The sequence below is a fragment of the Amycolatopsis thermophila genome (assembly GCF_030814215.1).
GTDB lineage: Bacteria > Actinomycetota > Actinomycetes > Mycobacteriales > Pseudonocardiaceae > Amycolatopsis_E > Amycolatopsis_E thermophila.
On record NZ_JAUSUT010000001.1, the window covers coordinates 5,636,578 to 5,691,980 of the forward strand.

Here is a 55,403-nt window from a genome sequence, read left to right on the forward strand (position 1 = left end):
AGCGCGTCGATCCCAGCCACAGCTGGAACTCCAACAACATCGCCACCAACGTCCTGCTCTATCACCTGCAGCGGCACAGCGATCACCACGCCAACCCGACCCGCCGCTACCAGACGCTGCGCGACTTCGCGGAATCGCCGGTCTTGCCCACCGGGTACGCCGGGATGATCGTGCTCGCCCTGATCCCGCCGCTGTGGCGCCGCGTGATGGACCCGCGCGTGCTCGCCCACTTCGACGGCGACATGAGCCGCGCCAACATCCATCCCGGCAAGCGGGCGAAGGTGCTCGCGCGGTATGGGCGCACCGAGTCCCCGGAACCCGTCGCCGCGGACACCCGTGGTGATGCGACGGACGGCGGGATGTGTCCCGGCTGCGGCTACGTCTACGACGAGAAGACCGGCGACCCCAGGGAGGGCTTCCCGGCCGGCACCCCGTGGTCGGCGATCCCGGATTCCTGGTGCTGCCCCGACTGCGGGGTCCGGGAGAAGGTCGACTTCGTCGCCCCGGGGAGGGTGAGCGCGTGATGCGGATCGAGGCGGACCGGGCCAAGTGCGACGGCCTGGGGATGTGCGAGGCGATGGCGCCGGACTTCTTCGAGGTCGGCGCGGACGGGACGGTGGCGGTGCTCGACGAGCACCCCGGTGAGGAACACCGCCAGGACGTCACCGCGGCGGTCGACGCCTGCCCCGTCCTGGCGCTGAAGCTGAGGGACTGACCGTGACACTGGTGGTCGCCGGCGCGTCACTGGCCGGCCTGCGCGCGGTGGAATCGGCGCGGCGCCACGGGTACCGGGGCCGGATCGTGCTGATCGGCGCTGAGGAACACCCGCCCTACGACCGGCCACCGCTGTCCAAGTCCTTCCTCGCCCCGCACACCCCGGCGCGGGTGGTGCCGTTCCGGTCCGCGGCGGAGCTGCGGGAGGACCTGGGGGTCGACCTGCTCCTGGGCGCCCCGGCGACCGGCCTGGACACCGGGGCCCGCACCGTTCGGGTGGGGGAGCGGACGATCCGCTACGACGCGCTCGTGATCGCCACCGGGGCCACGCCCCGTCGGCTCCGCGGCGCCGACGGGCTCGCCGGGGTGCACACCCTGCGCACCGCCGAGGACGCGCTGGCCGTCCGCGCCGCGCTGGACCGTGGCGCGCGCACGGTCGTCGTCGGCGCTGGGTTCATCGGCTCGGAGGTCGCCTCGGCAGCCCGCGCCCGCGGGCTGCCGGTGACCATCGTGGAAGCGCTCGACCTGCCCCTCACCCGCTCGATCGGCCCGCAGGCCGGCACCGTCTGCGCGGATCTGCACCGCGCGGCCGGCACCGGCCTGCGGTTGTCCACCGCCGTCGAGGGGCTGGAGTCGGCGGGCGGAGCCGTGACCGGCGTCCGGCTCGCCACGGGCGAGGTCCTGCCCGCCGATCTGGTGGTCGCCGGGATCGGGGTCACCCCGGCCACGGGCTGGCTGGAAGGCAGCGGCGTCACCCTGCACGAACGCGACCGCGGCGTGGTCTGCGACGCCACGCTCGCCACCGGTGCGCCCGGCGTGTACGCGGCGGGCGACGTCGCTCACGTGGCGAACCCGCTGTTCGGCGGGGAGCTGATGCGCCTGGAGCACTGGACCGGCGCAGCCGAACAGGGCGCGGCCGCCGCCCGCCACGCGCTCGACCCGGCGGCGGCGCGCCCGCTGGCCCCGGTGCCCTACTTCTGGTCGGACTGGTACGGCCACCGCATCCAGTTCGTCGGCGCACCGCACGCGGACGAGGTGCTGGTCGCGGTGCCCGCCGAGGCCGGGTTCACCGCGCTCTACCGGCGCGGTGACCGGATCACCGGCGCGCTCACCGTCGACCGCCCGCGGGAGATCATGAAGTACCGGCGGCTGATCGCCGCCGCGGCGCCCTGGCCGGACGCCGTCGCCTTCGCCGCCACCACCAGGGCCGCCGCCTAGAATGGCGATCATGGGCGACACTCTCCCGGCCAGGTCGGGCGCCGGGGGCCAGCACCGGCAGCCGATCATCGTCGCGGCGATCGAGATGACCGCACGCGAGGGCTGGTCGGCGGTCACCATGGCCCGGCTGGCCGAGACCACCGGGGTCAGCCGCCAGACCGTGTACAACGAGGTCGGCTCGAAGGCCGCGCTGGCCGAAGCCATGGTCGTCCACGAGCTCGACCGGTTCCTCGCACTCGTCCGCGACGCGTTCGACCGCCACCCCGACGACCTCGTGGAGGCCATCTACGACGCCGTCCGCAACGTCCTCGAACTCGCCACCGACAACGTCCTGCTGCGCGCCGTCGTCACGGCCACCCACGGCGCGGACACCGAACTGCTGCCCCTGCTGACCACCCGGGCGGACACCCTGATCACCGAGGCCAAGGCGATCCTCCTGCGGCGGGTGGAGTCCTACCGGCCCGAGCTGACCGCCGACCAGATCGACGTGGTGGTCGACGTGCTCGTCCGCGCCGTCCTCAGCCACGTCATGCAGCCCTCGGACACACCGGCCCGCACCGCCGACGGACTGGCCTGGCTGGCGGCCCGCGTGCTCGACGACCGCGCGCGGACGCCCCTGCGCTACATCGGGCGCTGACCGGGGTCGGACCCGCTGCGCGCCACCGATCCCGCTCCCACCTCGGCCACCGGCAGCCCGGGGAACTCCGCGGGCCGGTGGGCCGAGCGCGACATCCGCGGCGTCGCATTGCGGTTCTACACCGAGGAGGGCATCCGGGACGTCGTGGGGAACAACACACCCGTCTTCTTCATCCGCGACCCCCTGAAGTTCCCCGACCTCAACCACGCCGTGAAGCGCGACCCACGCACCGGGCTGCGCAACGCCACCAGCAACTGGGACTTCTGGACCAGCCTGCCGGAGGCGCTGCACCAGGTGACGATCGTGATGAGCGACCGGGGCATCCCGGCCTCGTTCCGTCACATGCACGGTTTCGGCTCGCACACCTTCAGTTTCCTCAACGCCGAGGGTGAGCGGTTCTGGGTGAAGTTCCACTTCCGGACTCAGCAGGCATCCGCAACCTCACCGACGCCGAGGCCGCCGAGGTCATCGCGAAGGACCGGGAGTCCAACCAGCGTGACCTGTACGAATCGATCGATCGGGGCGACTATCCGAAGTGGACCCTGTACGTCCAGGTGATGCCGGAAGCGGACGCCCAGACCTACCGCATCCACCCGTTCGACATCACCAAGGTGTGGCCCAAGAGCGACTACCCGCTGATCGAGGTCGGCGAGATCGAGCTCAACCGCAACCCGGAGAACTTCTTCGCCGACGTCGAGCAGGCCGCGTTCAGCCCGGCAAACATCGTGCCGGGCATCGGGTTCTCGCCCGACCGCCTGCTGCAGGGCCGGCCGTTCTCCTATGGTGACGCCGCGCGCCACCGGCTCGGGGTCAACCACCACCAGATTCCGGTCAACCGGCCGCGCAACCCGGTCAACTCCTACCACCGGGACGGGCTCGGCCGCGTCGACGGCAACCACGGCGGCACCCTCGCCTACAAGCCCAACAGCTACGGCAAGTGGCAGGAGCAGCCCGCCTTCCGCCAACCGCCGCTGCCGGTCGGTGCGGTGGCCGACAACCGGGACTACCGGGCCGAGGGCTCCGACTACTACAGCCAGCCCGGCGAGCTGTTCCGCCGCATGACCCCGCAGCAGCAGGCGCTGTTCGACAACACCGCCCGCGCGATGGCCGGCGTGCCCCGGGAGATCCAGCAGCGGCACATCGACAACTGCACCAAGGCCGACCCGTCCTACGGTGAGGGTGTCGCCAAGGCGATCGACGCACTGGGAGGACCCGCCGGGCCGTGACCCGGTCCGGCGGGTCCCAGTCGCTGAGGGGCGGCTGACGGCCCGCATCGCCGCGTCCGGCGCGGCCCGGCAGCACCGTGCCGCGCCGGACGGCGTCAACGCTTGCGGGTGATCGACTTGTACTCGACATAGCCGGTCAGGCCGACTTGCCGTGCTCACGGCCGATTTCGCTCGCCTTGTGGCCGCCGAACGGTCCGTCCAAGCTGATCGGGGGCTCCCGCCGTGGACCTCCTGGCGCCGCGCCAGAAGGATCATTCGTGGAAGGTGGCGAACGCATCGAGGGGTTCCCGTGGCGTCCGGAGCCCGCTGAGCAGGTGGACCGGATCGGCGTAGCCCAGCGCCAGGCCGCAGACGATCAACTGGTCGTCCGGGACTTCCAGGTGCCGGCGCAACACCGGGTAGAAGTCGATCAATGACGCCTGTGCGCACGTGTCGAGGCCGAACCCGCGCGCCGCAAGCATCAGGGCCTGTAGGTACAGCCCCGCATCGACGAGCGCACCTTCCCGCGGCTCTCGGCTGACCGTGAGCACGATCCCCACCGGCGCGCCGAAGAAGTCGTAGTTCCTGCGGTGGTGCGCCAGGCGAGCCGCTGTGTGGACAGGTGAGACGGTTGTAGAGGCTCTCGCCGAACTGCCGCCGGTGCGAGCGGTACGGCTCCGGGGGGCCTCGGCGGGTGGCTGGTAGTCGTACTCGCGCTCGGCGACCGGGCCGACGTGGTCGTGGGCGTGCAACAGGGCGTCACAGACCCGGCGCTTTGCTGCGCCGGTCAGCACGTGGACCTGCCACGGCTGGCAGTTCTAGTTGCTGGCCGACCGTGCCGCGAGCGTCAGGAGGCGTTCGATCCCCGGACGTTCCACGGGCTCGGGCCGGAAGGCCCGGACACTGCGCCGGGTGAGCAGCGCCTCCTCGACGGTCGTCGCCACGGTCCGGTCGCCTCGCGGCGGCGCGGAAGCTGAGCTGTGCATCGTTCGTCCTCCCGATGGCGGAAATCGCTGGTGAGGCGCTACGTGCGCGGTCTGTCGGGGCGGTCAGTGCGGCCGAGCGTCGGCCCATTGAGCGAACCATGCCCGGGAACGCAGTCCGGAGAAGGCCCGGTCGCCCTCGATCCAGGTGGGCGTGCCGGTCACCCCGCGAGCCCGGGCCAGGTCCTCCGAGCGGGCCAGCGCTTCGTCCGCCGCCGTCGTCGCCAGGGCTTCGCGGAGCCGATCCGGATCGACGCCGGCACGCTGCGCCAGGGCCACGAGCAACTCCGGTGGCTCGATGTCCCGGCCTTCGGCGAAGTAGGCGGTGAACACCGACGCGCGGAACGCCTCGCCGGCGCCGGGATCGGCCTGCTCTATCCACTCGGCCACGGCCAGGGCGGTCCGCGAGTACGGGATGCGGTCCGTCCACCGCAGCGGCAGGCCGGCAGCGGCCGCCTCGTGGGCGAGGAAGTCGTAGGCCGGGCCGGAACGGGGACCGGCCGGTGCCCCGCCGGGACCGATCTCGGGGTGGATTCGCATTCCCCGTTCCACCACCCGCACGCCGCGTTTCCGCAGCAGCGTGTTGCGGTCCTGGGCGATGTAGCAGAAGGGGCAGATGAAGTCGTACCAGTGCTCTACGACCGCGGCGTGCGGCGTCACTGAGGAAGTGGACATGTCGTTCCTCACGGGGCGGGGTCGGGGACCGCGCGCAGCCGGGCGGCGGTGGTGGCGAGGGTGGCGGGACTGTCGAACTCCGGGTCCTCGTGTCCGGCTCCCGCCAGCAGTTCGAAGCGGCTGCGCGCGCCGGCCCGGCCGAGCGCCTGGTGCAGCGCGAGGCCTTCCGAGGGCGGGACGATCCGGTCCCGGTCCCCGTGGGTGATCAGGAACGGCGGCGCCTGCGCGGACACGCGCGTCAACAGGCTCAGCCCGCGGGCGCGCTCGGCCAGCTCGTCGGGATCGGTGGCGCCGACCGTCCCCTCCAGGTCACTGTCGCCTTCGGACAGAGCGAGCAGGGAAGTGGGGTCGGCTCCGGCCGAGGCACCCCCGACGCCGATCCTCGTGGTGGGCAGGCCCAGCTCGGGACCGCGGGCACGCAACCACCGCACGGCGCCCTTGAGGTCGTGCAGCGGTTGCGGGAACGCCGCCTCCGGTGCCGCGCGGTAGTCGCCCGACACCACGGTCAGGCTGTGCGCGGCGAGCGGCGCGAGCCGCGTGGCGCTGTCGTCGGATCGGGTGCCGCGGCTCCAGCCGCCGCCGTGCGCGTACCGGACGAGGGGCGTCCTCCCCGGGCTCATCACGACCTCACGCTTCGGCGTCGGGTGGGGTGATGTCGTAGGAGATCCGCCCGGCGGGCAGGTAGAACAGGGCGATCAGCGCGCCGCCCTTGACCTCCGGGTAGTGGTGGCTGCCCGGGCCGGGGGCGGTCCAGCCCGCGCCGCTCCACCCGCGCGGCCCCATCAGCTTCGCGCCGGGGTCGAGCGGGACCACCAGGTTGAGCTCGCCGTAGGGGTGCTGGTGGTACTGGCCGCGATAGGGCTCGACACTGTCCATGTAGACGGCGGTGACGCTGAAGTAGTTGAGCGCGCCACTGGGGTCGGCGATGCGGCTGCGCCGGTATTTCGGGCCATCCACCTCGATGTTGGCCGCCCATCCCGCGCACACCCCGTCGGTGATCATGCGGGCGAGGTCGTCGTAGAGCTCGCTGCCCGGCCCGTACCGCTCGTTGAGCCAGCTCTCCAGCTCCCCGCCCGCGGTGCGGTTCTTCACCTCCTCGAGGAAGGGGATGCTGCGGTCGATCAGATCCTGCGCGGTGGTCATCGCCGACTCCTCTGCGTCCAGGGCCCCTCGAGCGAGGGGCATAAACCGAGACTACGACGACATTGAGTTACAGGCAATGCTTGTAACTATACGCGGGTGAGGGGCTCCAACCGGCGATCGGTGCTGCCGATGATCACCCGGAGTAGGGCAAGCGGTCGTTCAGGTGGATTTCCTTTTCTCGGGGGTTGCGCGGGCGGGGCTCCGGGGGCCGGTCGATCTCGAACCCGAAGTACCGCCGGTAGGCCGCCACCACCGCGGCGTCCCCGGTGAGGTCGCGCTCGCTCCGACCGGCGTCGCTGATCTCGATGAGGCGGCGCCCGGCGAGGGTGATGCGCCCGCCGGGCGTGAGCCGGGAGCACAGCGGCCCCCGGGTGAAGGGCGACCGCGGCGACGTCGAATGCCACCAGGCCTTCGCGTCGAACTCGCCGAGCTCGCGCGGGCGGGTCTCCAGCCGGTAGACGACGACGCCGTCCCGGGTCACGTCGAGATCGCCCCGTGGCGCTTCCCGCAGCAGGAAACGCCCGTCCGGGTCGTCCTGGGGCTCGCGGACGTCCAGGCGCAGCGGGCTGATGCTGAACCGGCCGAAGCCGACGTCGACGAGCCAGGGGACGTCCAGGTCGACTCGCAGCGCCAGGTGGTCCAGCGGCGGGCCGAGACGCCCGTCGCGCCCGCGCACCCGGGCCCCGAGCAGCTGCACGGTGTACCCGAGCTCCCGCAACAGCATCGCGAACGCTCCGTTGAGCTCATAGCAAAGGCCTCCGCGGCGGCGTTGCACGATCTTGTCGAAGAGCGCGGGCGACCCCAGGTCGATCTGTTCGTCCAGGTGGGCACCGAGGTTCTCGAACGGCACGGATTCCAGATGGTGCCGCTGCAACCTGCGCAGGTTCCCGATGTCGGTCGGGCCTGGCCGCTCCGCCCCGATCCGGCGGAGGTAGGCGTCGACCTTCATGCGAACCCCACCCGTCAGATTATGTTACATGACTGTACTGTAACTGTATCTGGTTGCGCAACAAGAACTGCCTGTAACGAATCAGGTAGGCTCCGCAGCCATGGCCCGAGCACGCGACACCACCCCCGCCGAGAGCCCGCGCCCCGGCGGCCGTCCGCGTGACGCCGCCCTCGACGAGGCGATCATCCTGGCCACGCGGGCGCGTCTGGTGCGGGACGGCTACTCGCAGATGGCCATCGGCGACATCGCCGCCGACGCCGGGGTCAGCCGGCCCACGCTGTACCGGCGGTGGGACAACAAGTTCGACCTGGTCGTCGACGCGCTGGACTACGGCTTCCGCAAGCAGCGGGACATGTACACGCTCGACCTGAGCGAGCTGGAGCCCCGGGAGGCGCTGGCCGAGGCCGTGCGCCGCCTCGATCCCGCGTACTACAACCCCGACGCGATGGTGCTCATGGGCAACTTCGCCGGGGAGGCGATCCGCACCCCCGGACTGCTCGAGATCCTGCGCAGGCACGCCGTCGAGCCGCGCGTGTCCCTCGTTGAACGGGTGCTGACCGAGCTGCAGGACCGCGGCGCCATCCGCGACGACATCGACAAGCACACGATCGCCACGATGTGCTTCGGCAGCTACTTCGCCGCCTTCTACCGCGGCGACCGGCCCAAGGACATCCCGGGCGCGGTCGTGTCGGTCCTGTGGTCGGCCATCGCTACGAGCCGCGCGGGCATTCGGCGCTCGACGGGACGGGCCAAGCGCACGCGTTGATCCTCGCGCGACTTTAGTTCCAGACATTGACTGTAACGTAAATCGGAGCATAATCGTCCGCTATGGACGTCTACGAGGCCCTGTACACGACCCGCATGATGCGCCGGGTGCGCCCGGACCCGATCCCGCTCGAGACGCAGGCCCGGATCCTCGACGCCGCCATCCGGGCCCCCAACGGCGGGAACACCCAGCGCTGGCACTTCCTCGCCGTGGACGACCCCGAGACGAAGGCAGAGCTCGCGGCCCTCTACCGCCGGTGCCGGGCGCAGGAGTACGCCGACATCGCGGCCGGGCGGCTCGCCATGCCCGTGCACGACCCCGCTGCGCACGCCGAGACGATGCGGAAGATCAAGGCGTCCGGGGACTACTTCACCGACCACTTCACCGAGATCCCGTTGCTGCTGTTCGTGTTCGCGATCGACGACCACGGTGGCGCGAACATCTATCCCGCGATCTGGAGCGCCCTGCTCGCCGCCCGGGCGGAAGGCGTCGGCGGTGTCATCACGACGGTGCTGCGGTACGAGGCCGAACAGGTGATGAAGCTGCTGGAGGTGCCGACCGACGCCGGGTGGCGGATGACCGCGATGCTGGCGCTGGGCTACCCGCTCGGGCGGTGGGGGGTGGCCGCGAATCGTCGGCCGGTGCACCAGGTGAGCAGCCGCAACCGGTGGGGACGCGACTTCGGGCTGACCGTCTCCGCTCCATTGTGGAGCAGCGAGCCCGCGGACTGAGATCTCCGCGTGGAGAACGGGTGCCGTGGGAACCGGCGTGAGGACGATGATCAGTGCGTCGGACCGTTCAGGCCGTACCGGACCACGATGTCGTCCAGCCAGTCGGGTGCCCCGTAGGTCAAGCCGTACTTCGCGGCCAGTTCCGCGAACTCCGGCGCCTCGCGCAGGCCGGGACCGGTGTGGCCGGCCTGCGCCGTCATCAGCTCGCTGAGCTCCCGGAAGTAGTTCTCGAACCCGCCCGGTGTGATGACCTCGATGATGCGCCCCGGTTCACGGCCGGCGTTCCACATCGCGTGCATCTGGCCCCGTGGCTTGGTGATGTACCCGCCCGGCCCGAGGACCACCTCGGTGTCGTCGGAGCGGAACCCGATCTCGCCCGCCAACACGATCGAATGCTCGTCCTCGCGGGTGTGCCGGTGCGGCGTCGTGATCGTGCCCACCGCGAACGGGTGCTCGACGATCGCCACCTCTGCCCCGTCCCGGCGGCTGCGGAGCTTGACGACCGCACCGAACCCGGGAAGGGGGACCTCTTCCCCCTCCCCGGGCCCGACCACCGCCACACCGGTGCCGTGGTCCACCTCTGCCTACCTCGCCCGGCCCACGAACGCGACCGACACCGCGCCGAACGCCGCGACGAAGGCGAATACGTAGAAGCCCCACGGGTAAACCAGCCCGGCACCGAGCAGGGCACCACCGACGAGCGGACCGGTGATCGCGCCGAGCCTGCCGATCCCGCTGGACGTGCCCAGCGCGGTGGCGCGCGCCGTGACCGGGTACCGGCGGCAGATGTAGGCATAGACGAGCACCTGGGTGCTGAACACGAAGATCCCGGCGAGCAGGACGCTCAGGTACACCCCGGCGCCGGGGAGCCGGATGCTGAGCAACGTCAGGAAGAGCGCTGCGGCGGCGAACCAGGTGATCGTCGCCGTCCGGATGCCGGCCCGGTCCGCGACCCAGCCGGCGAGCAACATGCCCGCGACCGCGCCCAGGTTGAGCGTCAGCAGCAGCGACAGCGAAGCACCGAGCGCGTACCCGGCCGAGCGCATGATCTCCGGCAGCCAGGTGTTGAGGCCGTACACCAGCAGCAGCCCCATGAACGAGGTGACCCAGAACGCCACCGTGGCGCGCACCTGCCCCGCGCCGAGCAGCGTGGCCACCGGCTTCGCCTCGCCCGAGCCGGACTGTCGCGGCAGCGACTCGGGGAGCCGGGCCGCGATCAGAGGTACCAGCACCAGCGCGGGAACGGCTCCGATCACGAACATCGCGCGCCAGCCCAATGTGGGGATGACCACGATGCCCAGCAACGCGGTCAGAACGGCGCCCACGTGATAACCCGTCATGAGCGTCGTAGTGGCGCGCCCGCCGTTCGACGAATGCGCGACGTCGTTGACCATGGCCAGTGCCACCGGCAGCACGCCGCCGAGACCGAGCCCGGCGAGGAAGCGCAGCAGCCCGAAGACCACCGGACCGGCGGCGAACGCGCACAGCAGGGTGAGGACGGAGAACGCCACCACGGTGGCCAGCATCATGCGCCGCCGGCCGAACCGGTCGGTGAGCGGGCCGATGGCCAGCGCGCCCATCATCACGCCCACCAAGCCCACCGACGAGATCAGCGCGGCCGACCCGGGGTCGAGGCCCCAGCCGCGGTCGCGCAGCAGCGTAGGCAGCACCACGCCGAGCACCACCAGGTCGAATCCTTCGAGTGCCACGGCGGCCCAGCACAATGGCGCCACCCAGCGGGTGCGGCGCACGGTGACGCCGGCTGCCCGGCGCCCGGAGCCGGTTCCGGAGGACCCTGACGTCGTTGTCATGGTTCACTTCCCTTTGTCGGAGCGGTTATCGGAGGGTTCGTTCGAGGAAGGTGCCGACCAGCCGGTCGCACAGGAGCGCGCTGCGCCGTTCGTGCCGCGCCACCGCCGCGCGCAACGCCGCGACATCCACGGCCCCGGCCGGGGTGTCGCCCTCGGCGTCCCAGCGTTCGATCCAGCTGTCGAAGCTGTCGCGGGTGATCTCGGGGTGGAACTGGACGCCCAGCACCTTCCCGGCGAGGAACGCCTGGGAGCCACTGGCGTTGCGCGCGATCTCGGTGCCGACGGGCGGGACGAACGCGTCGCCGTGGAACTGCATCCACGGCCCACGGGCCACGAGGTCCGGATCGGACGTGCCGACGGTGGTGAAGCCGAACTCGGGGACGGCGGCGGGGCCGACCGACCCGCCGAGGTGGCGCGCGAGGAGCTGGCCGCCGAAGCAGATCCCGAGCACGGGCAGCCCGTGATCGACGGCCGCGCCCACGAACGCGAGTTCCCTGGGCAGCCACGGGACCGTGTCGTCGTAGGCCGACTCGCGGGAGCCCATGACGACGAGCAGGTCGTAGTCGCGCAGGTCCGGTTCGGACTCGGCGCCCACGAACGATATGATCTCGTGCTTGACGCTCCGGGTGGACAGCGCGGGCAGGAGCGCGCCGGGGATGCGTTCGCGGCGGTCTGCCGCGGGGTCGTGCACGAGCACGAGCGCTCGGGTGGTCATGCCGGTGTCCTCGGTCGCCGTCGTGGTCACAGGTCGAGTACGAGCCTGCGCCCGCAGGCGCGGCTCACGCAGGGTAGGAACGTCTGTCCGGACGCCCGCTCGGTCTTCGACAGCACGACGTCACGGTGGTCGGGAACACCGTCCAGGACGCGTGTCTCGCACGTGCCGCAGTAGCCTTCCTCGCAGTCGGACTCGATCTCCACACCGGCGGCCCGGATGGCCTCCAGGAGCGTGGTGTCCCCGTCGGCCACGACGGTCAGCCCGGACCGGCGGAGCTCGAGCTCGACCTCGTCGGCCGAACCGTCGTCCGTCCGGGTCGCGGCACCGAAGTGCTCGGTCTCGCACCGGACCCCGGCCGCTTCGCACACCTCGGTCACGCCGTCCAGGAGGCTGTTCGGTCCGCAGCAGTACACGGCCGCGCCCGGCCCCAGCCGCCCGACGAGCTCCTTGAGATCCGGCCGCGGTTCGCGTGCCGTGTCCACGAACCGCACCCGCGCACCGCCGAGGGCGGACAGCTGCTCGCGGAACGGCATCGTCTCCGCGCCACGTCCACAGTAGACCAACGACCACGGGAGGCCACGAGCCGCGAGCGCGCGCACCATCGGCAGCAGCGGGGTGATGCCGATGCCGCCGGCGATCAGCAGGTACTCCTCGGCGGTCTGGAGCGGGAAGTGGTTGCGGATCTCGGACACCACCAGCTCGCGGCCGACCAGCGCGGTGCCGTGGATCTCGGCCGAGCCGCCGCGGCCGGCGTCCTCGAGCCGGACCGCGATGTCGTAATGGTGGCGTTCGCCCGGATCCCCGCACAAGGAGTATTGGCGGGTCAGGCCCGAGGGCAGCCGGATGTCCAGGTGCGCGCCCGGCTCCCAGGGCGGAAGCGGGCCCCCGTCCGGCGCCGCCAGGCGCAGTCCCACGACACCGTCGGCCTCCCAGGACACCCGCACGACGCGCAGCGGCAAACTCGCCATGTTCACTCGCTCCCGGTTCTCAGAAGAGATCGAAGTACTCACGGTGCTCCCAGTCGGTGACGGTCCGTTCGAACCGGGCGATCTCAGCTCGCTTGAGCGCGGCGTAGTACGCGACGAACCGCGCGCCCATGGCCCTGGTCAGCCCGGTGTCGGCTTCGAGGGCGTCGACGGCCTCGCGGAGGTTGACCGGCAACCGCCCGGCCTCGGTGGTGTAGGGGTCGTCGGCCGACGGCACCAGGGGCAGCTTCGCCGCGATGCCCTCCAGGCCGGAGTGCAGCTGCGAGGCCATGTACAGGTACGGGTTGGCCGCCGACTCGCCGATCCGGTTCTCCACGTGCGTGGTGCCGTCCTCGGCGGAGCCGACCAGCCGGATCATCGCACCCCGGTTGTCGCGCGCCCACGCGATCCGGTCCGGCGCCATGGAGTAGGGCTGGAACCGCTTGTACCCGTTGATCGTCGGGTTGGCGAACACGCAGGCCGCGCTCGCGTGGGCCAGCTGTCCGGCGATGAACTGCCCGCCGACGGGGGAGATCGGGCCCTCTCCGTCGGCGGGCACGAACAGGTTGCGCCCGGGGTCGGCCCCCGCACTGAGCAGGCTCTGGTGCAGGTGCCAGCCGCTGGACTTGCTGTCCGGAATCTGCGGGCGGCACATGAAGGTGGCGTGGTAACCGCTTCGCCGGGCCACCTGTTTGATCGTGCTGCGCAGCAGGACCATGGCGTCGGCGGAGGCGAGCCCGAGCGCGGGATCGAGGGTGACCTCGAGCTGGTTGGCGCCGTACTCGACCTCGACGCTGCGCAACTCGATCCCCATGGCCTCCAGCACCTCCCGGATCCGTCGGGTTGCCGGTTCGACCTCGTCACCGCGGTCCTCGGCGAGCAGCTGGTTGCCCTGGTTGATCGGCTCCACCGGGGTCGGATGGGTCCCTCGGCCGATGCCGTCGGCGTTCGGGAAGTGCTCCGCCCGCCGGTAGAGGTGGAACTCGATCTCGAGCCCGGTCAGGTAGCCGTACCCGGCGGCGGTGGCGCGGTCGAGGGCGTTGCGGAACACACCGCGGCTGCAGAACGGCACCTGCTCGCCGTTGGCGAACCGCAGGTCGCACAAGACCCGGGCGGTTCCCCCCGCCCACGGAACCAGGTGGAACGTGGTCGGATCCGGGACCATCACGATGTCGGCGGCACCGGCCATCTCCGCCACGCCGAGCCCGGCGTCGGGGTTGAACGCGGAGAACACGGTCGTGCCCGACGTGTCCTTCGACAGCAGGGTCGACACGCAGCTGATGCCGCCGCGGAACACCGCAGCCAGCCCGGATGCGGGGATGGTCTTGCCCCGCAGCAGCCCGTGCTGGTCGACGAACGAGACGCGGACGGACCGCAGACCTTCGTCCTGGACCCGGGCGAGGACGGCGCGCGCCGCCTCCTTCTGTTCTTCGGTCCAGAGACCGAACTTCTCGATGAATCCCATCGCGGCCGCCTCAGCCGTCCGAGCGGTCGTAGGCGTCGGGCGACTGCGACCGGTCGGGTTCGATCTCCGACCCCGGGACGCCGGCGGGTCCGGTCACGAGCGCGGCGCGCAGCTTCCAGGCCCAGGGGCTCGCCTTGCGCAGGTCGGCGATCGCCTGCGCCCAGTACTGCTCCCACTCCCCGGTGGGGCCGATGCCGTCGAGCGGGATCGGGCCGCGGCTCTCCACGTCCGCGGTGTCCTTGAGCAGGATCTCGGGGTCGCCGCCCTCGGCGACGGTGTCGATGGCCTGGAGCGCCATGCGGCGGTAGGTCACGATCGCCCGGTCGGAGCGGGACAGGTGCTCGCGGCTGCGGTCGTAGATGTAGCCCTGTCCCTCGACCGCCATCTGGTCGTGCACGTTGATGTCCCGGCCGAGCCCGGTGTAGGTCTGGGTGCGCTGTTCGGTGTAGTCGAACTGGTAGTTGTTCGCGCGGTTGCGCACCGGCTTGTAGTCGGGAAGGGTGATGCCCTCCAGGCGCTGGGCGCGCATGGTGGCCTTGTCCACCGGTTCGTCGAGGCTGGTGAACATCGCGTACCAGTAGCACGAGACGTCGTCGATCGGGACGTGCCACTGCGTGATCGACATCGTCGCGCTCAGTGGGATTGTGATGCCGTGCGGGAAGACCTGGTGCGTGATCCGCACGTGGGTGGACGAACCGTCGAGGCCGTCCTTGTCCAGCTTGCGCAGCGCCACGATCCGCTGGCCGTACTCGGTGCGCGCGTTGAGGATCTCGGGCCTGCCGTACTCGCGCAGGATCTTGGTCATCGGCAGGTCGGTGCCGAGCGAGGTGTTGCGGAACTGCTTGCCGTAGGCCTCGCCGGTGTCCTCGTCCTGCTCGAAGCGGTGCAGGTAGGAGGCGTGCGCGGGGTCGATGCCAACCTCCAGGGCTTGGAGCCAGTTGCAGTCCAGGTATCCCTTGAACGCGAAGGTGTACTCCTCCGGGGCGACGAAGCAGTCCAAGGCGGGGAGGTTGGGGGGTTCACCCTCGCCGAGGTAGGCCCACACGATCCCGTTGCACTCCCGCACCGGGTAGGAGCGAATCCTCACCTTCGTCTTGAGCTTGCTGTCCGCGGGCTCGGCGGGGGTGTCCAAACAGGACCCACCGGCGCCGAAGAGCCAGCCGTGGAAGTAGCAGCGGAGGCCGCCGTCCTCCAGGCGCCCCAGCGACAGGTCGGCGCCGCGGTGGGCGCAACGCCGGTCGATGAGCCCGATCGTGCCGTCGTCGTTGCGGAACAGCACCAGATCCTCACCCAGGATCCGGACCGGCACCACGGGCCGCTCGGTGTCGAGCTCCTCCGACAGTGCCACCGGTTGCCAGTACAGGCGCATCCAGGCACCACCAGGGGTGCCGGGACCGGTCTCGGTCAGCTTCCGGTTGTCCTCCGCGCGCATGACAGCGTTCTCCTCATCGACGACATCGCCGCTAATCTGTTCAATTAACGAACACATGGTTCGTATGCGGACACTGTAAGCAGGCCCTGTCGTACCCCACAAGAGCGCGAGGACGATTTGTTACGCTTGTTCGGTAGTCGAACAGGAGGCCACCGTGGCGAAGCTGAACTCCCGTGACGAAGCGCGCCGCGCGACCCGCGAGGTGGAGGCCAGCAGCCGCGCCGACTACTCGGAAGCGCTCGAGCGGGGCCTGCTCGTGCTCACTGCGTTCGAGGAGGGCGAGGAGCGCCTGACGCAGGCGCAGCTCGCGCGCAAACTGGGCCTCCCGCGCGCGACCGTCCGCCGGGCGCTGCTGACTCTCGCTCACCTGGGGTACGTCGTTGCCGAGGACCGCGCCTACCGCCTGGCGCCGAAGGTTCTTACCCTCGCCTCGGGCTACCTCACGACCAACCCGGTCAGCCGCGTGCTGCAGCCGGTGTGCGACGCGCTCGCCGAGGACTTCCAGGCCTCCTGCACCGCCGCGGTCCTCGACGGCCCGGTGGCCGTGATGATCGCCAGGGCGCTCCCGCGCCAGTCGCTGGCGATCGGCCAGGGCATCGGGTTCCAGGTGCCTGCCGCGCGGTCGGCACTGGGTCGGGTGCTCCTGGCCGGCGTGGAGGGTGAACGACGGCGCCGCCACCTGCTGGGCGACGAAATGCTGGACGAGGAGTCCATGATCCAGCTCGAGGACACCCTGTCGCAGGTTGCGACACAGGGTTACGCCTACGTGGCCCACGAGGTCGAAGCGGGTTTTCACTCGGTCGCGGTGCCGTTGCGGCGCTGGGACGACACGCTGATCGCCGCGTTGAACGTCGGCGCGAGCGTCGAGCGGCTCAGTCGGGACGAGATGCTCGACCGCGTGCTGCCGGCGCTCCAGGCGACCGCGCGGAAGCTCCAGCCGCAGCTCGTGTGACCACGGGCGGGCCGAACCCGGCGAACCACCTGGAACCATTGCCGCCACCTATCACGTGACCGTTACGTTTCAACACTTGACTGTAACGTAATTTGGGGCATATCGTCCCGGCCCACGATTACTTCCCGCCGCGCGGGCACTCCGCGCGCCACCCCATCACCGCGACGGAAACCGGAAACGGCTGTCGCCGCATCGAAGGGAATCCCCGTGAAGACAACGAAAAGCCGGCAGAGATCCCTCACCCCGCCCGAGGCGGCGGAGCGCCGCTACCGGCCGTTCATGGCCTGGTCCGTGCTGATCCTGCTGACCGTCTTCATGGTCCTCAACTTCGCCGACCGCATCTCCCTCGCGCTCGCCGCGCAACCCTTGATCAAGGAACTGCACCTGTCGGCATCGCAGTTCGGGCTCATCAGCAGTTCGTTCTACTTCCTCTACAGCCTCAGCGCCGTCGGGATCGGGTTCCTCGCGACGCGTCACATCCCCTTGAAGTGGCTGCTGTTCGTGATGTCGCTGTTGTGGGCGGCCACCCAGCTGCCCGTGTTCATGTTCGCCGGCGGGGGGATGCTGCTCGGCACCCGGGTCGGACTGGGCGCGGCCGAGGGGCCGGCGACCGCTGTGGCGAACTCCACGGCCTACAGCTGGTTCCCGCCGCACCGCCGTGGTCTGCCGACCGCGATGCTGACCTCGGGTGCGTCCGTCGCCAAACTCGTCGCCGCGCCGCTGCTCACCCTGCTGATCGTGCACCAGGGCTGGCGGTCGGCGTTCCTCGCGCTGGGCATCGCCGCGCTGGTGTGGTGCGCGATCTGGCTCCTGGTCGGGCGCACCGGCCCGTACCTGCCCGTCCCAGCGGCACCGTCGGTGGTCCGGGAAAACCGGGCGGCCCGCCGGGGCACTTTCCTCGCCGTCGCGACGAGCCGGACCTTCATCGTCCTCCTGCTCGCGACCTACCCGATGTACGCGCTCATCTCGGTGATCCTCAGCTGGCTGCCGTCCTATTTGGAGGCGGGCCTCGGCTTCTCCCCGCTCACCTCCGGCGTTCTGTTCGGGCTGCCGAGCATCATCGGCATGGTGTTCATGCTCGGCGCCGGCTGGATCACCGACCGGCTGCTCGCGGCCGGGGTGCCGGCCCGGGTGGCGCGCGGGCTGGTGCCTGCGTTGTCGCTGGCCCTCGGCGGGATCCTGCTGACCGTGCTCCCGCTGGCCGGGAGCCAGCGCTACCTGGCCTACGCGCTGCTCGTCGGCGGCTACTGCCTCACCCTGGTTGCGCAGCCGATCGTCTATGCGGCGATCGGCACGGCCGCCGCACCCTCCCAGCGGACCAGCGTCCTGAGCCTGTTCATCGCGCTGCAGAGCACATCCGGGATCGTCGCACCGTGGGTGACCGGCGCGCTGGTGGACACTGCGGGCGACCGGATCAGCGGGTACAACACCGCGTTCCTGGTGCTCGGCGCGCTGATCGCCGTCGGAGGCCTGGTCGCCGCGCGCCTCGTCGACCCCGGGCGTGATGCCGCCCGGGAAGCGGTGATGCCCCCGGAGCCGGCCGGCTGAGTGGGCCCCGCGGTGGCGGCCGGCGCCCGGGTGCCGAGCAGTTCGACCGGCTTGGCCGGATCGGTGAGCAGCCGGCCGCTCACCCGAGCAGCAACGCGACCGCCACCGCGATGGCGACGGTCAACAGCTCCCGGCGATCTTCCATCGCCGCGGGGCAACGAGCCGTCCTCGTCGGGTGGCTTGCTTTCCTCGGCCGGCTCCCCGAGACCGGCGGGCCTAGGCAGCGACGATGAGGATGCCCCCGGACTATGGCGGCAAAGCTGCCTGCCGCCGCGCCCACCACGATGATCCGTCTGCCCGTGGTCGTTCGAGCCGCGTGTCGAGCCATTCCCCCGCCACGAGGCACCGAGGCTGAACATCCACGCTGCCCAGGACACCGAGGGAACGCCTTTCGCGATCAGCGACATCGTGTTGACCAGCATCAGGTAAGCCTGCGCGGTCGGGATGAGTATCCCGCCGGCTCCGCCGTTCGGACAGGGCGTACGCCGAGACCATCGGGCGACCAGCGCCATGCTGCCGACGAGAATCAGCAGGAGCCCGGTGGGGGAGACGTGCAGCACGAAGGCGCCCAGCGGGATCGTGGCGACGGCGGGGCCGCGAGCGTGGCGACCGCACGCCAGTCCGTGTCCCGCCAGGTTCTGGCGAGCACGACGGAGCACAACAGCAGCGACAGCGCGTTCGCCACGGTCGGACACGTGATCCGGTTCCGCCGGTCCAAGCCTGAGCGGATCGTGCGGTCACGTAGGCCTGCGCATCCGGAGATCGTGTCGGTGGAGACGTTCACGCAGGCGCAGTTGCGTCGGCGTTCCCGGTCCGCCGGTGGGATGCGGGAGATGGCGAGGCTCGAACGAACGCGCACCATCGGGACCAGGCCATATCTGCTCCGGGGGCTGGTTCGGTGTGGGCTGTGCAGCCGGAAGATGCAGGGGGCGCTGATCAGGAAGACGGACGTCTACTACCGCTGCCTCGCACGCACGCTGACGCCTGGTTCCGAGGCGCTGGCTGAACACCCCCGGACCGTCGACTTGCCGGAAGGCGACGTGGTCGCTGCGCTCAACACCTGGATCGGCGAGCTCTTCCGGCGGGAGAACATCGACCGAACCGCGCGGCGGATGCCGAGACGCGGTTGAAGCGTCTCCAGGCCGCGGTGGAGGTGGCCGTTGATCCCGTGGCGTTGGTCGACGCGATCAATGAGGCCCAAGCCCAGCGGGCGGCCGCCAGAGCCGAGCTGAAAGGTGCGCCGGCCCCGGCGGCCGTGACCGACGCCGAGATACACGCCATGATCGACTCGCTCGGTGACGTGGGGGCAAAGCTGAAGGAAGCCGATCCAGGAGCGCTCACCCAGTTGTATGGCGAGCTCGGCGTAGGGCTCCTCTACGAACCAAAGGGGCGCACCGTGATTGCTACGGTGTCGCCCCGTGTGGTTAGCGCGTGTGTCCGAGGGGGGACTTGAACCCCCACGCCCTTTACGGGCACTAGCACCTCAAGCTAGCGCGTCTGCCATTCCGCCACTCGGACTTGCTCTTCTCTTGTGCGCACAAGAGTAGCCCATCCCCGCGGCGCCGTTCATGGGGGGTGGGTGACTCCGCGTGATCAACAGTGCGCTATAAGAGCGGCCGGTCACGCAGGGTGAGGCAGCTGAGCCGGCAACAGCGGCGAAGGTGACACCGTGACGGAAAATCGCCGGACACCGATGTGTCCGGCGGTTAGCGTGCGGGAGTGGATCTCGGAACGGACCGCAAGGCGCTGGCCGCCGCGGGGACAACGGTCATTCTCTGGGCGTCGGCCTTCGTGGGCATCCGGTCGGCCGGCGCGCACTTCGCCCCGGGGGCTCTCGCGCTCGGCAGGCTCGCCTCCGGCTCGGTGGCGCTGCTCGCCGTCCTGCTCATCCGGCGCGAAGGGCTGCCGAAGCGGGAGGCGTGGCCCGGGATCGTCACCTCCGGGGTGCTCTGGTTCGGCGGCTACATGGTCGTGCTGAACTGGGGTGAACAGCTGCTCGACGCGGGCACGGCGGCGATGCTGGTCAACGTCGGGCCCATCCTCGTCGCCCTGCTCGGGGGCTGGCTGCTCCGCGAGGGCTTCCCCCGGCGGCTGCTGGCGGGGCTCGCCGTGTCGTTCGCGGGCGCCGTCGTCGTGGGGCTGTCGATGTCCGGGCGGGGCGACGCACCCCTGCTGGGCGTGCTGTTGTGCCTGGTCGCGGCCATCACGTACGCCGCGGGAGTGGTCAGCCAGAAACCCGCGCTCAAGCACGCCTCCGCACTGCAGGTGACGACGTTCGGCTGCCTGGTCGGCACGGTCGCCTGCCTGCCGTTCTCCGGTCAGCTGGTCGCGGATCTCGCCGACGCACCCGCCCCGGCGACGCTGAGCATGCTCTACCTCGGGGTGTTCCCGACCGCGCTCGCGTTCACGACCTGGGCATACGCGCTGGCCCGGACCACGGCCGGCCGCATGGGGTCGACGACCTACGCGGTGCCGGCGATCGTCGTGGTGATGTCGTGGGCGGTGCTCGGCGAGGTGCCGGCGTGGTTGTCGCTGGCCGGCGGGGTGCTGTGCCTGGCGGGGGTCGCGGTGTCGCGGGCCCGCCGGAAACGGGAACCGGTGCTCACCTAGCAACGGTTGTGAAACGGTTCGGGGCGGGTATACGCCGGTATGACCGACACGGACTCCCGCCTGGACGACCTCGTGCCCGAGGCCGGCCGCTTCGACCGCGCCACGGTGGAGGCGGTCGGCAGGCTGACCGAGGCACTGGAAACCCTCGAGGTCGCCCGCGGGCACCTCTACCAGTTCCACCGCATGACCGGCACCACCGACTTCGCCGTCGGGGAGGCCGTGGACCTGCTGCGCGAGGCGGGTCACGACGACCTGGCCGACCGGATCGCCCGCGAGCTGGTGGGGCGGAACGTGCTGCCGGGGCGGTGGACGTTCCAGGTGGTCGAGGACTTCGACGACACCTACTACCAGCCGTTTCGCGCGTTCGAGCGGCAGGCGCGCGCACTGACCGGCGGGCGGCGGCACCTGTTCGAGGCGGAGCTGAAGCGGGAACGCCGGTCGCGTGGGGAGCGCGGGCACGAGGCGACGCCGGACGAGCGGGTGCGGTGAATGCAGACGTTCCTGCCCTACCCCGGGTTCGCCGAGTCCGCGCGGGTGCTGGACGCGCGGCGACTGGGCAAGCAGCGGGTGGAGACGCTGCAGGTGCTGCGGGCGCTGACGGTGCCGGGGTACGGGTGGCGGCACCACCCGGCGGCGAAGATGTGGACCGGGTACGAGGAGGCGCTGACCCGGTACGGGCTCGAGGTGTGCCGGGTGTGGTGCGCGGCCGGGCACCGCGACACGTGCGCGGTCAAGCTGGGTGAGGACCTGCGGCGGGCGACCGGGGTGGCCGAGCCGCGGCCGGAGGAGGCGCTGCGCGAGGCGGGGGAGATGCCGCCGTGGCTGGGGGACACCGACTTCCACCGGAGCCACCGGTCGGCGTTGGTGCGCAAGGATCCGGAGCACTACCGGCGGTGGTTTCCGGGTGTGCCGGACGATCTGCCGTACGTGTGGCCTGTGTCGGACCGGCCGGCGCGGGTGGTTCATGCGTGAGGGGTGAAGCGCCCGCCGAGACTGAACCGGCGGGGCCGGCGTCAGGCCCCGCGACCCTCGCTGCGGAGCCGGTATCGGCGTTCGGCGTAGGAGAGGTCGTCCTTCCACAGGCGGGCGGCCGCGTGGCGCATCAGGGGCCGGAGCGCGGGAGCGGCCGCGCGGGCGACGGCGAAGCCCGGGCGCGCGGACGCCGCCACCACCGCTTCGATCACGGCCGTCCGGGGGCGGCCGTCGGCGCCGGGACCCAGGGGTGTGGCGTGCGTTTCGACCACACTGCCCACACCCTCGCCGTCGGTGATGCGCATGACGATCGTCCGCGGGCCGGGGCAGGTGAATTCCGCTTCGACAGGAACGCCCAACCGCGAGGTGACCCGGAAGGTCACCGAGACCAGGAACCGGTCGTCCTCGTCGCGCACGTCGACCTCGGGCGGGGCTTGCAGAACCCGCAGGCGCGTGAACGAGTACGGGTGGAACCACGCGCCGTGCCAGGGGTCGAGCCGGTTGGCGATGATGTCGCGCGGCTCGCACACGCCCGCCACGCGCGCGACGGAATCCACCCCGTCGCGCGGCCGGGCCGGGACGATGGGCGCAGGGGAGGGCGTCTCGCCGCCGGCGCGGTCCAGCCGGACCCACGCCAGCACGCCGTCGTCGAAGGAGGGGAGGCACGAGGACCGGTCCAGGCGCAGACCGTGCCATCGGCAGCGGAGACCGTCGCCGTCGACGGAACCCAGCGCCATCGGCGCGCCCAGGTGCGGGCAGGCACCGGGACCGACCAGGAGCCCGCCCGCCGGATCCCGCCACGCCACCAGCTCGACACCGGCGACGCTGAACCCGAACGGCCGGTCCCGTCGGACGTTCCGGCTCGCGGCGAAGACGTACCAGTTCCCCGACGGCCGGGCTTCCGCCCGCTTGAGCGCGGCCTCGATCAGCGACGGCTTGGCGTCGCGATCGGTCGGCTCCTGGCGCGCCCACGGCCGGGGCGCGATGGGCTGCAGCGGCCACGTGCGGGGCCAGCGGTCACGCAAGGACATGTCACCCTCCCAGGGAAGCCAGCAGCCGCAGCGGTGCGAACCGCCCGCGGACCGGCACGGTGGTCAGCTCGTGCCCGGCCAGGCCCCACCGCGCGAGCAGGCAGTTCGCGGCGTGCCAGCCGGTCGCGGCCGCGCGTTCCATCAGCGCGACCGGCAGATCGATGCGGATCCCGTCGCCGGCGAGGACGAGACCGTCGAACGGGGTGCGCACGCGCGGACGGCGCGTGAAGTCGCCGACGCCGAACAGCGGGCAGTCCTGCCGCCACTGCGCCGACGAGCCGGCGACGGCCGCCTCCGCCGTCTCCGGGTAGAGCCGGTGCAGCCGGTCCAGCAGCCGCTTGCGCACCACCCGCTCCTCGTCGGCGACGGCGTAGGCGTGCAGCTCCACGACCGACCCGCCGTGCCGGGCGGCCCACGTGGCGGCCTCGCGCTCGTACCTGTCCAGCACGCTGATGTTGTCCAGCGGGTGCAGCCCGCCGGTGGCGAGGAACGCGGGACGTTCGGCCAGCACGGGCCGGTCCAGCCAGAGCCGGAGCACCAGGAACGGGGGCGCGGTCCGGAGTCCGAGCACGCGGTCCCGCCACCCGGCGGAGTCCAGATCCGGGGATCCCGCGACGATCGACCGCAGCCCGGCGACATCGGTGGCCAGGACGACCCCGTCCGCCTGGGCACCGTCCACGAACCACCGGGAACCGTCCCGGGCGACGCCGCCCACCGGGGTGCCCAGGCGGAACCGCACCCCGAGCCGCTCCAGGTACGCGCGCAGCGGCTCCCACAACGCCGTGTCGTAGGCCGAGTCCGGCACGTCGAACACGAGCCCTTCGGACGAGCCGAGGAAGTACAGGTGGAACATCGTGGCCAGCTCGGCGGCCGACATGCGCGACGGTGGTGCGAAGAAACTCCGCGAGAACACCTCGAACGCGAGGTGCCGGGCCGCGGGCGGGAAGTTGATGCGCTCCAGGAACGTCCGCGCGTCCGTGCCGTCCAGCAGCTCGTACGTCCGCGGCACGGACACCGCCGCGAGCGGCGCCGCCGCGCGGGCGTTGAGCCGGACCAGGTCGCGCAGTCGGAACGTGGGGCTGCGCAGCGCGAAGGCGAGCGCGTTCCACGGCGGCGTGCGCGGCAGCCCGCGGAAGGTGTCGCGACGGCCCTCGCCGTCCACGAGCGGGTAGTCGTCGACCGGCCGCAGCCGCTCCAGGCGGGGATCGGCCCGGCGCAACAGCGCGCGCAGGTTGTAGTACTGGCGGAAGAACGCGTGGAACCCGCGGCTCATCGACACCGTGCTGCCGTCCGGCAGCCGCTCGGACCACGCCGCGACGCGCCCGCCGAGCACGTCCGAGCTCTCCAGGACGGTCACCGCGACACCGCGTTCGGCCAGCCCGGTCGCCGCGGTGAGCCCCGCGATCCCGCCGCCCACCACCACGACCGACGGGCGGGACGGCAGGGCCGCGGCGTCCGCCGCGCCCGAGGGAGCGCGGTGCCGGACGGCACGACGGTCGGTCACGCGGTCGCCTCCTCGGGGTTGGTGGCCAGGAAGGTGTGCACCACGCCGCGCTGCCAGCCCGTCATGGTCTCGCTGTGCACCCCGGTGAACCCCGCCTCGGCCAGGCGCCGGCGGAACCGGGCGGCGCCGTCGAAGGTGACGACGCTGCGCCACAGGTGCCGGTACAGCGTCGCGTCACCGGTGGCCACGCGGCCGGCCGGGATGATGATCGACCAGCACACCGCGTGCCAGACCATTCGCGCGGCCGGCGAGTCGCGCACCGAGTATTCGTGCGCGGCGAACGTCCCGCCCGGTTTCAGCAACGCGCGCAACCCGCGCAGCTGCGCATCGGGATCGGCGAGGTTGCGGATCAGGTAGGCGGCGAAGATCCCGTCGAAGGGGCCCGCGATGCCCGACGCGGCCAGCCGTTCGGCGGCGCTGTGGACGAAGTGGACGGTCGGCGGCCAGGACTTCCGCCGCGCCCGGGCGAGCATTTCCGCCGAGGCGTCGAAGGCGATGATCTCGGCGTGGGGCGCGGCGGCGAGCAGGGCGGCGGTGGAGGCCCCGGTGCCGCACCCGGCGTCGAGCAGCCGCAGGCCCCGCCCCCCGCCCGGCAGCCGCATCCGGCGGGCGGACAGCCGCAGGTGCGCGTGGTAGCCGGGGTTGGCGCCGACCAGCCGGTCGTACGCCGCGGCGCCGGTGTCGAAGGCGCCCGGCACCTCGTCGCGGGCCAGGCCGGTGCGGTCGACGGTCATGCGCGGCGCTCCCGGGTGTGCCGTTCCCACAGCAGCAGCACGGCGGTGACCAGGGCGAACCCGAACAGGAAGTCCTCGACGGGGATGTCCCACGGGAACCGCAGCCCGCTGGTGTGCTCGGGCGCGTAGATCACGATCGGCGCCGACAGCTTGGTGAGCCACCCGTCCACCGGGATCTGGAACCCGACGACGATCGCCATCGAGATCCAGTACGCCGGCTTGCGGAACAGGCCGGTCCGCAGCACCGCCAGCTCCCACACGCACACGGCGACCACGGCGAGCACCGCGGGCAGCGTGTACCCCAGCCCGGTCACCGGCGCGCCTCCCGCAGGGTCCGCAGCCGGCCCAGCATCGCCTGCACGCACCCGTAGGTCAGCACCCCGCACACCGGGATGACCAGGAAGAACAGCAGCTCCTCGAGCGGGATCGCGAACGGCAGCCGCACCCCGGTCAGGTAGCCGGGGTCGTACCACCACACGCGGGCGGCGATCGCGATCGCGTCCCAGACCAGGAACACCAGCGCGACCGGCAGCACCGCGCGGGCCAGCGCGGCCGGCCGCCGGTAGACGCGGGCGCCGAGGAACTCCAACGGCAGGGTGATCGCCAGGCACCCCGCCAGGACGAGCAGGTACTGGTAGTGGTCCATTCACGCCCACCTCTCCGTCGCGGCCGCGGTCAGGCCCGCCGCCCGCCGGCCCCGCCGCGCCCACATCGCCCGCGTCAGCCCGGAGACCGCCAGCTGCGCGCGGCGCCCGCGGCCGACCCGGGCCCGGTGGGTGAACACCGCGAAACCGGCCGCCTCGATCCGGTCCAGGATCTCCGAGTACAGCACCAGCGCGGTGGCGATGCACGGCCGGGACACCGGGTGCAGCCGGCCGATGCCCTCGCGGGCGTAGGCGTAGATCCGGCGGGTGGTGGCGTGCTGGGCGGCCAGCGCGGCGCGCACCCGCGTGTCGGTGCGGCCGTGGCGGCGGCACCACAGCAGCAGGTCGCGGTCCACGCCGAACGCGGCGAGCTCGTCGGCGGGCAGGTAGACGCGGCCGCGGTCGAGGTCCTCGGCGATGTCGCGCAGGAAGTTGGTCAGCTGGAAGGCCTTGCCCAGCGCGGCGGCGTAGGGCGCGGCCTCGTCCGGATCGCCGACGGTTCCCAGCACCGGCAGCATCTGCAGCCCGATGACCTCGGCCGACCCGTGGACGTAGGTCTCCAGCGCCTCCCGGTCCGGGTAGCCGGTGACGGTCAGGTCCATCCGCATCGAGTCGAGGAAGGCGGCGAACAGGTCGCGGCGGATCCCGTAGCGGGACGCGGTGTCCACGACGGCCGCCAGGACCGGGTCGTCGCTGCGGCCCCGGTCCAGTCCGGCGAACAGCTCCGCGGAGAGCGCTTCCAGCCGCGGTGCCGGGTCGCTGCCCGGGGGAGCGGTGTCGACGATGTCGTCGGCGAAGCGGGCGAACCCGTACAACGCGTGCACGGCCGGGCGCTGGGCCTTGGTGAGCAGCCGGGTGGCGAGGTAGTAGGTGCGCCCGTGCTGCGCGTTGAGCCGGCGGCAGCGGCTGTAGGCCTCGCGCAGGCGGGGGTCGGTGATGCCGGCGGCGTCCAGCGCGCCGGTCATCGCGCCGCCACCGTGACCGGGCGGACCGCGGGGGAGTGGGTCCCGGTGATGCGGTCGGCCGCCAGGCGCCCGGACACCAGCGCGGTCGGGACGCCGACGCCCGGGGCGGTGCTGCCGCCGGCCAGCACCACGTTCTCCGTGCCGCGCACCAGGTTCCGGGGGCGGAACGGTCCGGTCTGCGCGACGGTGTGCGCCAGCGCGAAGGGGGTGCCGGCCAGCATGCCCTGGCGGTGCCAGTCGGCGGGGGTGACGACGTGCCGGGCTTCGATCGTGCCGCCGAGCCCGGGCAGCAGCCGGTCGGCGACGTGGCCGAGCACTTCGTCGGCGTAGGCGGCGCCGATCCGGTCCCAGTCGAGTGGCCCGCGCCGCAGGTTCGGCGCGGGCGCCAGGACGTAGAGGAGTTCGCGGCCGTCCGGGGCGAGTGCGGGGTCGGTGGCCGTCGGCCGGGTCACCAGCAGGGAGGGGTCGCTCATCAACCGCCCTTCGTGGATCAATTCGTGGAACGTCCGCCGCCACGCCGCGCCGAACAGGATGGTGTGGTGGGCCGTGTCCAGCGCGCGCCGGGTGCCCACGTGCACGACGACGGCCGAAGGTGCCGGCCGCAGCGGCACCGGCCGCCGCGGCGACCGGCCCAGCAGCTCGTAGGCGGCCGGCAGCTCGGTGGTGAGGACGACGGCGTCCGCGGGCAGGCTGCCGGCCGTGGTGTGCACGGTGGTGATCCGGGCCCCGGACCGCGCCAGACCCGTGACCTCGGTGCCGTAGCGGAACTCCACGCCGGCGTCGGCGGCGGCCGCGGCCAGGGCGTCGGGCAGCGCACGCATCCCGCCGCGCGGGAAGAACACGCCGGCCACGGTGTCCATGTAGGCGATCACCGCGTAGACGGCCAGCGCGTGCTGCGGCGACTGCCCGGCGTAGAGCGACTGGAAGGAGAACACCCGCCGCAGCCGCTCGTCGCGCAGGAACCGGCCGATCTTGCGGTCGAGCGGTCCGAACGCGCCCATCGCCACCAGCCGCGCGAGGTGCGGGGTGACCAGGGACAGCGGCGAGTCGAAGTTGGCGGCGACGAACCGGTCGAACTCGGTGCGGTAGAGCCGGGTGAGCCAGGCGCGCAGGCGGCGGTAGCCGTCCGCTTCGGACGGTCCGGCGAAGGCGCGGACGGCCTCGGTCATCGCGTCGGCGTCGCTGTGCACGTCGATCGCGCTGCCGTCGGCGAAGCGGGCCCGGTAGGCGGGGGTGAGCGGGACGAGGTCGAGGCGGCCGGCGAGGCTGTCACCCACGGCCGCGAGGGTCTCGTCGACGAGATCGGGCATGGTCAGCACCGTCGGTCCGGTGTCGACCGCGTAGTCGTCCAGGTCCAGACGTCCGGCCCGGCCCCCGGGGACCGGTTCACGCTCGACGACGGTCACCTGCCTGCCGCGGCCGGCCAGGTGCAGGGCGGCCGCCAGCCCGGACAGCCCAGCCCCCACCACGACGATCCGATCCGCCGGGCCCGTCACGGTCCGCATCCCGCCACCCCTCACTCGGCCGGTACCAGCCACCTCGGTCCGGTTAAAACGTTGCACGAACGTTGCGTGGTTGTCCACTCGGTGGACCGGCCGCCCTGCGGACTAGCGTAGGTGATGAGGAACGAGCGGACCGCAGACGAGGAGGATCACGGTGGGAGACCTGCTGGGCCGGGGGCCGGCGCCCCGGAGGCGGCTGCGTGAGCTGCTGGCGGCGCCCGAGCCGCTGGTGGCGCCCGGTGCCTACGACGCGCTGACCGCACGCCTGATCGAGCAGGCCGGGTTCGACGTGGTCTACATGACCGGGTTCGGCACCACCGCGTCGCTGATCGGCCGACCCGATGTCGGCCTGCTGACCGGCACCGAGATGATCGACAACGCGCGCCGCATCGTGTCCGCGGTGGACGTGCCGGTGATCGCCGACGCCGACACCGGCTACGGCAACGCCCTCAACGTCGTGCGCACGGTGCAGGCCTACGAGCAGGCCGGGGTGGCCGGCATCCACCTGGAGGACCAGGTCAGCCCGAAGAAGTGCGGGCACATGAGCGGCAAGGCGGTCATCCCGCGCGCGGAGATGGTGGGCAAACTGCACGCCGCGGTCGAGGCCCGGCGGGATCCGGACTTCGTGCTCATCGCCCGCACCGACGCGGCGGCCGTGACCGGGCTGAGCGACGCGATCGACCGCGCCCGCGCGTACGTCGAAGCCGGAGCGGACGTGCTGTTCGTCGAGGCGCCGACGAGCGAGGAGGACATCGCCACCGTCGCGGAGGCGCTGTCCGGCGTCGCGCCGCTGGTGTTCAACTGGGCCGAGGGCGGCCGCACCCCGCCGCTGTCGCTGGAGCGCATCGCCGAGCTGGGGTTCTCGCTCGTGCTCTACCCGATCGGCACGGTGCTCGCGGCGACCGCGGGGGTCCGCGCCCTGCTGGAGACCGTGCGCAAGGACGGGACGCCCGCGGCCGCGCTGCCGGGCCTGCCCTCGTTCGGCGAGTTCACCGACCTCATCGGACTGCCCGAGGTGGGCGAGCTCGAGCAGCGGTTCGCCGGGGAGGCGGGCTAGGTCCTGTCTCACCGCGCTGATCGGGGCGGCCCTGCGCGGGAGAAGGTCGCGTGATCAACGAGTGGCCACCTCGCTCAGGAACCGTCGCCGGGGGAGTCCGGTCAGGACACCTGTGGCACGCCCTTGACGAACTCCAGGTCCAGGCCGAACATCCCGCGCTGGGTGCGCTGGCCGCCCAGCCAGCCGTGGAAGTAGATGCGCCCGCCGACGACGTCGGCGCCGCCCGGGCCCTCGGTCGCGTGGCCGAGCGAGTCGGTGGTCAGCAGCGGCTGGTCGGCCTTGGTGTAGGGGCCGGTCAGCGAGGACGCGGTGGCGTAGCGGGTCTGGTAGGCGGCGTCGCGGAAGTCGCCGGCCGAGTAGAACAGCACGAACCGGTTGCCCCGCTGCGTGATCGCCGGCGCCTCCACGATGCCGTTCTCCTCCGGGCGGTCGGCGCGCAGGATCTCGGTGCGCGCGCCCGCGGTGGCCGTGCCGTCCTGCGACATCTTCTGCACGAAGATCGCGGAGGTGCCGCCGCCCGGGTGCTCGCCCTTGTAGAGCAGGTAGCGGGTGCCGTCGCCGGCCTGGAAGGTCTGCGCGTCGATGTCACCCCGGTCGCCGGGCTCGCAGATCAGCGGCGCGTCCCCGGCGGGCTGGTACGGCCCGGCGACGGCGTTCGCGACCGCGGTGCCGATGCAGCGGTGGTGGTCCCTTGTGGACATCGCGGAGTAGTACATCAGGTAGGTGCCGTCGGCCCGGCGGGTCACGTCCGGCGCCCAGTACCCACCCTGCGGGTCGGCCCACGACGGATCGGCGGCCAGCGCGTCACCGGTGACCCGCCAGGGTCCGTTCGCGTCCTTGGCCACGGCGACCGGGACCCGGCCGGAGGCGCTGGAGGTGGAGAACGCGTGGAAGTCCGTGCCGATCTTGAGGATGTCCGGGTCGGGGAAGTCCTGGTCCAGCAGCGTCCGCGGGGCGGGAGCGGCCTGCGCGACGGCGCCCGGCAGCAGAGCCGAGGACAGCAGGATTCCCAGGCACGTCAACGCTTTCACGGTCTTCGGGCGCCGGCGGGGGCGGGTCGGGTCGTCGGGTTCACGGGCTCGGGTGATCTTGCCTGCCGTAGTCACGGCGCAGGAGTTACCCCGGTGCCGGAGGGACTAATCTCCTTCCTTCGGGCCGCGTAGCGTGCTCAGCGTGGTGATCACCGGGGAGTCGCGGACACTGGGCCTGGTGATCCACCCGGCCGGATCGGTGGAGTCGCCGGTGCGGACCGTCACCGCCTCGAGCGGAGTTCGTCGGTGGACACAGTGGACCGTGCGCCGCCGGCCCGAGATCCGGTGCTGTCGCCGTCCGCGCCCGCGGTCGCGGCCACCCCGGTCGCGTCGAGGACCGGCAGCAGCCGCGGCGTGCTGCTCGGGCCGCAGGAGGAGTCCGGCTGCACCTCGCGCGGGACAGCGTGCCGGTCGGGGTCGAGGTCGACGGCGGCGGGCGCACGCCGGCCGCAGCCGGGTGAAGCTGAGCCTGCCCGGCCTGCCGCTGCGGCCGGACCAGCTGCCGGCGCTGATCCCGGAGAACCTGCGGTGGCCCCCGGACCCCTGACCCCGCACCTGTGCGCGGAGTGGCGGTGGGTCCGCGGCGGGCCTACCGTGTCCCTTTCGGGCTGCGGAAAGGGGAACCGTCATGGCCGTCGACCAGCCCTCCGGGGCGTTCCGCATCACCTTCGGGCAGGACATGGCCCGTGAGCTGCAGCGGGTGACCGGCCGGTGGTGGGTGGTGGCCGGCCTGGGGCTCGCCACCACGGTGCTCGGGGTGCTGTTGCTGGCCAACCTGGCCGCCGCGGTCGGGACTCTCGCGGTGCTCGTCGCGATCGCGCTGTTCGCCGAGGGCATCGACGAGATCGTCACCGCCGACCGGCACCGCACCCACTGGCCGTCCTACCTGCTGGGGGCGGTGTGGATCGCCGTCGGCGTGATCGCGCTCGCCTGGCCCGGCATCACGCTGCTCACCCTGGCCGTGGTGGTCGGGATCGGCTTCATCGTCAACGGCCTCGGCCAGATCGGGGCGTCGGTCAAGTTCCGGCGCAGCCTGCCGATGTGGGGGCTGTGGCTCGCGCTGGGCGCCATCACACTGCTGATCGGCGTGCTGGCCCTGGTCTGGCCGGGACTGACGATCCTCACCCTGGCCATCTGGCTGGGCGTGGCCCTGGTGGCGCGCGGTGTCGGGGCGCTGTGGTTCGGGCTGCAACTGCACCAGGTCCACCGCGGGGGCCACCGCGCGGCCCAGGCCTGACTCACTCCACCTGGCGGTAGCGCGCGATGTAGCGTTCCTTGACGGCGCGCTCGGCCTCGTCCTTGGCCGCACGGCGCACCTGGCGCCCGGTGCCGTAGGGGTAGCCGTGCTTGCGGAGGCGGTTCTCACCGCTCTCCTCGGCGTAGACCAGGGAGTAGAAGAAGCCGACCAGGCCGGCCATCAGCACCAGGCTCAGCCGCAGGGTGAGCGGGCCGGGCAGCAGCAGCCAGACCAGCATCAGCGGCAGCAGCAGCACCGCGGCGCGGGCGGCGTGCCGCCAGAGCCAGGTGCGGGCGGTCACGTCGTGCAGCACCCACGTGCGGTGCCGCTCGGGCAGGCGGCCGCCGATGGCGTACCACAGCCACCGGAGCGGGTTGGGGCGTCGGCGATCGGTCACGGGTTCACCGTACCCTAAAAGTTAGTGCGTTAAATATCAGTGTCCCAAGCAGTTGGAGTAGGCTGGCCCACATGACCGCGATCGACCTGGGCGAGGATCCGCTGGCGCTGGACCGGCAGGTCTGCTTCGCCCTGTCCGTGGCCTCCCGCAGCGTCATCGGGATCTACCGGCCGCTGCTCAAGCCCTACGGCCTCACCCACCCGCAGTACCTGGTGCTGCTCGCCCTGTGGGACCGCGCCCCGCGCTCGGTGAAGGACCTGTCCGAGACGCTGCGCGCGGAACCGGCGACGCTGTCGCCGCTGTTGAAGCGGCTGGAGGCGCTGGGCTACCTGACCCGCGAGCGCAACCGCGCCGACGAGCGGGCGCTGATGGTCGACCTGACCGACTCCGGGCGTGCGCTGCGCGCGGAGGCGGAGAAGATCCCGTACCAGGTCGTGGAAACCCTCGGCATGGAGGTCGCCGAGCTCGAGCAGCTGCACACCGTCCTCGGCCGCGTGATCGCCGCGACCGACAAACTCGGCTGAACCGCGGCGAAGGCCTCCGGGCGTCACCCCGGAGGCCTTTCCCCACCGGTCAGCGGGCCAGCTGCGCCTGGAACATCCAGTGCTGCTTCTCCAGGTCGGCGGTGATGCCGATCAGGAGGTCCTGGCTGACCGGGTCCGGCTCGCCGGTCACCTCGATCCCGGCGCGCAGGCCGGTGATCGCCGCGGCGAGGACGCCGGTGACCGCCTCGACGGCCGCGGTGCCGGCCAGCGGTCCGGCGGGCAGGCCGGGCAGCGTGGACTCGGTGGCGACGGTGCTCGCCCGGCCGTCGGGGGAGACGCCGAGGGCGGCCAGGCGCTCGGCGACGCCGTCGGCGTGCTCGCGGGCCAGGTCGGCGAGTTCGTCCAGGTGCAGGTGGATGTCGCGGAAGTGCGGGCCGGTGACGTTCCAGTGCGCCTGCTTGGCGAGCAGGCCCAGGTCGATCAGGTCGGTCAGGGTCCGCTGGAGCGCGGTGGCGACGGTCTTGGTGGCCACTTCGTCGAGAATCATGGTTCCTCCCTCGGGTACCTCGGTCAGTTCTGCAGGGCCTTCTTCAGCACCGCGACCGCCTGGTTGATCGCGGCCTCGGCGGCGTTGGTCTCGCGCAGCGCGTTGAGCATCACGAAGTCGTGGATGACGCCCTGGTAGCGCACGGCGGTGACGGGAACGCCGGCCCGGCGCAGCTTGTTCGCGTAGGCCTCACCCTCGTCGCGCAGCACGTCGGCCTCGGCGGTGATGACCAGCGCCGGCGGCAGCCCGGCCAGCTCCTCCAGGCTCGCCCGCAGCGGCGAGGCGGTGATCTCGGCGCGCTGCGCGGGGTCGCCGGTGTACTGGTCCCAGAACCACTTCATGCCGTCGAGGGAGAGGAAGTAGCCGGTGGCGAACTGCTGGTAGGAACCGGTGTCGAAGCCGGCGTCGGTCACCGGGTAGAACAGCACCTGCTGGCGGAAGGTGACATCGCCGCGCTGCTTGGCCAGGATCGTCACCGCCGCGGTCATGTTCCCGCCGACGGAGTCGCCGGCGATCGCCAGGCGGCCGGCGTCCAAGCCGTGCCGCGCGCCCTCCCGCACGATCCACTGGGCGGCGGCGTAGTTCTGCTCGAGCGCGACCGGGTAGCGGGCCTCGGGGGAGCGGTCGTAGTCGGGGAAGACGACGGCGGCGCCGGTGCCGGTGGCGATCTCGCGGATGAGCCGGTCGTGGGTGTGCGCGTTGCCGAACACCCAGCCCGCGCCGTGGAGGTAGAGGACGACGGGCAGCGTGCCGGTGGCGCCGGCGGGGCGGACGATGCGCAGCCGCACCTGGCCGGTCGGCCCGCCCTCGATGGTCAGGTCCTCGATGTCGGCGTTCGGCTTGGCGATCTCCGACGATTGCACCTCGTCGACGGCCTTGCGGCCCTCCTCGGGCGGAAGCTGGAACAGGTACGGCGGGTTGTCCGTCGCCTCGGCGAAGGCCTGTGCGGCGTGTTCCAGAGCCAGGTTGTGCGGGTTCGCGGTCACGGCTGTCTCCTGAAAGCTTCCGGGGGGGGACCGGGTGGTTTCCCGATCGGTCTGTTGGATCAAACCAAATTGCGCACAACTTAATTGCCTATTATGGGATGTGTCACGTCCGGATGGCGTGGCCCCGCCCGGTGCGCGAGGATCGACTGTTGACCAGTCCAAGGAGGAGTCATGGCGGAACCGGCCGTGCCGCGGCTCGACGATCAGGTCTGCTTCGCGCTCTACGCCGCCTCCCGTGCGGTCACCTCGCTGTACCGGCCGCTGCTGGACGAACTGGGGCTGACCTACCCGCAGTACCTGGTCATGCTCGCGCTGTGGGAGCACGGTGAGCTGTCCGTGAAGGACCTGGGGCAGGCGCTGTCGCTGGACTCGGGCACGTTGTCGCCGCTGCTCAAGCGTCTCGAGAAGCTCGGCCTGGTGAGCCGGGAGCGCCGTGCCGACGACGAGCGGTCGGTGTGCATCCGGCTCACCGGCGACGGTGACCGGTTGCGGGGCAAGGCCGTGCCGCTGCCCGGCGTCATCGGCGACGCGATGGGCCTGCCGGCGCGCGAACTCGAGGAGCTGCGCGCGACCCTGCGCGAGCTGACCGACTCGGTCAACGCCTACCGCGACGCACGAGCGAGCGTATAACGACCTATACGGCGCGGCCGTGTCGCGCCGCCGGTGCGTGCGATCCGGTGGTCCCGGCCCCTACCCTGCACGGAAGGGCCCCGACCGAAAGGATCTCACGTGCTCGACCTCCTGGTGCGCAATGTCCGTGCGCTGACCGTTTCCGCCGAGCGTCCACGGGCGCACACCGTCGGCGTGCTGCACGGGCGGATCGTCGGTGTCGACGAGGAGGTCGAAGGACTGTCCGCCCGCACGGTGATCGACGGCGACGGCGCGGTCCTGACCCCCGGCTTCGCCGATGCCCACAACCACATGGTCTGGTACGGCCTGTCGCTCGCCGAGGTCGACCTGTCCGCGTGCCGCACCCTGGAGGAGTTGTACGACGTGGTCGCCGCGCGGGCCGCCGAACTGCCCTCGGACGCGTGGGTGATCGGCTCGAAGTACGACGATTTCGTGCTCGGCGGGCATCCCGACCGGGCCGCCCTGGACCGCGCGGGAGGGGGACGGGCGGTGTGGCTCAAGCACCGCTCCGCGCACATGTGCACGGTCAGCTCGGCGATCCTGGCGCAGGCCGGGGTGCTCGACGGGTCGGCACGGGTGCCCGAGGGCGGTGTCGTCGCGCGGGACGACGACGGCGCGCCGACCGGGCTGCTGGCCGAGCAGGCGCAGCAGCTGGTGGACGCGCTCGTCAAGCCGTACCCCGTGGAGGAGCTGGCGGCCGCGATCGAGCGGGCCGCGAAGGTCTACGTCGCGGAAGGGCTGACGGCCGTGACCGAGGCGGGCATCGGCGGCGGCTGGATCGGGCACAGCCCGGCCGAGGCGTCGGCCTACCAGCTGGCTCGAGCCCGCGGGGGGCTGCCGGTGCGCGTGGAGCTGATGCCGGCCAGCGAGGTGCTGCACCCGCTCGGGGCCAACCCGGCCGACAGCGGCTCGGTCGGCGTGGACCTGGGGTTGCGCAGCGGGTTCGGCGACGAGTTCCTGCGGATCGGGCCGATGAAGATCTTCACCGACGGCGCGCTGAGCAGCCGGACCGCGGCACTGACCGAACCGTTCTGCTCGCACGGTGGTCTCGGCGTGCTGCAGGACGATCCGAAGGTGCTGCGGGACACGATCATCGCGGCGCACCGCAGCGGCTGGCGGGTCGCCGCGCACGCGATCGGCGACCGGGCGATCGACCTCACGCTCGACGCGTTCGAGGAGGCGCAGCGGGTGTTGCCCCGTCCGGACGCGCGGCACCGCATCGAGCACGCGGCGATGGTGCGGCCCGATCAGCTGCCGCGGCTGGTGGCGCTGGGCGTGATCCCGGTGCCGCAGGCGCGGTTCCTGTACGAGATCGGCGACACGATGGCCGAGGCGCTCGGCGAGGCTCGGATCCCCTGGCTGTACCGGCAGAAGTCCTTTGTGGACGCCGGACTGCGGGTGCCGGGCAGTTCGGACCGGCCGTGCGTCGGCGTGGGGGCGCCGCTGGCCGGGCTGCGGTCGATGGTGGAGCGGACGACCAGCGCGGGCGTGGTGCTGAGCCCGGACGAACGGGTGGACGCGGAGGAGGCGCTGCGGGCGTACACGGTGCACCCGGCGTGGGCGTCGCACCAGGAGACCGAGCGCGGCCGGATCGCCGCGGGGCTGCTGGCGGACCTGGTGCTGCTCGACGACGACCCCACCACGGTGCCCAGTGCGCGGATCAGCGACATCGGCGTGGTGGCGACCTTCGTCGGTGGCCGGTGTGTGCACGGCGCCGGGGCGGTGCGGGCCGAGGGACCGCTGCCGGTCTGAGAGCGGGCGGGCCCCGGGCTCACTCCAGGGAGGCCAGGAGCAGGCCGCTGCGGGGTTTGGGGGTGAAGTAGGTGCTCTTGCGGGCCATGCGGCGGCCCTGGGCGTGTGCGGCGAGCACTTCGGACAGTGGCACCGGGGCCAGCCGCAGCACGGCGTCGGTGCCGGCGGCCGGGGTGTGGCCTTCGGGCAGGGCGTGCACGTGCGGGCCCTCCGGGTCCAGGCCGAGCGCGCGGGCGAGGAGGAGGTTCTCGACGGTGGCGTGGTCGGACTCGCCGGGCGGCAGGTCGACCACCACGACACCGCCGCGGGCTTCGACGACCACGGTGCCCGCCGGCGGATCGTCCACTCCGGGCACTTCCCGGACCGGGAAACCCGCTCGCCGCCAGGCGTTCGCCAGCTCATCGCAAGTCAGGCCGGTGCCGCTGATCGTGCGGTGGATCGCGCCGATGCGCAGGTCCGGTCCGGCCGTCACGAGCGCCAGCAGGGGCGTCCCCGCTCCGGCGGCCGCCGCGACCCGGTGGTTGCCGTCGGCGACGAGCAGCGCGGCGGCGCGCACCTCGGCCAGCAACCGGTCCTGGTCCGGGCCCGGACCGGTCAGCCACAACCGGTGCGACCGCCCGGACGCGTCGGTCAGGTCCACCGCCGGCTCGCCGCGCATCGCGCCCACCGCCGCGGCCGTCAGCCCCTCGCCGGACACCGGCACGAGCATCGCCGCGCTCGTCGCGCATCCGAGCGCCCGCAGCGCGGCGGCCCGCTCGGCGACGACACTGGGGTAGACCTCCTCGCTGTGCCGGATCCGCGCCCCGACCGCGGACGGGTCCACCAGGCACAGCACCCCGGCGGCCACCCCGTCGCGTCCGGAGATCCGGTACGGCGCCACGACGTCCCGCACCGGCCGGTAGTCGCGGGCCCGCAACCGGTCCAGCATCGCCCGCGCGCCGGGCAGCGCTGCACTCAGCGACCGGCCGGGCGGCACCCGGTGCGGGTGCTGCACGGCGAGCAGTGAATCGCCGGGCGAGGCCGCCAGCGCGGCCGCGATCTCGTCGGCATCGGCGAACTCGTCGACATCGGGGCCTTCCGGCGCCGTCGCGAGAACCCAGCCGGTGCCGATCGCGCGCGCCCACTCCGTCATACCCCGATCCTGCCGGACCGGGTCAGGACGCCGCCGACAGCTCCGCGCTGTCCTCCTCCGCACCGGCCCAGCGGGCCAGGCGCGGCGCGGCGGCCACGTAGAAGTCGGGGTCCAGACCCATCCCGGTGTGGGTGCTGCGCACCTCGACGCACTCGGCGTAGGGGTCCAGGCACAGCTGCCACGGCGCGATCGAGTCCGCCCGCGAGTACACCGCCAGCGCGGGCACCTCCGGGGGCAGCGGAGCGGCCAGCGCCCGGATGTTCTCCTCGTAGCAGGAACCGCTGAAGCAGTCGAGGTCCACCAGACCCGGGATGCCCAAAGTGGACAGACGAGCGAGGAGGCGGGCCACTCGCACCACCTTCGGGTGCGCGCCCAGCGGGTCCAGGACCGGGCTGCCGAGCATCACCAGGCCACGCACCAGGTCCGGGCGGCGGATCGCGGTGAGCCGGGCCAGCCACCCGCCGCGGCTCTGCCCGATCAGCACCACGCGGCGCCCGGTGTCCTCGGCGTGCCGCTCCAGCCGTGCCTCGATCCGGCCGACCAGCTCCGTGGTGCACCCGACGTTGAACCCGATGCGCGCACCGGTCGGCCGGTACCCGCGTGCCTTCAGCCACGCGCCGGCCAGCGTCATGCTGCGGTCGCCGAACCCGAAACCGGGCACCAGCAGGACTCCGAGCCCGGCGTCCTCCCCGGGATCGTCCGGCCGCCAGATCGGATGGCGGAGCAACCGCGGGATGTCCAGCATCGCGAGCACGAGGTGTTCGCGCGTGGCCGTGCGGATCGTTTCGCCCGCTTCGCGCGCGGGCTGGAGCAGCGTCAACATGTGCGGCCTCCTCGCAGCTGAAGAGACCCTTGATCTACCCACGAAAACGGGTCTTGACACCTCGGGTTCGGCTCAACGGGGCCGTTGGCGGAGATCGCCGGGTGCGGAGACCGTGTCCCGCAGTGCTTTCACTCGTGCACTCCGGCGCGCAGGTACCGGGCCGGGGTGGTGCCGGTCCACCGCCGGAACGCGTAGATGAAACTGGACGCCTCGGCGTACCCGAGCCGCAGGGCCACGTCCTCCACCGACAGCGCGCCGGTGGCCAGCATCTCCTCGGCCAGCGCCTGCCGCACCTCGTCGAGCAGGCCGCGGAAGCTCGTGCCCGCGTCCTCCAGGCGCCGGCGCAGGGTGCGGGTGCTCATGTTCAGCTCACGCGCCACGTCGGCCATCGACACCGCCCCGTCGACGCGGATCAGCTTGTCCCGCACCTGGTGCGCGATGCCGGAGCGGGCCCGCCGCCTGCTCACCAGGTCGCGGCACTGCGCCTCGCACAGCGCGACGGTGTGCTCGCTGGCTTGCGGAAGCGGTTGCCGGAGCGAAGCGGGGTCGACGGCGACCAGGTGGGCGGGCGCGCCGAAGCGCGGGTGGAACCCGAAGACCTCGTGGTAGCGGGCGGGGTCGGGCGGTTCCGGGAACCGGAATTCCAGGCGCCGGACGGTCAGACCGCCCGGCAGCAGGTCGTGCATCACCGTGTGGATCGCACTGACGTCGCGTTCCAGCAGGAACCGGCGCACGTCGTGCGGCAGCCGGTCGTCGCGCAGCTCGAACCGCATCTCGTCGGGGCGGGACTCCACCACCGGGAGGCAGAAGATGAAGCTGAGGTCCAGGTACCGCAGCGCGAACGTGATCGCGTCGCGCAGGGTGGGGCTGCTGATGCAGGCGAACCCGAACACGCCGAACGTGGTGACGCGGTAGCGCACGCCCGCGTCCAGTCCCAGCCCCGGCGGGTCGCCCAGAGCGTGGACGAGGTTGCGGGCGACGGTCAGCTCCTGGTGCGCGTCGACCTGGGCGGCCGGGTCGTCGAGCCGCGCCGGGGGCAGGCCGGTACCGCTGAGCAGCGTGTCCCGGCTCACCCCGCGGTCGGTCCCGAAGCGCACGAGCAGGGCGACACTCGCGATGCCGCGCGGGAAGTCCCAGTCGCGCACGGCGGGCAGCAGCCGGGTCATGGCCGGAAGTATGGATTCCCGCGGCCACCGGTGCGCAGCCGGGGTGGCCGAAACTCTCGATTTCCTGGCCGGTGGTCTCTGTGGTGACGTGATGCCGAGCACTTACTGTGGAGTAGGCACCACAGACCGCCGAGGAGCAGCATGGCACGCACCACCGCCCACCGAGGGCCCTCCGTCGTGATCATCGGAGCCGGCTTCGGCGGCCTCGCCGTCGCCACCGAGCTGGTCCGGGCCGGATTCCGCGACTTCACCATCCTGGAGCGCGCGCACGAGATCGGCGGGGTGTGGCGGGAGAACACCTACCCCGGCGCCGGCTGTGACATCCCGTCGCCGCTCTACTCGTTCTCCCACCGCCCCAACCCGGACTGGCCGATGCGGTTCTCCCTGCAGGCCGACATCAAGGCCTACCTCGAACAGGTCGCGCGGGAGTACGGCGTGACCGGGCGGATCCGGTTCGGCACCGAGGTGGAGGCAGCCGACTTCGACGAGGCAGACGGGCGCTGGCGCGTGCGCACCGGGAGCGGCGAGGTGATCGAGGCCGATGTGCTGGTCCCCGCGGTGGGGCAGCTGTCGCGCCCGGCGCTGCCCGACATCCCCGGCCGGGAGTCCTTCCGCGGGCCCGCCTTCCACTCCGCCGCCTGGGACCACGACGCCGATCTGGCCGGCAAGCGGATCGCGGTGGTCGGCACCGGCGCGAGCGCGATCCAGTTCGTGCCCCGGCTGCAGAAGATCGCCGGGCACGTCACGATCTTCCAGCGCTCGGCGCCGTGGATCGTGCCCAAGAACGACGTCGCCTACCGACGCTGGCACCGCGCGATGTTCCGCCTGTTGCCGGTCACCCAGAAGATCGAGCGGTTCCGCATCTGGCTGGTCTGCGAGTTCCTCTCGCTCGGGCTGGTCGACGTCCCGCTGGTGCGGCGGTTCCTGGGCCGGCTGGGCACCCGGCACCTCACCGAGCAGGTCCCGGACCCGCAGCTGCGCGCGAAGCTCACCCCGGACTACGCGCCCGGGTGCAAGCGCGCCCTGTTCTCCAACGACTACTACCCGGCCCTCACCCAGCCGAACGTCACGGTCGAGACCGAGAAGATCATCGAGATCGTCCCGGAGGGCGTCCGCACCGCCGATGGCGTGGTCCACGAGGTCGACGCCATCGTCTACGGAACCGGTTTCCACGCCAGCGAGTTCCTCGTCCCGATGACGGTCCGCGGCCGGGGCGGCACGCAGCTGGCCGAGGTGTGGCGCGACGGCGCGTGGGCCTACCTGGGCATCACCGTGCCGCGGTTCCCGAACCTGTTCCTCGTCTACGGGCCCAACACCAACCTCGGCGGCAACTCGATCGTCGCCATGCTCGAGGCGCAGGCCCGCTACATCGTGCAGGCGGTGCGGGTGCTGGCGAGCAGGCCGGGGGCGGCGCTCGACGTCAAGCCGGAGGTCGCCGCGCGCTTCGACACCGTCCTGCAGCGACGGCTCGGCCGGTCGGTGTGGACCCGCTGCTCCAGCTGGTACCGCAACGAGTCGGGCCGTGTGGTGAACAACTGGCCGGGCACGGTCACCCAGTACCGGCTCAAGACCCGTGCCCTGGATCTGAGCGACTACGACGCCGTCGTGGCGGGAGGGAACGGCGCATGACCGGCGAGCTGGACTACGACGTGGTGGTGATCGGCTCGGGGTTCGGGGGCAGCGTGAGCGCGCTGCGCCTGACGGAGAAGGGGTACCGGGTCGGCGTGCTCGAGGCGGGCCGCCGCTTCGCCGACGACGAGCTGGCCAAGACGTCCTGGCGGATCCGCAAGTACCTGTGGGCGCCGTTGCTGGGGTGCTTCGGCATCCAGCGGCTGACCCTGCTGCGCGACACGTTCGTCCTCAGCGGAGCCGGCGTGGGCGGCGGGTCACTGGTCTACGCCAACACGTTGTACGAACCACCGGAGCCGTTCTACCGGGACCGGCAGTGGGCGCACATCACGGACTGGCGGGAGGAGCTGGCGCCGTACTACGACCAGGCCAAGCGGATGCTCGGGGTGACCGACTACCCGGGCACCACGCGCGCGGACCGCGTGCTGCGCGAGGTCGCCGAAGACATGGGTATCGCGCACACCTTCCGGCCCACCCCGGTCGGGGTGCTGTTCGCGACCGGGGACCAGAAACCCGGCCAGGAGGTGCCGGACCCGTTCTTCGGTGGCGCCGGCCCGGCGCGCCGGACGTGCACGCACTGCGGCTCGTGCATGACCGGGTGCCGCCACAACGCCAAGAACACGCTGGTCAAGAACTACCTGTACCTCGCCGAGCGGGCCGGGGCGCAGGTGCACCCGCTGACGACCGTGGTGGACGTGCGCCCGCGCCGCGGCGGCGGGTACGCGGTGACGACCGTCCGAACGGGAGCGTGGGCGCGCAGGCGGCGCCGGACGTTCACCTGCGAGCAGGTCGTGTTCTCGGCATCCGCGCTGGGCACGCAGCGGCTGCTGCACCGGCTGCGCGACCGCGGTTCCCTGCCGTCGGTGTCCCCGCGCCTGGGATACCTGTCGCGCACCAACTCCGAGGCGATCCTGGCCGTGCGCTCCCGCGACCGCCACGCCGACTACACCGACGGCGTGGCCATCACGTCGTCGATCCACCCGGACGCGGACACGCACGTCGAACCCGTCCGGTACGGCAAGGGCAGCAACCTGATGAGCCTGCTCGCCACCGTGCTGGTCGACGGCGAGGAGGGACGCCGGCGCTGGCTCCGGGGACTGCGGGAACTGGCCCGGCACTGGCGCGAGCTGCCGCGCCTGCACAACCCGCGCCGGTGGTCGGAGCAGATGGTCGGCCTGCTCGTGATGCAGAGCCTGGACAACTCCGTCACCACGTTCACGCGCCGCGGACTGTTCGGCCGGAGGCTGACGACCCGCCAGGGCGACGGCGCGCCCAACCCGACGTGGATCCCGCACGGTCACGAGGTGGCGCGGCGGGTGGCCCGCAAGATCGACGGTGTGCCGCAGGGCGCCTGGACGGACCTGGCGAACATCCCGCTGACCGGGCACTTCATCGGCGGCTGCGCGATCGGTGACTCGCCGGAGACCGGCGTGATCGACCCGTACCAGCGGCTGTGGGGCCACCCGGGGCTGCACGTGGTCGACGGGTCGGCGATCTCGGCCAACCTGGGCGTGAACCCGTCGCTGACGATCACCGCGCAAGCCGAGCGCGCGATGGCGTTGTGGCCGAACAAGGGCGAGGCCGACCAGCGCCCGCCGCTGGGCGCCCCGTACGTCCGGCTGCGCCCGGTCGCCCCGAAGAACCCCGTCGTGCCGGAGGCCGCCCCCGGCGCGCTCCGCCTGCCCGTCACCCCGATCTGAGGCTGGTCGCATGTCGAACCCCGCCGGGTACCCGCCCGAGCCCTGGCACCTGCGCGGTCACCTGCACGTCTCCGCGTGGTGCGTGCCCGCCCGCGAGCTGCCGGAGCTGCCGCCCGGCATCCGGCCGCTGACCGTCGTCGGCCGGGCCCTGGTCCTGGCCGCCTGGGTGGACTACCGGCCGCCGGGCGTGCTGTCCTACCGCGAGCTGATGGTGACCGTGGTGGTCCGCGGCGGGCCCGTGGTGTCGATCCCGCACATCTGGGTGGACAGCCCCGAGTCGCTCGCCGGTGGCCGCGCCCTGTGGCACATCCCGAAGGAGCTCGCCGAGTTCACGATGAGCGACGCGCCGGACTTCGAGGCCGAAGCCCGCGCGGACGGCGATCTGCTGGCGCGGGCGCGGTTCCGGCGCCGGCGGGTGCTGCCGGTGCCACTGCCGCTGGCGTTCTCGGTCCTGCAGCGCGGCCCCAAGCGCAGCCGGGTGCGGGTGACCGCCCGGCTCGGGGTGGCCCGATCGGCGTGGTCGGTCGCCGCGAGCGGGCCGCTGGCGTTCCTGGGTGGCCGCCGGCCCCTGCTCAGCCTGGTCGCGCGGGACTTCCGGATGCGCTTCGGCGGGGGTTCCCGAGCCCGGTGACACGCCGGGAAGTCACACTGCCGGGCTAATTACCCGATCTCTCCGAGTTACCGCTGGTGATCACGTCTCTACCCGGTCGAGGGCGAGTCGCGCCGCGCGCGCTCCCTCGTCCGGGGGGCCGATCACGTGGCGTGAAAGCTTTTCCTGGTGAAACGATCGGATAATCGCAGCGCACGCCGCTGCCGGTGGTGAAAGACGGCGCCGGTTCGGGTTAAACGTCGTTCGTCCGGGTGATCGCGGAAGCCCGCTCGCATTTCCCCCGAGTGCCGGTGTCCGGCTGCTAATGTCTGCCGTGCTCGCGACGGAAGTTCTCGTCGCGGCGGAACTGTTTCCGAGTCGATGGGGAATGAATAAGGTGCTCAAGAAGTCCGCAATTGTCGCCGCTGCCGCGGCCGGTTTCATGATGATCGGTTCCCCGGCCTTCGCCACGCAGGGTGGTGGCCACTGGGACGACGGTGGTGACACCGGCCAGCTCGGCCTGGTCAACGTCGACGACGTCCTGAACGACAACAACGTGGGTGTCTGCGACAACCAGGTGAACGTTCTCGGTGTCCAGGTCGCCGACGCCCTCAACGGCGCGGGGCTGACCGTGCCGGTCCTGACCGGCGCGTCGGAGTCCGACTCGGGTCACGCTCCGGACACCTGCGTCGCCGACGCCGAAAACTGACGCCGATCCCACAGGGGATCCACGCCGGAACGGCTCCGGCTCGGCCACCTGCCCCGGCGCGGTCCGACTGCACTCCGGGCGGCCCGGGACGGTTTTCTGGGTGAGAACTGGCCGATGCCGGCTGATCCGGGCGCGGACGGGAATTACTGGTACTAACTCCCGTCCGCGCCCGGTGTTCTTCGGGTAGAACAACGACGAACACCCGCATTCACTCCGGATGCGGGTGTTTTGTCGTGCCCGTGATCCTACCGGCGCGTAACCTGCGCCGCGAGGGTGGCGCGCAGTCGTCTCGCGTTCCGGGACTCCGGCTCCGGACAGCCGCGACGCCACGAATCACACGCGCGTAAGTCACTCGGACGGGCTAAATCTGCGATCTGAAGTTCTCACGCTCTGTCACTGATGTCCCACCCCGTCAGGGGGTTTGAACCAGATGCCACCGTTCGTCACCGAGGGTGATCACACTCCGTGAAGATTCGGGTGCGACAAACGAGCGGAAAAAGCGCAGCGCATGCCACCTGTGGGGTGGTGGGGCCGTTTTGGCTGACGTGAAACGTCGTTCGTCCGGGTGATGGCGCGGCGGTGGTGCATTTGCTTTCGAGCGGCCGCGGCGGCTGCTAATGTCTGCCGTGCTCGCGACGGAAAGTCTCGTCGCGGCGGAACTGTAAATCGAGTCGATGGGGAATGAATAAGGTGCTCAAGAAGTCTGCAATTGTCGCCGCTGTAGCGGCCGGTTTCATGATGGTCGGTTCCCCGGCGTTCGCTTCGCAGGGATCCTGGGACGAGGGTGGCGACACCGGCCAGCTGGGCCTGGTCAACGTCGACGACGTCCTGAACGACAACAACGTCGGCGTCTGCGACAACAACGTCAACGTGCTCGGTGTCCAGGTGGCCGACGCCCTCAACGGCCTGGGCGTCACCGTGCCGATCCTGACCGGCGCGAACCACTCCGCGTCCGGGTCCGCCCCGGACACCTGCGTCGCCGAGGCCGACAACTGAGGCTCGACGCTGAACCGGGCGCGGCCGGGAACTACTGGTACTAGTTCCCGTCCGCGCCCGCTGTTCTCCACCCGAGAACGCCGGACACCCGCATCCGCCCCGGATGCGGGTGTTCTGTCGTCTCCGGGATGCCGTCAGGCCGGCTGGGGCGTGAGCCCGTCCGGCGTGCCGGTGCCGACCTTCGGCGGGAGCGCGGCCTCGTGCTCGACGACGTACTGCCCGAGCTGCCTGCCCAGCTCGCTGTAGGCGGTGAACTTGCCGTCGTCGAAGAACTGGTCGCTCGTGCCGTCTCGCGGGAACTCCGGGTTGTGGGCGGCGTAGGAGAGCAGCTCGTAGGGCAGGTCGCGCCACAGCAGGGCTTTCGCCACGATCAGCCGCCCCACCCGCGCCTTGCCGCTCTCCGGCGGGTAGTGGATCGTGCCGGTGATCAGCGGGCTGTCGGACAGCCGGCTGTTCAGCGCGCTGAGCGGGTGCTCGGGGGTGAGCGGTTCGGACGCGCCACCCGGCTCCGCGCGCCACGGCTCGTCGAGGGTGACCCGCACGCCGAGTTCCTGCGACGCGAGCGCGAGCGCCGAGGCCAGCCCGCTCGCCGAGGGCGGGGCGTCGGCACCGGCGTCGATGCAGTAGATCGTGGTGCAGCGGCGGCGGAACAGTTCCACCAGCCCGAGGTTGTCGTAGTGCCCGCCGTCGGTGACGTGCAGCAGCCGGTCGCCGTGGGAGTGGATGCCCAGCACCTCGCGCAGCAGGTAGGGCAGGCGGCGGGCGTGCGGCAGCGTGGGGTAGGCCCACGCGACGGGATCCGTGCGCGGCGGGCGGCGCAGCAGGATGTCCGGGTTGGGCAGCCACGTGCCCAGGCGGGCGCCGGAAAGGGCGAGCAGGATCTGGTACCAGCGAGAGGCGCGGCCCATCGACGAGGCGAACGCGGCGCCGCTGATCGCCACCGCGCCCTGCACGGTGAGGTCGCGCTGGAACCGCTTCGGCACGTCGGCCTGCAGGACCGGTGTCGGGACCCACCCGACGTCCGGCCCGCCGACCCAGTCGCTGCTCATCGTGTACGACACGGCGTTGAGACCGGGGGAGGTGCGGCCCTCGCCGGTGAGGTTCGCGGCGGCGGCGAACACGACCCGCGGGAAGCCCTTCGCGCAGCCGTAGGTCGCCAGCGAACTGCGTTCGGTGCTCGGGTAGGGGACGGCGACGATCTGGCCGTCGCTCCGGCGCACCGCGCGCACGGCGAACGTGCACGCCAGCCGCTCGCGGTAGAACGGGTGCATGCTCAGCGACGTCTCGTCGACCAGGCCGCCGAGCCACAGCAGCACGACCACCAGCCCCAGCGCCGTCCACAGCAGATCCGGCTCGCCGAGCGGCGTGATCACCACGGCGAACAGCAGCAGCCAGGCCAGGGCGAGGATCGTGGTCGTGACGATCACCAGCAGCCGCTGGAGGAGGCTGCTGGGCAGTGCCGCGGTCAGCTTGCCGATCGAGTCGCGGGAGCCGGCGACCACCTTGCGGTTGCGCCAGGCCACGGTGGCCACAGTGGACAGGTAGGTCAGCAGCACCGCGACGGCCGGGCTGCCGAGCGCGACCGCCGACGGGGTCAGCGTCAGCAGCCGGTCGGCCAGCCAGGCCAGCGCGGGCAGCCCGAGCGTCAGCGTGGCGATCACGGCCGCGAGCACCGCCAGCCGGGTCGACGATCGCCGCGCGACCTGGCGCAACACCACCCGCTTCGGGGGCAGCCAGCGTGCGATCAGCGAGAGGACCGCGGCGACCACCGTGGTCAGCCCCAGTGCGATCAGTGCGCCCAGCCGGGGCGCGGGGTAGGCCCCGCCCGCGGGGAACACGGTCAGCGGGATGTGCTGGTAGAGCCAGCCGGTCGCCACGCCCAGCACCACCGCGGGGGCGAACACGAGGAACAGCGACAGCACCAGCCCGCGTGCGAGCACGCCCAGTGCGGTCAACAGTTGCGGCGTGGTGCCGGCCAGGTAGCTGACGTGGCGGCGGATGTGGTCCTCTTCGACGCTGCCGGCGCCCAAGGCCGACTCCGGCGTCGCCACCGACTCGCCGGGCGGTGGCTGGTTCGGGTCGCGCGCCGGCGTCAGCGCCTGGACCAGGGCGCCCGCGGTGTAGCCGCCGCCGGAGACCGACACCAGGTAGTCGGCGCCCAGCAGCCGTTCCCGCAGCGGTTGCAGCGCGCCCAGCGCCAGGCTCGCCGAGCGGATGCCGCCCCCGGACAGGCAGAACCCGGTACCGCCGACCGGCTGGTCCGGCGGCAGCCGGTACCCCTTGCGCCACCGGGCCCCGGCCGGTTCCTCGGTGCCGCTGCCCGGGGCGGCCGGATCGACCGGCCCGAGCGCTGCCGAGGCGATCCCGCCGGGCGGGTTCTCGTGCCGCACCGGCCGGACACAGCGGACAAGGGTGAGCACGACGCCGTAGAGCGCGAGGAGCACGGCCGGCAGCAGGCCGGCGAACTTGGTCACCGCGGCGGCCGTGGCGAAGTCCAGCAGCAGCGGTTTCGGATCGCGGGTGCCGACCAGCAGCAGCACGTTCTCCACGACGTCGGAGACGACCGCGACCAGCCCGGCGATGCGGGCGAACCGGGCGACCTCGTGCATGGCGGTGTGCGGCTGCGACACCCACAACGCCGCGGTGGTGCCCAGCAGCAACGCGAGCCCGTAGCCCGCGACCAGGGCGAAGTCCCACCACAGCGTCGTCGCGGTGCCGGGCGGGAACGGCAGCGGCTGGTCCCGCCCGCCCAGTTCGCGGGCGAGGATCCCGGTGTCCGGGGCGTAGGCCAGGTACAGCCCGAGGCCGAGCCCGCCCAGGACCGGGGCCGCGACGGCGGTCAGCGCCGCCGCACCACGCCCCGGCGTCCGGCCCGCACGGGGCAGCACGTCACGCCAGCGCATCCTCGGCCTCCCCAGCGGATCCGCACAGTAATGCGAGGAGTGTGGTGGTGCCGCTGCGAGCTGTAAAGGCCATCCGGGTGAACGGCCCCGGAACTGTAATCAGGCGGACAATCCGGACTCCGACGGGCTAGCGTCGGGGGGCGATGGACACCCACGCCGAACCGGCCCTCATCGGGCGGGACCACCCCAGCGCCGTGCTGCGCGCCGAGATCGGCCGCGCGGTGGACAGCCACGGCGGCCTCGTGCTGGTCACCGGCGAGCCGGGCATCGGCAAGACCACGCTGATCACCGGCGCGGCGGACGACGCGCGCCGGCTCGGCGCCCTCGTGCTGGGCAGTGCCTGCTGGGACTCCGGCAGTGCCCCCGGGTACTGGCCGTGGGTGCAGGTGCTGCGCGGGCTGCGGCGGTCGGCCACCGGCGAGGAGTGGTCCGCGATCGAACAGGACGCCGGCGGCGGGCTGGCGGTGCTGCTGGGCGAGGCGGGCGCGCGCGACGCGCCGGACGGGTTCCGCCTCTACGACGCCGTCACCAGCGCGCTCGTCACCGCCTCCCACCGCAGGCCGGTGGTGGTCCTGCTCGACGACCTGCACTGGGCGGACCCGGCCTCGCTCAAACTGCTCGAGTTCGCCGCGGGCCACACCTGGTTCGAGCGGCTGCTGCTGGTCGGCACCTACCGGGACGCGGAGGTCGAGGTCGCCGACCACCCGCTGCGGCCGCTGCTGTCGCCGCTGGTCGCCAAGGCGCGGACGGTCACGCTCACCGGGCTGGACCCCGGCGACGTGGGACGGCTCATCGCCCGCACGGTGGGGGAGGTGCCCGGTGACGACGTGGTCGCCGAGGTGCACCGCCGCACCGGCGGCAACCCCTTCTTCGTCGAGCAGGCGGCGCGGCTGTGGCACAGCGGTGGCTCGGTCACGGCGATCGCGCCCGGTGTCCGGGACGCGGTGCGCCGCCGGCTGTCGCTGCTGCCCGAGCCGGTGGTGGGTCTGCTGACCACCGCGGCGGTGCTGGGCCGTCAGTTCCACCGGCAGGTGCTCGCGGCGGTCGCGGCGATCCCGGTCCCGCAGGCCGACCGCCTGCTCGACCAGGCGGTGGCCGCCCGGCTCGTCGCGGTGCGTGGCGGCGGCCGGTTCGCCTTCGCGCACGACTTGGTGCGCGAGACGCTCTACGACGCGCTCGACGAGGCCGAGGCCCGGCGGCGCCACGCCACCGTGGTCACCGCGCTCGGCTCCTCGCCCGCTCTCGCCGACCGGATCCTGCCCGCCGAAGCCGCGCGCCACGCGCACCTGGCCGGCCCGGCGGTGCCCGCCGCGCGCGCCGTCGAGCTGATCGTCGCGGCCGGGCGGGCCGCCTCCGGCCGGATGGCCTTCGAGGAGGCACTGGGCCATTTCCGGCGTGCCGCGTCCGTGGTGGACGATCCGCGGCGTCGGGTGTTCGTGCTGCTGGAGCTGGGCGGCGAGTTGCACCACGCCGACGAGCCGGCCGAGGGCTGGGCGGTGTTCGGGGAGGCCATCGCACTGGCCCGGCGCCTGGGTGATCCGGAGCTGCTCGCCCGGGTCGCGCTGACCGCCTACCGGTGGGGCGGGGAGGCCGAGCGGGCCGACCTCGAGGGCGGGCTCATCGCCGAGGCGCACCGCGCGCTGATCGGGCCGGGCGGGGCGGAGCGGTCGCTGGAGGAGCAGGTGCGGGACCTCGTCGTCCAGCTGGGCATGCTGGCCCGCCGGGGCGGCGACGACGAGGCGCTGGGGTTCAGCCTGTCGACGCTGCACGACTCGATCTGGGGCCCGGGCACGGCCGCCGAACGCGAGGCGCTGATGGCGGAGCTGGCCGAGGTCGCGCACCGCAGCGGGGACGCCGAGACCGAGCAGTACGCGACGTCGCTGCGCTGGGTCGCGCTGCTGGAGCTCGGCGATCCGCGCTACTACGCCCAGATGCTGAAGTTCGTCGCGATGACCGAGCGCGGCGGCATGCGGCGGATGCAGGTGGGCGCCACGATCGACCAGAGCATCCTCGCCGCGTTCCAGGGCCGGTTCGCCGAGGCGGAGGCGCTGTTCGAAGAGGTGCTGAACGCGCCGGAACAGGCGCAGCACACGCATTTCCTGCCGATGCTGCGTCACCACCGGTGGTCGTTGCTGCTGCAGCAGGGCCGGTTCGACCAACTGGCGGAGTTCCACGCCACGCTCGGGCCGGGCGACCACCCGTACCCGGCGCTGCTGGAGGCCATCACCGCGGTGCAGCGCGGTGATGCCGCCGCGGCGTCGCGGTACCTGGCCGGGCTGGGGGAGCGGCCTCCGTTGCCGCGCTCCTACCTGCCGATGTTCGTGCGGCTGCAGGCCCAGACCGCGGCCGCCACCGGCGACGCCGGGCTCGTGGCGCGGGCGCGCGAGGCGCTGCTGCCCCACGACGGGCAGTGGCTGGTGTCGGTGTTCGGTTTCGACATCGGCGGCCCGGTCACCTTCTGGCTGGGACGGCTGGCCGCGGTGGAACGCCGGTGGGACGAGGCGCTCGCGCGCTACCGTGCCGCTGAACTGTCCGCCGAGTCGCTGCGGGCGCGGCCGTGGGCGGCCGAGGCGCGCCTGGCCCGCGCCGCCGCGCTGCTGGACCGCGGCGCGCCCGGCGACGAGGATGCCGCGGGGCCGCTGCTCGACGCGGTCGCCGCGGAGGCGGCCGAACTGGGCTTGCGGCACGTAACCGACCGGGTGCGCCGCCTGCGGTCTGCGCGGGCGGAACCCGCGGTGACCGGCGAGTTCCGGTTCACCGGGACCACCTGGACGGTCGGGCTGGGCGGGCGGACCCTGCACCTGCCGGACGCCAAAGGCCTGCGGGACCTGCACTTCCTGCTCAGCCACCCGGGCACCGACGTGCCCGCGGTCCGGCTGCTCGATCCGGCGGGCGGGGAGGTCGGGGTCGCCGCCCGCGGCCTGGGCGGGGACGCCGTCCTCGACGACACGGCGAAGGCGGCCTACCGGCGCCGGCTCGCCGCACTGGACGACGAGATCGACGCGGCGGCGGCGCGCGGGGACGACGACCGGGCCGCGCGGCTCGACGGCGAGCGGGCTGCCCTGCTGGACGAACTGCGTGCCGCGGCCGGGCTGGGCGGGCGCACCCGGCGGCTCGGGGACGAGGCCGAGCGCGCCCGCAAGGCGGTGACCGCCCGGATCCGCGACACGCTGCGCCGGCTGGACGATCGCCACCCCCAGCTCGCCGAGCACCTGCGGGCGACCGTCTCCACCGGCGCGAGCTGCCGCTACGACCCGGGCAGTCCCGCCGTGACCTGGCGGCTGTGACTCACTTGCGGTTGTACAGCCGCATGGTCAGCGTCCCGAACACCACCAGCAGGGCACCGCTGGCGACGAAGGTCCACAGGACGGCGCTGCCGTCCGGGGCGCCCATCATCAGGCTGCGCACCGCGTCGGACAGGATCGTCACCGGGTTGACCTCGACGAACGCCCGCAGCCAGCCGGGCATCGTGGCCGGGTCGACGAACACGCTGGACAGGAACGTCAGCGGGAACAGCACCATCATGCTCACGCTCATCACCGACTTCTCGGTGCGCAGCATCAGCCCGAACATCGTCCAGATCCAGGAGAACGCGAACGAGAACACCAGCAGCAGGCCGACGCCGGCCAGCACGCCCGCAGCCCCGCCGGCCGGGCGGAAACCCAGGACCAGACCGAGCACGAGGATGACCGCCGAGGCCGTCGAGTAGCGGAAGACGTCGCCGAGCAGGGCGCCCACCAGGGCCGCGGGCCGCCAGATCGGCAGGGTGCGGAACCGGTCGAACACGCCCTTCTCGATGTCGATGTTCACGCCCAGGCCGGTGTACATGGTGATCATCACGACACTCATCACCAGGATGCCGGGCAGCAGGAACTGCAGGTACTGCGTGGTGGATCCGGCCAGCGCGCCGCCGAACAGGTAGGTGAACATCAGGGTCATCATGATCGGGAACGCGGTGACGTCGAACAGCTGCTCGGGGACGTGCTTGATCTTGAGCATCGCCCGCCAGCCGAACGTCAGCGACGCCGACCACGCGCTGGGCCGCTGCGGCTGCTCGCCGGCGTCGAGCACCGCGTGCAGGCTTTCCGCGGCCGGGGTGCACCCGGCCGTGCTGGTGTCGCTGGTGGTCGCGGTCATGCCGCCGCCTCCTGTTCCGCGGGGTGGTCGGTGAGGGCCAGGAACACCTCGTCGAGGCTGGGCTGGCCGAGGGAGAAGTCGTCGACGGTGATGCCGGCCTGGGCGAGGTCGGCCAGGGCGCGGGCGGCGTGCTCGGCCGCACCCAGGTCCGATTCGGCCCCGCCGATCCGCGCGGTGAGCGACACCGGATCGCCGCCCGGTTCCACGGCGGACCCCAGCGCGCGGGCCATCACCTGCTGCGCGTGGGCGCGCTGGGCGCCGTCGCGGAGGCGGACGTGGATCGAGCCGGCCCCGACCGAGGCCTTCAGCTCACCGGGTGTGCCCTCGGCGATGACCTTGCCGTGGTCGATCACCGCGATGCGGTGGGCCAGGTGGTCGGCCTCGTCGAGGTACTGCGTGGTCAGCAGCACGGTCGTGCCCTGGGCCACGATGATCCGCACGATGTCCCACACCTGGTTGCGGCTGCGCGGGTCCAGGCCGGTGGTCGGCTCGTCCAGGAACAGCACGTCCGGGGTGCGCAGGATGCTGGCCGCGATGTCGATGCGCCGCCGCATGCCGCCCGAGTAGTTCTTGACCTGCCTGCCGCCGGCATCGGCCAGCCCGAACGCCTCCAGCAGCCGGCCGGCCCGCTCCCGCGCGCCCGGTTTGCGGTGGCCGAACAGGCGGCCCAGCAGCACGAGGTTCTCCATGCCGGTGAGGTCCTCGTCGATGGAGGCGTACTGGCCGGTGAGGCTGACCCGCTGCCGCACGGCGTCCGGTTCGCGCAGCACGTCGTGGCCGAACACCCGGGCCTCGCCGCCGTCGGGGCGCAGCAGGGTCGCCAGCACCCGCACCGCGGTGGTCTTGCCCGCGCCGTTGGGCCCGAGCACGCCGTAGACGCTGCCGGCCGGCACCGCGAGGTCGACGCCGTCCACGGCCCGTGTCCGGCCGAACACCTTCACCAGCCCGGAGGTCTCGATCGCCAGATCGGTCATGGGGAATCCTTTCCCTGGTCAGGCCACGTAGGGGCGGGCGCGGCGGGCGGTGCGCAGCGCGCGGCCCCACCAGACGAGCTGGTCGAGCATCGGTCCGGCCGACTGCCGGACGGCCTCGTCGCGCGGCCCTCCGTCCGGCCCGGTGTCGAAGAGGTTGAAGCTGACGGTGTTGCGCAGGGTCACGGTGTGCAGCTCGGTGAAGACGACGCGCAGCTGCTCGACCGCGTACAGGCCCGCGCAGCGGCACCCGTAGGACACGAAGGCCACGGGTTTGGCCTGCCACTCGTCGTAGGCGAAGTCGATCGCCTGCTTGAGCGAGGCCGGGAAGCTGCGGTTGTACTCCGGGGTGATGACGACGAACGCGTCCGCGCGGTCGATCGCGGTGGTGAACGCCGTCATCGCCGGGGTCGCGCGAGCGGGGTAGCGGGCCGGGAAGTCGAAGTCGGCCAGGTCGACCGTCGTCAGCTCCAAGTCGTCACGCTCGCCGGCCTGCTTGGCGAACCACCGGCCCACCAGCTGCCCGGCCCGGCCCTCCCGGGTGCTGCCGATCAGGGCCAGGACCCTCAGGACGTCCTCCACGGCGGCCTCCTCTCGCCCTTCACCCGATAGGCGCGAGAAGACCCGCTAGACCGGATCTAGCGGAAGCGGAACCGGCGCACCAGGCGCCAGTGGCCGGCGTGGACGGCCAGCCACGCCTCGGTGAGCCGGGCCGCCACCGGCAGGCGGGTGCCGAGTTCCCGGACCAGTGCGGCGCTGTCCCCGGGGCTCGCACCCATCGCGATCGTCAGGTGCGGTTCGACGTCCTCGCCGAACCGCCCGTCGTAGGGCCGCACCGCCGGCCAGCGGTCCCGCAGCCGGGCGATCAGCCCGGTGAGGGCCTGCGCGGGTTCGGGGGTGAGGAACACGAACCCGTCGTCGTGGTCGCAGCGCTCGAACCGCACCTCGACCTGCGGGTGCTGCTCCAGGAGGCCGGCGAGGGCCGCGAGCGTGGCGTCGTCCAGCTCGCCCGCGGGCAGGAACGGGTAGAGCAGCGAGATGTGCGCGGGCAGCCCCCGCCGGGCGGCCGCCGAACGCCGGGCGGCCACCGCGAGCAGCGGATCGGCGGCCGGCACGGGAACCGCGAGCACACTGCGTCCGTCGGCGGTCATGGACCCGTTCTACCGGCGTGCGCGAACCGGCCGCTGTCCGGGTCGCTGAGGAAACGATCTCGCCGCACTAGGCTCGATCGTGTGACAGAGCTGTCCTTCGAGCCGCTGTCCCCGGTCTCCTTCCTGGACCGGGCCGAGGCGGCGCACGGTGACCGGGTCGGGGTCGTCGACGGGGAACGGCGGTGGACCTACGCCGAGCTGGCCGACCGGTGCCGCCGGCTGGCCGGGGCGCTCGCGCCGCTCGCCCAGGGCAGGCCGGTCGCGGTACTCGCCCCGAACACGCACGTGCTGCTGGAGGCCAACTTCGGCGTGCCGTGGGCCGGGGTGCCGCTCGTCGCGCTGAACACCCGCCTGTCCGCCGGGGAGATCGCCTGGATCCTCGGGCACTGCGAGGCCGCGGTGCTGGTGCACGACCCGGTGTTCGACGAGCTGGTGGCCGGTGTGCTGGGCGAGCTGAGCCGTCCGATCCAGGTGATCCGGGCGGGACAGCAGTACGAGGAGCTGCTGGCCCGGGCGACCCCGCGCGCCGATACGCCCCGGGACGAACGCGGCCTGCTGTCCATCAACTACACCTCGGGCACGACCGGACGGCCCAAAGGCGTGATGTACCACCACCGGGGCGCCTACCTGCAGGCGCTGGCCATGGTCGGGCACACCGGTCTCGCACCGTCGGCGGTGCACCTGTGGACCCTGCCCATGTTCCACTGCAACGGCTGGTGCTTCCCGTGGGCGGTCACCGCGGCCGCCGCCACCCACGTGTGCCTGCCGAAGGTCGAGCCCGCGCGGGTGTGGTCGCTGATCCGCGAGGAGGGCGTCACGCACCTCAACGGGGCGCCGACCGTGTTGTCGATGCTGGCCTACGCCCCGGAGGCGGCGCCGGTCGCGCACACCGTGCGCGTCGCGACCGGCGGCGCGCCGCCGAGCCCCGCGATCCTGCGCCGGATGGGGGAACTCGGTTTCGACGTGACCCACCTGTACGGGCTGACCGAGACCTTCGGCCCGGTCATGATCTGCGACTGGCGTCCGGAGTGGACCGCCCTCGAGCCCGCCGAGCAGGCCCGCCTCAAGGCCCGGCAGGGCGTGGGCAACATGGTCGCCTGCCGCGCCCGGGTGGTGGCCGAGGACGGCACCGACGTGCCCGCCGACGGCGTCACCACCGGCGAGATCGCCTTGCGGGGCAACAACGTCATGCTCGGCTACTACCGCGACCCCGAAGCGACCCGCCGCGCCGCACCGGACGGCTGGTTCCGCACCGGCGACCTCGGCGTGATGCACCCCGACGGCTACGTGGAGCTGCGCGACCGCAGCAAGGACGTGATCATCTCCGGCGGGGAGAACATCGCCAGCGTCGAGGTCGAGCAGGTCATCGCCGACCACCCGGCGGTGCTGGAGGTCGCGGTGATCGCGGTGCCCGACGAGCGCTGGGGCGAGGTGCCCGCGGCCTACGTGACGTTGCGGGACGGGGCATCCGCGACGGCCGAGGAGATCACCGGGTTCGTGCGGG

At 72.4% G+C, this 55,403-nt stretch carries 56 protein-coding genes, 1 tRNA gene and 2 pseudogenes (2 of these 59 only partly in view); 27 read left to right on the forward strand and 32 right to left on the reverse strand.

Annotated features, from left to right (window positions below):
• From FB470_RS27640 to FB470_RS36020, 6 genes and pseudogenes are all read left to right on the forward strand, one after another.
• Positions 1-524, forward strand: partial view of a fatty acid desaturase gene (locus tag FB470_RS27640; RefSeq protein WP_306996285.1) — the 3' portion only. The gene continues 874 nt to the left of window position 1, outside the view; the window shows 524 of its 1,398 coding nt (coding positions 875-1,398); its start codon lies beyond the left edge, outside the window; it ends in the stop codon at positions 522-524.
• Positions 524-715: a ferredoxin gene (locus FB470_RS27645; protein ID WP_306999506.1), complete on the forward strand. Its 192-nt coding sequence runs from the start codon at positions 524-526 to the stop codon at positions 713-715. Before FB470_RS27640 ends, FB470_RS27645 begins: the two co-directional genes overlap by 1 nt.
• Before the next feature lie 2 nt (positions 716-717).
• Positions 718-1,932 (forward strand): NAD(P)/FAD-dependent oxidoreductase, encoded by a 1,215-nt coding sequence (locus FB470_RS27650; RefSeq protein ID WP_306996287.1) that lies wholly within the window; start codon positions 718-720, stop codon positions 1,930-1,932.
• A 1-nt stretch (position 1,933) separates the two neighbouring features.
• Positions 1,934-2,569: a TetR/AcrR family transcriptional regulator gene (locus FB470_RS27655; RefSeq protein WP_191243066.1), complete on the forward strand. Its 636-nt coding sequence runs from the start codon at positions 1,934-1,936 to the stop codon at positions 2,567-2,569.
• A 108-nt stretch (positions 2,570-2,677) separates the two neighbouring features.
• Positions 2,678-3,444 (forward strand): annotated as a pseudogene (locus FB470_RS27660) (catalase); the annotation flags it as partial.
• 183 nt (positions 3,445-3,627) lie between these two features.
• Entirely contained in the window at positions 3,628-3,795 is a 168-nt protein-coding gene (locus FB470_RS36020) for a catalase-related domain-containing protein (protein WP_442320571.1), read from the forward strand.
• 251 nt (positions 3,796-4,046) lie between these two features.
• On the opposite strand, the pseudogene FB470_RS27665 reads toward FB470_RS36020, so the two are convergent.
• The 6 genes and pseudogenes from FB470_RS27665 to FB470_RS27690 all read right to left on the reverse strand — a co-directional run.
• Positions 4,047-4,580 (reverse strand): annotated as a pseudogene (locus FB470_RS27665) (nitroreductase); the annotation flags it as partial.
• A 12-nt stretch (positions 4,581-4,592) separates the two neighbouring features.
• Positions 4,593-4,760, reverse strand: a complete 168-nt coding sequence (locus FB470_RS27670; RefSeq protein ID WP_306996289.1) for a nitroreductase family protein — start codon at positions 4,758-4,760, stop codon at positions 4,593-4,595.
• 63 nt (positions 4,761-4,823) lie between these two features.
• On the reverse strand, positions 4,824-5,432 hold the full coding sequence (locus tag FB470_RS27675; RefSeq protein ID WP_306996291.1) for a DsbA family oxidoreductase: 609 nt from the start codon (positions 5,430-5,432) through the stop codon (positions 4,824-4,826).
• Between the two features lie 8 nt (positions 5,433-5,440).
• Positions 5,441-6,052 (reverse strand): alpha/beta hydrolase, encoded by a 612-nt coding sequence (locus tag FB470_RS27680; protein ID WP_306996293.1) that lies wholly within the window; start codon positions 6,050-6,052, stop codon positions 5,441-5,443.
• A 7-nt stretch (positions 6,053-6,059) separates the two neighbouring features.
• Complete coding sequence (locus FB470_RS27685) at positions 6,060-6,575, reverse strand: DUF4863 family protein (protein ID WP_306996295.1); 516 nt, start codon at positions 6,573-6,575, stop codon at positions 6,060-6,062.
• Positions 6,576-6,708: 133 nt separating this feature from the next.
• Positions 6,709-7,524 (reverse strand): arylamine N-acetyltransferase family protein, encoded by an 816-nt coding sequence (locus tag FB470_RS27690; protein WP_306996296.1) that lies wholly within the window; start codon positions 7,522-7,524, stop codon positions 6,709-6,711.
• 100 nt (positions 7,525-7,624) lie between these two features.
• Between FB470_RS27690 and FB470_RS27695 the strand changes: the two genes are divergently transcribed.
• Positions 7,625-8,290, forward strand: a complete 666-nt coding sequence (locus FB470_RS27695) for a TetR/AcrR family transcriptional regulator (RefSeq protein ID WP_306996297.1) — start codon at positions 7,625-7,627, stop codon at positions 8,288-8,290.
• A 62-nt stretch (positions 8,291-8,352) separates the two neighbouring features.
• On the forward strand, positions 8,353-9,021 hold the full coding sequence (locus tag FB470_RS27700) for a nitroreductase family protein (protein WP_306996299.1): 669 nt from the start codon (positions 8,353-8,355) through the stop codon (positions 9,019-9,021).
• A gap of 50 nt (positions 9,022-9,071) precedes the next feature.
• Here FB470_RS27700 and FB470_RS27705 read toward each other — a convergent pair whose 3' ends face one another.
• The 6 genes from FB470_RS27705 to FB470_RS27730 all read right to left on the reverse strand — a co-directional run bounded on the left by FB470_RS27705 (position 9,072) and on the right by FB470_RS27730 (position 15,409).
• Positions 9,072-9,599 carry a cupin domain-containing protein gene (locus FB470_RS27705; protein WP_306996301.1) on the reverse strand — a complete coding sequence of 176 codons (528 nt, stop codon included), beginning with the start codon at positions 9,597-9,599 and terminating at the stop codon, positions 9,072-9,074.
• A gap of 6 nt (positions 9,600-9,605) precedes the next feature.
• Positions 9,606-10,730: an MFS transporter gene (locus tag FB470_RS27710; RefSeq protein ID WP_306996302.1), complete on the reverse strand. Its 1,125-nt coding sequence runs from the start codon at positions 10,728-10,730 to the stop codon at positions 9,606-9,608.
• 127 nt (positions 10,731-10,857) lie between these two features.
• Complete coding sequence (locus FB470_RS27715; protein WP_306996304.1) at positions 10,858-11,577, reverse strand: type 1 glutamine amidotransferase; 720 nt, start codon at positions 11,575-11,577, stop codon at positions 10,858-10,860.
• Positions 11,574-12,515 carry a PDR/VanB family oxidoreductase gene (locus tag FB470_RS27720; RefSeq protein ID WP_306996305.1) on the reverse strand — a complete coding sequence of 314 codons (942 nt, stop codon included), beginning with the start codon at positions 12,513-12,515 and terminating at the stop codon, positions 11,574-11,576. Before FB470_RS27720 ends, FB470_RS27715 begins: the two co-directional genes overlap by 4 nt.
• A gap of 19 nt (positions 12,516-12,534) precedes the next feature.
• Positions 12,535-13,977 carry a glutamine synthetase family protein gene (locus FB470_RS27725; RefSeq protein WP_306996307.1) on the reverse strand — a complete coding sequence of 481 codons (1,443 nt, stop codon included), beginning with the start codon at positions 13,975-13,977 and terminating at the stop codon, positions 12,535-12,537.
• Positions 13,978-13,987: 10 nt separating this feature from the next.
• A complete protein-coding gene (locus tag FB470_RS27730; RefSeq protein ID WP_306996309.1) occupies positions 13,988-15,409 on the reverse strand; it encodes an aromatic ring-hydroxylating dioxygenase subunit alpha in 1,422 nt (473 codons plus the stop codon).
• Positions 15,410-15,563: 154 nt separating this feature from the next.
• Between FB470_RS27730 and FB470_RS27735 the strand changes: the two genes are divergently transcribed.
• The 4 genes from FB470_RS27735 to FB470_RS27750 all read left to right on the forward strand — a co-directional run bounded on the left by FB470_RS27735 (position 15,564) and on the right by FB470_RS27750 (position 19,362).
• Positions 15,564-16,361 carry an IclR family transcriptional regulator domain-containing protein gene (locus tag FB470_RS27735; protein WP_306996310.1) on the forward strand — a complete coding sequence of 266 codons (798 nt, stop codon included), beginning with the start codon at positions 15,564-15,566 and terminating at the stop codon, positions 16,359-16,361.
• A gap of 207 nt (positions 16,362-16,568) precedes the next feature.
• The gene (locus tag FB470_RS27740) at positions 16,569-17,909 is read left to right on the forward strand and encodes an MFS transporter (RefSeq protein ID WP_306996312.1); all 1,341 of its coding nucleotides are present in this window, start codon (positions 16,569-16,571) and stop codon (positions 17,907-17,909) included.
• A 551-nt stretch (positions 17,910-18,460) separates the two neighbouring features.
• Positions 18,461-19,039 (forward strand): recombinase zinc ribbon domain-containing protein, encoded by a 579-nt coding sequence (locus tag FB470_RS27745; RefSeq protein WP_306996314.1) that lies wholly within the window; start codon positions 18,461-18,463, stop codon positions 19,037-19,039.
• Positions 19,040-19,077: 38 nt separating this feature from the next.
• Positions 19,078-19,362, forward strand: a complete 285-nt coding sequence (locus FB470_RS27750) for a hypothetical protein (protein ID WP_306996316.1) — start codon at positions 19,078-19,080, stop codon at positions 19,360-19,362.
• Here FB470_RS27750 and FB470_RS27755 read toward each other — a convergent pair.
• Positions 19,344-19,427, reverse strand: a tRNA-Leu gene (locus FB470_RS27755). The genes FB470_RS27750 and FB470_RS27755 overlap by 19 nt on opposite strands.
• A 201-nt stretch (positions 19,428-19,628) precedes the next feature.
• On the opposite strand from FB470_RS27755, the gene FB470_RS27760 reads away from it, so the two are divergent.
• The 3 genes from FB470_RS27760 to FB470_RS27770 are packed head-to-tail and all read left to right on the forward strand — an operon-like array spanning position 19,629 to position 21,491.
• On the forward strand, positions 19,629-20,519 hold the full coding sequence (locus FB470_RS27760; RefSeq protein ID WP_306996318.1) for a DMT family transporter: 891 nt from the start codon (positions 19,629-19,631) through the stop codon (positions 20,517-20,519).
• A 39-nt stretch (positions 20,520-20,558) separates the two neighbouring features.
• On the forward strand, positions 20,559-21,008 hold the full coding sequence (locus FB470_RS27765) for a hypothetical protein (protein ID WP_306996320.1): 450 nt from the start codon (positions 20,559-20,561) through the stop codon (positions 21,006-21,008).
• A complete protein-coding gene (locus FB470_RS27770; protein ID WP_306996322.1) occupies positions 21,009-21,491 on the forward strand; it encodes an MSMEG_6728 family protein in 483 nt (160 codons plus the stop codon).
• Positions 21,492-21,532: 41 nt separating this feature from the next.
• Here FB470_RS27770 and FB470_RS27775 read toward each other — a convergent pair whose 3' ends face one another.
• Genes FB470_RS27775 through crtI form a run of 7 tightly spaced genes read right to left on the reverse strand, consistent with a single transcriptional unit; the run spans position 21,533 to position 27,874 of the window.
• Positions 21,533-22,522, reverse strand: a complete 990-nt coding sequence (locus FB470_RS27775; RefSeq protein WP_306996324.1) for a DUF5914 domain-containing protein — start codon at positions 22,520-22,522, stop codon at positions 21,533-21,535.
• A 1-nt stretch (position 22,523) separates the two neighbouring features.
• Positions 22,524-24,026, reverse strand: coding sequence for an NAD(P)/FAD-dependent oxidoreductase (locus FB470_RS27780; protein ID WP_306996325.1), 1,503 nt, complete (start codon positions 24,024-24,026; stop codon positions 22,524-22,526).
• A complete protein-coding gene (locus FB470_RS27785; RefSeq protein ID WP_306996327.1) occupies positions 24,023-24,760 on the reverse strand; it encodes a class I SAM-dependent methyltransferase in 738 nt (245 codons plus the stop codon). Before FB470_RS27785 ends, FB470_RS27780 begins: the two co-directional genes overlap by 4 nt.
• The gene (locus tag FB470_RS27790; RefSeq protein ID WP_306996329.1) at positions 24,757-25,074 is read right to left on the reverse strand and encodes a lycopene cyclase domain-containing protein; all 318 of its coding nucleotides are present in this window, start codon (positions 25,072-25,074) and stop codon (positions 24,757-24,759) included. The genes FB470_RS27785 and FB470_RS27790 overlap by 4 nt, the downstream gene beginning before the upstream one ends.
• Entirely contained in the window at positions 25,071-25,406 is a 336-nt protein-coding gene (locus FB470_RS27795; RefSeq protein WP_306996331.1) for a lycopene cyclase domain-containing protein, read from the reverse strand. Before FB470_RS27795 ends, FB470_RS27790 begins: the two co-directional genes overlap by 4 nt.
• Entirely contained in the window at positions 25,407-26,369 is a 963-nt protein-coding gene (locus FB470_RS27800; RefSeq protein WP_306996332.1) for a phytoene/squalene synthase family protein, read from the reverse strand.
• Positions 26,366-27,874, reverse strand: coding sequence for a phytoene desaturase family protein (gene crtI / locus FB470_RS27805; RefSeq protein WP_306996334.1), 1,509 nt, complete (start codon positions 27,872-27,874; stop codon positions 26,366-26,368). The genes FB470_RS27800 and crtI overlap by 4 nt, the downstream gene beginning before the upstream one ends.
• 151 nt (positions 27,875-28,025) lie before the next feature.
• On the opposite strand from crtI, the gene FB470_RS27810 reads away from it, so the two are divergent.
• Positions 28,026-28,928, forward strand: a complete 903-nt coding sequence (locus FB470_RS27810; RefSeq protein ID WP_306996335.1) for an isocitrate lyase/PEP mutase family protein — start codon at positions 28,026-28,028, stop codon at positions 28,926-28,928.
• 101 nt (positions 28,929-29,029) lie between these two features.
• Here FB470_RS27810 and FB470_RS27815 read toward each other — a convergent pair whose 3' ends face one another.
• Positions 29,030-29,959 (reverse strand): glycoside hydrolase family 43 protein, encoded by a 930-nt coding sequence (locus FB470_RS27815; protein ID WP_306999508.1) that lies wholly within the window; start codon positions 29,957-29,959, stop codon positions 29,030-29,032.
• A 628-nt stretch (positions 29,960-30,587) separates the two neighbouring features.
• On the opposite strand from FB470_RS27815, the gene FB470_RS27820 reads away from it, so the two are divergent.
• Positions 30,588-31,196, forward strand: a complete 609-nt coding sequence (locus FB470_RS27820) for an HdeD family acid-resistance protein (RefSeq protein ID WP_306996336.1) — start codon at positions 30,588-30,590, stop codon at positions 31,194-31,196.
• A gap of 1 nt (position 31,197) precedes the next feature.
• Here the strand turns inward: FB470_RS27820 and FB470_RS27825 are convergent, their stop codons facing one another.
• Positions 31,198-31,593 (reverse strand): DUF5313 family protein, encoded by a 396-nt coding sequence (locus tag FB470_RS27825; protein WP_306996338.1) that lies wholly within the window; start codon positions 31,591-31,593, stop codon positions 31,198-31,200.
• Positions 31,594-31,664: 71 nt separating this feature from the next.
• Between FB470_RS27825 and FB470_RS27830 the strand changes: the two genes are divergently transcribed.
• Entirely contained in the window at positions 31,665-32,117 is a 453-nt protein-coding gene (locus FB470_RS27830) for a MarR family winged helix-turn-helix transcriptional regulator (RefSeq protein WP_306996340.1), read from the forward strand.
• 49 nt (positions 32,118-32,166) lie between these two features.
• Here the strand turns inward: FB470_RS27830 and FB470_RS27835 are convergent, their stop codons facing one another.
• Both FB470_RS27835 and FB470_RS27840 read right to left on the reverse strand, forming a co-directional pair.
• Positions 32,167-32,625: a Dps family protein gene (locus FB470_RS27835; RefSeq protein ID WP_306996342.1), complete on the reverse strand. Its 459-nt coding sequence runs from the start codon at positions 32,623-32,625 to the stop codon at positions 32,167-32,169.
• A 23-nt stretch (positions 32,626-32,648) separates the two neighbouring features.
• Complete coding sequence (locus FB470_RS27840; protein WP_306996344.1) at positions 32,649-33,611, reverse strand: alpha/beta hydrolase; 963 nt, start codon at positions 33,609-33,611, stop codon at positions 32,649-32,651.
• A gap of 171 nt (positions 33,612-33,782) precedes the next feature.
• Here FB470_RS27840 and FB470_RS27845 point away from each other — a divergent pair, with 171 nt between their 5' ends.
• Positions 33,783-34,241: a MarR family winged helix-turn-helix transcriptional regulator gene (locus FB470_RS27845; RefSeq protein WP_306996346.1), complete on the forward strand. Its 459-nt coding sequence runs from the start codon at positions 33,783-33,785 to the stop codon at positions 34,239-34,241.
• A 99-nt stretch (positions 34,242-34,340) separates the two neighbouring features.
• A complete protein-coding gene (locus tag FB470_RS27850) occupies positions 34,341-35,993 on the forward strand; it encodes an amidohydrolase (protein ID WP_306996347.1) in 1,653 nt (550 codons plus the stop codon).
• Between the two features lie 19 nt (positions 35,994-36,012).
• On the opposite strand, the gene FB470_RS27855 is transcribed toward FB470_RS27850, so the two are convergent.
• The 3 genes from FB470_RS27855 to FB470_RS27865 form a co-directional block, all read right to left on the reverse strand.
• A complete protein-coding gene (locus FB470_RS27855; protein WP_306996349.1) occupies positions 36,013-37,125 on the reverse strand; it encodes a DUF1015 family protein in 1,113 nt (370 codons plus the stop codon).
• A 22-nt stretch (positions 37,126-37,147) separates the two neighbouring features.
• Positions 37,148-37,948: an alpha/beta hydrolase gene (locus FB470_RS27860; RefSeq protein WP_306996351.1), complete on the reverse strand. Its 801-nt coding sequence runs from the start codon at positions 37,946-37,948 to the stop codon at positions 37,148-37,150.
• 128 nt (positions 37,949-38,076) lie between these two features.
• A complete protein-coding gene (locus FB470_RS27865) occupies positions 38,077-39,114 on the reverse strand; it encodes an AraC family transcriptional regulator (protein WP_306996353.1) in 1,038 nt (345 codons plus the stop codon).
• A gap of 141 nt (positions 39,115-39,255) precedes the next feature.
• On the opposite strand from FB470_RS27865, the gene FB470_RS27870 reads away from it, so the two are divergent.
• The 5 genes from FB470_RS27870 to FB470_RS27890 all read left to right on the forward strand — a co-directional run bounded on the left by FB470_RS27870 (position 39,256) and on the right by FB470_RS27890 (position 44,737).
• Positions 39,256-40,743, forward strand: coding sequence for a flavin-containing monooxygenase (locus FB470_RS27870; protein WP_306996355.1), 1,488 nt, complete (start codon positions 39,256-39,258; stop codon positions 40,741-40,743).
• Positions 40,740-42,443 (forward strand): FAD-dependent oxidoreductase, encoded by a 1,704-nt coding sequence (locus tag FB470_RS27875; RefSeq protein WP_306996357.1) that lies wholly within the window; start codon positions 40,740-40,742, stop codon positions 42,441-42,443. Before FB470_RS27870 ends, FB470_RS27875 begins: the two co-directional genes overlap by 4 nt.
• A gap of 10 nt (positions 42,444-42,453) precedes the next feature.
• Positions 42,454-43,074: an acetoacetate decarboxylase family protein gene (locus FB470_RS27880; protein ID WP_306996359.1), complete on the forward strand. Its 621-nt coding sequence runs from the start codon at positions 42,454-42,456 to the stop codon at positions 43,072-43,074.
• Positions 43,075-43,429: 355 nt separating this feature from the next.
• Positions 43,430-43,741 carry a hypothetical protein gene (locus FB470_RS27885; RefSeq protein WP_370876705.1) on the forward strand — a complete coding sequence of 104 codons (312 nt, stop codon included), beginning with the start codon at positions 43,430-43,432 and terminating at the stop codon, positions 43,739-43,741.
• Positions 43,742-44,476: 735 nt separating this feature from the next.
• Positions 44,477-44,737, forward strand: a complete 261-nt coding sequence (locus tag FB470_RS27890; RefSeq protein ID WP_306996363.1) for a hypothetical protein — start codon at positions 44,477-44,479, stop codon at positions 44,735-44,737.
• 134 nt (positions 44,738-44,871) lie between these two features.
• Here the strand turns inward: FB470_RS27890 and FB470_RS27895 are convergent, their stop codons facing one another.
• Positions 44,872-47,640 (reverse strand): hypothetical protein, encoded by a 2,769-nt coding sequence (locus FB470_RS27895; protein ID WP_306996365.1) that lies wholly within the window; start codon positions 47,638-47,640, stop codon positions 44,872-44,874.
• 143 nt (positions 47,641-47,783) lie between these two features.
• On the opposite strand from FB470_RS27895, the gene FB470_RS27900 reads away from it, so the two are divergent.
• Positions 47,784-50,927, forward strand: coding sequence for an ATP-binding protein (locus tag FB470_RS27900; RefSeq protein ID WP_306996367.1), 3,144 nt, complete (start codon positions 47,784-47,786; stop codon positions 50,925-50,927).
• 1 nt (position 50,928) lies between these two features.
• On the opposite strand, the gene FB470_RS27905 is transcribed toward FB470_RS27900, so the two are convergent.
• Genes FB470_RS27905 through FB470_RS27920 form a run of 4 tightly spaced genes read right to left on the reverse strand, consistent with a single transcriptional unit; the run spans position 50,929 to position 53,899 of the window.
• Positions 50,929-51,777 (reverse strand): ABC transporter permease, encoded by an 849-nt coding sequence (locus tag FB470_RS27905; protein WP_306996369.1) that lies wholly within the window; start codon positions 51,775-51,777, stop codon positions 50,929-50,931.
• Complete coding sequence (locus FB470_RS27910) at positions 51,774-52,751, reverse strand: ATP-binding cassette domain-containing protein (protein WP_306996370.1); 978 nt, start codon at positions 52,749-52,751, stop codon at positions 51,774-51,776. Before FB470_RS27910 ends, FB470_RS27905 begins: the two co-directional genes overlap by 4 nt.
• A gap of 18 nt (positions 52,752-52,769) precedes the next feature.
• Positions 52,770-53,330: an NADPH-dependent FMN reductase gene (locus FB470_RS27915; protein WP_306996371.1), complete on the reverse strand. Its 561-nt coding sequence runs from the start codon at positions 53,328-53,330 to the stop codon at positions 52,770-52,772.
• Positions 53,331-53,386: 56 nt separating this feature from the next.
• Positions 53,387-53,899 (reverse strand): 2'-5' RNA ligase family protein, encoded by a 513-nt coding sequence (locus FB470_RS27920; protein WP_306996373.1) that lies wholly within the window; start codon positions 53,897-53,899, stop codon positions 53,387-53,389.
• An 81-nt stretch (positions 53,900-53,980) separates the two neighbouring features.
• Here FB470_RS27920 and FB470_RS27925 point away from each other — a divergent pair, with 81 nt between their 5' ends.
• On the forward strand, positions 53,981-55,403 hold the 5' portion of the coding sequence (locus FB470_RS27925; protein ID WP_306996374.1) for an acyl--CoA ligase family protein. 131 nt of this gene lie beyond the right edge of the window; 1,423 of the gene's 1,554 nt are visible here — the first part of the coding sequence; it begins with the start codon at positions 53,981-53,983; its stop codon lies off the right edge, out of view.

Excerpts from the sequence above, each read along its gene's own strand:
- FB470_RS27880 (WP_306996359.1), top strand. The coding sequence starts at position 42,454 with ATGTCGAACCCCGCCGGGTACCCGCCCGAGCCCTGGCACCTGCGCGGT.
- FB470_RS27870 (WP_306996355.1), top strand. The coding sequence starts at position 39,256 with ATGGCACGCACCACCGCCCACCGAGGGCCCTCCGTCGTGATCATCGGA.
- FB470_RS27845 (WP_306996346.1), top strand. The coding sequence starts at position 33,783 with ATGGCGGAACCGGCCGTGCCGCGGCTCGACGATCAGGTCTGCTTCGCG.
- FB470_RS27905 (WP_306996369.1), bottom strand. The coding sequence starts at position 51,777 with ATGACCGCGACCACCAGCGACACCAGCACGGCCGGGTGCACCCCGGCC.
- crtI (WP_306996334.1), bottom strand. The coding sequence starts at position 27,874 with ATGCGGACCGTGACGGGCCCGGCGGATCGGATCGTCGTGGTGGGGGCT.
- FB470_RS27875 (WP_306996357.1), top strand. The coding sequence starts at position 40,740 with ATGACCGGCGAGCTGGACTACGACGTGGTGGTGATCGGCTCGGGGTTC.
- FB470_RS27830 (WP_306996340.1), top strand. The coding sequence starts at position 31,665 with ATGACCGCGATCGACCTGGGCGAGGATCCGCTGGCGCTGGACCGGCAG.
- FB470_RS27700 (WP_306996299.1), top strand. The coding sequence starts at position 8,353 with ATGGACGTCTACGAGGCCCTGTACACGACCCGCATGATGCGCCGGGTG.
- FB470_RS27730 (WP_306996309.1), bottom strand. The coding sequence starts at position 15,409 with ATGCGCGCGGAGGACAACCGGAAGCTGACCGAGACCGGTCCCGGCACC.
- FB470_RS27895 (WP_306996365.1), bottom strand. The coding sequence starts at position 47,640 with ATGCGCTGGCGTGACGTGCTGCCCCGTGCGGGCCGGACGCCGGGGCGT.
- FB470_RS27655 (WP_191243066.1), top strand. The coding sequence starts at position 1,934 with ATGGCGATCATGGGCGACACTCTCCCGGCCAGGTCGGGCGCCGGGGGC.
- FB470_RS27725 (WP_306996307.1), bottom strand. The coding sequence starts at position 13,977 with ATGGGATTCATCGAGAAGTTCGGTCTCTGGACCGAAGAACAGAAGGAG.
- FB470_RS27920 (WP_306996373.1), bottom strand. The coding sequence starts at position 53,899 with ATGACCGCCGACGGACGCAGTGTGCTCGCGGTTCCCGTGCCGGCCGCC.
- FB470_RS27785 (WP_306996327.1), bottom strand. The coding sequence starts at position 24,760 with ATGACCGTCGACCGCACCGGCCTGGCCCGCGACGAGGTGCCGGGCGCC.
- FB470_RS27720 (WP_306996305.1), bottom strand. The coding sequence starts at position 12,515 with ATGGCGAGTTTGCCGCTGCGCGTCGTGCGGGTGTCCTGGGAGGCCGAC.
- FB470_RS27685 (WP_306996295.1), bottom strand. The coding sequence starts at position 6,575 with ATGACCACCGCGCAGGATCTGATCGACCGCAGCATCCCCTTCCTCGAG.
- FB470_RS27855 (WP_306996349.1), bottom strand. The coding sequence starts at position 37,125 with ATGACGGAGTGGGCGCGCGCGATCGGCACCGGCTGGGTTCTCGCGACG.
- FB470_RS27860 (WP_306996351.1), bottom strand. The coding sequence starts at position 37,948 with ATGTTGACGCTGCTCCAGCCCGCGCGCGAAGCGGGCGAAACGATCCGC.
- FB470_RS27695 (WP_306996297.1), top strand. The coding sequence starts at position 7,625 with ATGGCCCGAGCACGCGACACCACCCCCGCCGAGAGCCCGCGCCCCGGC.
- FB470_RS27770 (WP_306996322.1), top strand. The coding sequence starts at position 21,009 with ATGCAGACGTTCCTGCCCTACCCCGGGTTCGCCGAGTCCGCGCGGGTG.
- FB470_RS27775 (WP_306996324.1), bottom strand. The coding sequence starts at position 22,522 with ATGTCCTTGCGTGACCGCTGGCCCCGCACGTGGCCGCTGCAGCCCATC.
- FB470_RS27900 (WP_306996367.1), top strand. The coding sequence starts at position 47,784 with ATGGACACCCACGCCGAACCGGCCCTCATCGGGCGGGACCACCCCAGC.
- FB470_RS27670 (WP_306996289.1), bottom strand. The coding sequence starts at position 4,760 with ATGCACAGCTCAGCTTCCGCGCCGCCGCGAGGCGACCGGACCGTGGCG.
- FB470_RS27835 (WP_306996342.1), bottom strand. The coding sequence starts at position 32,625 with ATGATTCTCGACGAAGTGGCCACCAAGACCGTCGCCACCGCGCTCCAG.
- FB470_RS27765 (WP_306996320.1), top strand. The coding sequence starts at position 20,559 with ATGACCGACACGGACTCCCGCCTGGACGACCTCGTGCCCGAGGCCGGC.
- FB470_RS27675 (WP_306996291.1), bottom strand. The coding sequence starts at position 5,432 with ATGTCCACTTCCTCAGTGACGCCGCACGCCGCGGTCGTAGAGCACTGG.
- FB470_RS27680 (WP_306996293.1), bottom strand. The coding sequence starts at position 6,052 with ATGAGCCCGGGGAGGACGCCCCTCGTCCGGTACGCGCACGGCGGCGGC.
- FB470_RS27890 (WP_306996363.1), top strand. The coding sequence starts at position 44,477 with ATGATGGTCGGTTCCCCGGCGTTCGCTTCGCAGGGATCCTGGGACGAG.
- FB470_RS27645 (WP_306999506.1), top strand. The coding sequence starts at position 524 with ATGCGGATCGAGGCGGACCGGGCCAAGTGCGACGGCCTGGGGATGTGC.
- FB470_RS27820 (WP_306996336.1), top strand. The coding sequence starts at position 30,588 with ATGGCCGTCGACCAGCCCTCCGGGGCGTTCCGCATCACCTTCGGGCAG.
- FB470_RS27865 (WP_306996353.1), bottom strand. The coding sequence starts at position 39,114 with ATGACCCGGCTGCTGCCCGCCGTGCGCGACTGGGACTTCCCGCGCGGC.
- FB470_RS27795 (WP_306996331.1), bottom strand. The coding sequence starts at position 25,406 with ATGGACCACTACCAGTACCTGCTCGTCCTGGCGGGGTGCCTGGCGATC.
- FB470_RS27800 (WP_306996332.1), bottom strand. The coding sequence starts at position 26,369 with ATGACCGGCGCGCTGGACGCCGCCGGCATCACCGACCCCCGCCTGCGC.
- FB470_RS36020 (WP_442320571.1), top strand. The coding sequence starts at position 3,628 with ATGACCCCGCAGCAGCAGGCGCTGTTCGACAACACCGCCCGCGCGATG.
- FB470_RS27910 (WP_306996370.1), bottom strand. The coding sequence starts at position 52,751 with ATGACCGATCTGGCGATCGAGACCTCCGGGCTGGTGAAGGTGTTCGGC.
- FB470_RS27690 (WP_306996296.1), bottom strand. The coding sequence starts at position 7,524 with ATGAAGGTCGACGCCTACCTCCGCCGGATCGGGGCGGAGCGGCCAGGC.